This is a genomic window from Actinokineospora iranica, assembly GCF_900101685.1.
GTDB classification, from domain to species: domain Bacteria; phylum Actinomycetota; class Actinomycetes; order Mycobacteriales; family Pseudonocardiaceae; genus Actinokineospora; species Actinokineospora iranica.
On the sequence record NZ_FMZZ01000008.1, the window covers coordinates 226,146 to 282,332 of the forward strand.

Below are 56,187 nucleotides of genomic sequence, written 5' to 3' on the forward strand. Positions count from 1 at the left end.
CGCTACATCGCAGACAGGCACCAAGGCCCCCACTGGGCCCCCGTCCGCGCAGCCGTCAAAGCAGGCCTGGCAATACGCCTCAAACTGCACAACCGCTAACCCGGCAAAACCTGGGCCCAACCCGCCCGCTTGTCAGGTCCCACGCGGGTCAAAGCCGCCACCCCATCGAGCAAACACCCCAAGCGAACTAACGCGAGCCACCATCAAGCCGCTGGGTCAAGCTAGGCCGAGAAGCAGGCGGCTGCTTCTCCGTCGGAACCAGCCCCTCCACCGGCTCGGGCTCAGGCTGGCGAGGCTGCTGCCGAGGAAGCCGCTCAGTAGGCCGCCCAGGAGACGCCAACGACTGCGTGGCAGCCTCCTGCGCGATAGCGGGCAGCTCGTCCTCAGCCCGGCTGGCCGGAAACACCTGAGTCGCGTCAGCGTTGTCGATCGCCGACACCACGGCCCGCGGAATCTGCAGCGTCGCCGCGGCGTCCATCGGCGAGATCGCGCTCTCCGGGGTGACGACGTAAGCGCCGCGGGCGCGGGCTCGGGCCAGGATGGCGTCGGCCCGGTCACGAGGGTCCATGTGGCGGCCTCTCCTGCGTCGCTCCGAGTTCCTTGTCAGAGTATCCCGCTTGCCGCGTGGCGTCAGCAGAGACCGGCAATACACAGGACATTCAGAGGTAATCCAGTTCTCCGCGGTCGCGCAGGATCTCGGTGAGGCGTTTGACGTCCTGGGCGCGGTCGCGTCGGCAGACCAGGACGGCGTCGTCGGTGTCGACCACGATCAGGTCGTGCACGCCCAGGGTGGCGACCAGCCTGCCGCCGGACGGGACGACGACCATGCCTTCGCCGTCGACCACGACGGCCTTGCTGTCCGGGCGGGTGGTGAAGGCCCTGCCGCCGCCGACGTCGGTTCCCAGCAGGTCGACCACGGTCTCGAAGTCGCCGATGTCGCTCCAGCCGAAGTCGCCGGGGACGGTGGCGACCTTGCCGTCTTCGGCTGCCGGTTCCATCACCGCGTACTCGACGGCGACCTTGGGCACCGTCGGCCACAGCTCGGCCAGGACGTCCTGCTGGGTGTCGGTGTCCCAGGCTGTGGCGATCTTGGTGATGGGCTCGGCGACGTCCGGGCGGCGGGCCTGGAGTTCGGCGAGGAACACGTCGGTGCGCCAGACGAACATGCTGGCGTTCCACAGGTAGCTGCCGGAGGCGAGGTAGCGGGTGGCGACCTCGAGCGAGGGCTTCTCCTTGAACTCCAGCACCTTCTGGATGACCGAGCGCTGCGCCGTCTCGCTGCAGCAGAGGTAGCCGTAGCCGGTCTCCGGGCGGGTCGGGGTGATGCCGATGGTCATCAGGTGGCCGTCGCGGGCGCCGTCGACAGCGCGGGCGACGGTGGCGGCGAACTCGTCGGTGTCGGTGATCAGGTGGTCGGCGGCGAAGGAGGCCATCACCGCGCCGGGGCTGCGGCGCTCGATCACCGCGGCGGCCAGGGCGATCGCGGCGCAGGAGTCGCGGGCGAACGGCTCGACGAGGATGTTGCGCTCGGGCAGGTCCGGCAGCTGCCGGGCGACGCCGACCGCGTGCGGGGTGCCGGTCACCACGAGCAGGTTCTCCGGGCGCGACAGCGGCGCCAGCCGGTCGTAGGTGGCCTGCAGCAGCGAGCGGTCGGTGCCGGTGAGCGGGTGCAGGAACTTCGGGTTCGCCGCGCGCGACAACGGCCACAGGCGGGTGCCGCTCCCACCCGCGGGCACGACTACGTGCAGTTCTGTCGACGTCACTGAGGTTCTCGTCCCTGTTCCCGACGCTGTGAGTGGTGGCGCCACTGTAGCCAACCGGCGGGTACGGTCCTCGTGGTGACGTCCATCCCCACCCGCGCGTCGCGGTCCCGGCACTGGGTTCCGGGCTTCGCCCTCGACATCGCGGCCGTCCTGCGCCCGCTGCGCCGCGGCCCGCACGACCCCGCGTTCCGCCAGGACCACCGGGGTCTGTGGCTGGCCGCGAACACCCCGGACGGCCCGGGAACCCTGCTGCTGCGGGCGCACGCGGGCGGGGTCGACGCCACCGCGTGGGGCGCGGCGGACGCGCTGCTCGACGGCGTCCCCGCCCTGCTGGGCGGGCACGACGACGACTCCGGCTTCGAGCCACGGCACCCGCTGATCACCGCCGCCCGCCGCGCCCGGCCGGGCCTGCGCCTGGGCGCGACCGGCCGGGTGTGGGACGTGCTGCTGGCCGCGATCGTGGAGCAGAAGGTCACCGGCGTCGAAGCGCACCGCTCCTGGCGGGAACTCGCCCGCCGCTTCGGCGTCGCCGCCCCCGGCCCGACCCCGCCGGGCATGGCCGTCCCGCCGACCCCGCGCGCGGTGCTCGGCATCCAGGACTGGGAGTGGCACAAGGCGGGGGTCGACAACGCCCGCAGGCGCGCGATCATCGCCGCCGCCCAGGTCGCGACCCGCCTGGAACGCGCGGCCGAGTCCGGCGGCGTCGAGGGCAGGCTGCTGCTGCGCAAGGTCCCCGGCGTCGGCGTCTGGACGGCGGCGGAGGTCGCCCAGCGCGCCTGGGGAGACCCGGACGCGGTCAGCGTCGGCGACTTCCACATCCCGGCCCTGGTCGGCTACGCGTTGACCGGCCGCAAGACCGACGACAACGGGATGCTGGAAATCCTCGCCCCCTACGCCCCGCACCGGCAGCGGGTCGTCCGCTACATCGAGGCCAGCGGCTTCGCCAAGCCCCGCTTCGGCCCCCGGATGACGGTGAAGGACTACCGCGGGATGTGAGGGGGCTCAGGCCCGGTTGTCGGTCAAGCGCTCGTCAAGCGTTTTCACCGCGTTGGAATCACGCCACGGTTCTAGTGCCCGACGGGTGTCGCGCAACCGTTCCCGCAGGCGAACCGAGCGGTTTCGAGTGGTCGCTTCGATCACATCTTCCATAATCAGAACCGCGGCGTCGGGTTCCTGGAGCTGAACGTGCGCTTGGGCCAGATACAGCATGGTGTAGGCGTTGTCCCGCACCAAGGAGCGGTTATGCAGCCTGAGCGCGTTCCGTGCCTGGGAAACCGCCTCGGTCGGCTGCCGCAGATTCAGATGGCAGATGGCCTTCGCGTTGGCGAGAGAGCCGCTGTCATAGAAATACGCCAGCGACGCGTCGCGTTTTCCCGCTTGAGCGAGCCGCGCTTCTGCCTGTTCCAGAGCGGTGAGGCACTCGTCCGATTGTCCGTCCCGCGCGTAGGCGCGGGCCGCCTGGCTGGCCGCGTGGGCGCGCACCAGTGTGTCGTCCGAGCGCTCGGCAGCCCTGCGTGAAGCTTCGGCGTAGTCGATGGCCAAGTGTGCCTTGTCCTGCATCAACGCGGTATGGCTCATGCGCCCCAGGGTGAAACTGCTCATCGTCGAATCGCGCGCCTCGTGCGACAACTCGCGGCCGCGATCGTAAAACTGCCACGCGTTGCCGTAATCCGCCGCCTCGGAGAACAGCCAACCGGCCAATCCCGAGAGGCCGCCGCAGGTGGAAAGCAGCTTGGGGCGAAGCTCGCCGGGGCAGTCGCGAAGCATGCCCTGCGCGGCGGACAGCTGTGCGAGCACAGTGGGGAGCACGGCTTGTGGCCCGAGGGCGTCGTCTTGTCGTCGGCAGGTCCAGTAGATGGTCTCGATGTGCTCAATAACCTGGTTATCGACGCGTTGAGGGGTGGTGATGGCTTTGGCCACGCGTTCTTGTTCGTCGGTGTTCAGGTTGGTGAGCGATGGTGCGCTTGCGGTAGCGGCTGTCCAGCCTAGTAGTTGCAGGAGTTCGCGACGATTCATGGTGTCCACCCAGTGGCGGAACAAGGCCGCCCAGTGCTCGTCGGTGCTGGTGCTTTTCGGCTCCGCTGGGGTCTCGTTCGCCAGTAGGGTTTCGAGTTCGCGGAGGGTGAGGCCGAGTAGGCGGGCCAGTTTTGGCCGCAGGTACGGCAGGGGTTCGTGTTTGCCGGATTCCCAGGTGTGGACGGCGGTGCGGTCGATGTGCAGTTCCTCGGCGAGGCGTTCCTGGGTGTAGCCCGCTGCTTTGCGTGCCCTGGCAAGTCGGTCTCGTCGTGCCGCCATGGCACCCAGTCTCCCACACCTGTCACGTACAGCGTATGACTCGTTACAGCAGGTCAGGCCCGGCAACCCCACATCTCGCCAACGGGAGCCCAACGAGACTCCGGCGGCACGCCCAGCCCGCGGTTGGCCGCCTCGATCTCGCGGGGGCCGCTGATCCGGGTGTTCGGCGAGTTCGGCTTCCGGTTTTCGGGCTGTGCGGGCGCCAGCGGACCTTGTTCTCACCCGCAACCACGTGGCAACCGGGTCAGGTCTTGCGCAGGGCCGCCTGGACGATGTCCAGGGCCATGGCTCGATCAAGGCCGAGGCTGTGCGCGGTGGCCGCGTACTCGTCGGCGGCGGCGCGGGCGCGCTCCAGGGTGCGGTCGCCGCCCGCGCCGACGAACGTGCCCAGGCGGCCCCGGGTCTCGACCAGGCCTGCCTCCTCCAGTTCGCGGTACGCGCGGGCGACGGTGTTGGCAGCCAAGCCGAGGTCGGCGGCCAGCTTGCGGACTGTCGGCAGCTTCTCGCCGACCGCGAGGGAGTGGTCGTTGATCCGCTGCGCCAACCCGCTGCGCACCTGCTCGAACGGCGGCACGGGCGACTCCGGGTCGATGGTGATCACGGTGTCATCCTCCCCCAGGGCGCCGTCGTCACGGCAGGTCCACCGGTGGCGAAACCCCGCCACTTACCGCAGGGCGGCAAGCATGTCCTCGATCCCGCCCACGCCGTCCGGGTCGGGCGGGAGGGCGTCGATCGGCCACCACTGCAGATCCAGCGACTCCGCGCTGCGGACCGGTTCGGCGTTCGCGGGGGCGCGCACGGCGAAGCGGACGTCGAAGTGGCGGGTGGGCAGGCCGAGCGAGCAGGTGATCGGGTGCACGTCCACGTGCAGCGGCACCGGGTCGATGCGCAGGTCGGGGATGCCGGACTCCTCGATCGCCTCCCGCAGCGCCGCGCCAGCGAGGGTGCTGTCGGACGGCTCGCAGTGCCCGCCCAGTTGCAGCCAGCGGCCGACGCGCGGGTGCAGCGTCAGCAGGACTCGGGTGCCGGTGCTGTCGAACACCAGGGCCGACGCGGTGATGTGCCCGGCTTCGCAGGAGCGCAGGCACGCGTCCGGGCGGGCGGACAAGAAGCCCAGGTAAGCCTGTCGCAGCGCCTCTTGCGTGCGGTCGGTGGGGCGCCATGCGGTCATGGTCGCCACCGCGTCCGCGTGGGGACTCACAGTTCCAGCCATCCTTCGTTCGTGCGCGGTTCGCGCGGGACCAGTTCCGCCGCCGGATGCCCGACGGCCACAGCGCCCAGGGGGTCCCACGACGCGGGCAGGTCCAAAACCTCGCGCGCCGCATCCGGGCAGAACATGGTCGAGGACACCCAGCAGGAGGCCAGCCCCTCGGCGGCCAGCGCGACCAGCAGGCCCTGCACGGCGGCGCCGCCCGCGACGGCGAACATCGCCCGCTCGGCGGCGGACCGGCGCTCGTCCGGGTACGCGTGCGCGCCTTCGCGAACCAGGAAGGGCAGCATGATCTCGGGCGCGCGGTGGAGCAGGTCGCCGCGGGCGACGCGGCGCTCTACCTGCTCATCGGAAAGCCCGTCTCCCCGGAGGTCGGCGACCCACGCTTCCCGCATGGCCGTCAGCAGTTCTTTCCGTTTGGCGACAACACGCACAAACCGAACCGGTCTTGTGTGGTGCGGGGCGGGCGCGGTCAACGCTGCCGCGACCGCTCGGCGCAGCGCGCCGGGGTCTACCGGCTCGTCGGTAAACGATCGCGTCGAGCGGCGCAGCAGCACGGCCTCCCGCCGCCCCCGGGTGATCGACTCCCGCGTGCCCAGCCGGAACAGGTCTTCCTCCGGCGGCCGGACCAGGTCGCGCGCGGTGGCGGTCTCGTCGCCGATCTCCAGGCCGCGCACGACGGCCACCGGGACGCCGCCGAGTTTGCCCTTCACCAGGTCCGCGGCGGCGGCGACCTCGTCGGCGACCGCGATCATGGTGACCGCCAGCGTGTTGCCCTGGCTGTCCACCTCGCCCCGGTAGGAGTGCAGCACCTTCAGCCCGGACGCGCCGATCGCGGCGTCGGTCTGGCCGCGCCGCCACGCCCGGCCCATGGTGTCGGTGACGACCACGGCGACCTCGACGCCGAGCCGCTCGCGCAGCCCCCGGCGCAGCGCCAGCGCGGACCCGTCCGGGTCGGCGGGCAGCAGCGCGATCTCGCCGCCTGCCACGTTCGAGGTGTCCACACCGGACGCGGCCTGCACGATGCCCAGCCGCCGGTTGACCGTGATGAGCGTCTGGTCCTTGCGCGCCACCACCTGGTCGGCCTCGTCCAGCACGTGCCGCCGCCGCACCCGCTCGCGTTCATCCGGGTCGTCGGGCACCCGGATCAGCCGTCCCTCTATTTTGGACACGACCTTGCTGGTGACCACCACGATGTCGCCGGAGCGCAGCCAGGGCGCCGCGGCCGCTATCGCGCCGGTCAGGTCGTCGCCGGGCCGGAACTCCGGCAGCCCGCGCACCGGCAGGATCTCCAGCGACGCCCGCGCGGCGTGCTCAGCCAAGGTCGACCCCGCCGAGTTCCATCGCCGCCTTGACCATCGCCGCCGTCGCGTCCACGTCGGACATCAGCAGCGGCACCGCGCGCACGGCGACGCCGGGCACGTCGGCGGTGTCGCCGGTGTGCACCAGCCAGCCGTCCAGGATGCCCTTGTCCGAGCAGGCGCGGGAGCCGTAGTGCCTGCCCACGGCCTCGGCGGAGCTCTTCAGCCCGATCGCGGAGAGGCACGCGTCGGCCATGCCGCGCACCGGCTTGTCGCCGATGATCGGCGAGACGCCCACCACCGGAGCCTCGGTCTCGCGCAACGCCACGCGCATCCCCGGCACGGCCAGCACCGACCCGATGCTCACCACCGGGTTCGACGGGGCCAGCAGCACCACGTCCGCCGCGCTGATGGCCTCCACGACGCCGGGGCCGGGCGTGGCCTCGTCCGCGCCGACCGGCACGATCGACTGCGCGCGCGGCTCGGCGTGGTGGCGCACCCACCACTCCTGGAAATGCACCGCCTTGCGCTCGCCGCTGCCCGGCTCGTCGATGACCACGTGCGTCTCGACGCGGTCGTCGGTCATCGGCAGCAGCCGCACCCCCGGCTTCCAGCGGTCGCACAGCGCTGCCGTGATGTCGGAAAGCTCATAGCCCGCGCGCATCATCCGGGTGCGCACCAGGTGCGTGGCGATGTCCTTGTCGCCGAGCCCGAACCAGTCGGGGTCCGCGCCGTAGGCGGCCAGCTCATCCTTGACCGCCCAGGTCTCGCCCGCGCGGCCCCAGCCGCGGTCGGGGTCGATGCCGCCGCCCAGGGTGTACATGCACGTGTCCAGGTCGGGGCACACCCGCAGGCCGTGCAGCCAGATGTCGTCCGCGGTGTTGACCACGGCGGTGATCTGGTGTGGCGACTCGTCCGGGCCTGGCCCGACCGGGGGAAGCCCGAGGAGTTGCTTGACCCCGAGCAGGAACTTGGCTCCGCCGACTCCGCCGACGACTACGACTACCTTCACGGTCCGCGATCCTCGCACGTCCGGGTGACCCGGGTCGGGTCACCGGTGGGAATGGCCTGCGCGCGCCTGCTCGGCGCGTCAGAAGAGCATCATTGCCAGAAGAAGAACAGCAGTTGGCCGAAGCCCGCGAGCTCGGCCTCGCCGCCAACGCCGCCGTAGAGGGCGACCACGACGTCCCAGAAGACCTCGCTGACTCCGGGGATGCCGATCAGCGCCGCGAACAGGATCAGCGGCGCCCACGGCCGCGCCTTGGCCCCGAAGCTGCGCGCCGGATAGGACAGGTACGGCTCGATGGCTCCCCAGCCGTCCAGGCCCGGCACCGGCAGCATGTTCAGCACGAACGCGGCCAGTTGCAGCAGGGCCAGGAACGACAGGCCTGCCGCGAGGCCGAACGCGGGCTGGAACACCGCGACCGACACCGCGAGCAGGATGCCGAGCACCAGGTTCATGAACGGCCCGGCCAGCGACACGCGTGAGTCCACCGCTCGGGACCGCAGCGCGTTGTGGTTGATCCACACCGCGCCGCCGGGCAGCGGGATGCCGCCGATCGCCAGGAACAGCAGCGGCAGCACCAGGCTCAGCACCGGGTCGGCGTACTTGCGCGGGTCGAGAGTGAGGTAGCCCTTGAAGTAGACCTCGCGGTCGCCGCCGCGGAAGGCGACGATGGCGTGGCCGAACTCGTGCAGGCACAGCGACACCGCCCAACCGCCCAGGACGAGCAGGAAAACCCCGGCCCGCAGGGCTGTCTCACTCTCCAGCAGGGTCATCAGCGCGCCACCCACGGTGAGCGCCAGCAGGGCGAGGAACACGGGCGAGGGACGAACCGATGATCGCTGCACGCCTCCAGTGTGGCAACGTTTGCCGATTGCCCGCTGGCGGGTGGGAGTAACCGCGCTGTTTCTCCTGGTACCCGAACGGGTACCGGCTGCGCATATCGCATCACCCGCCCGGGGGCTGCGCTTGACCCGCCGCCGGGACACGGGTGTAATCACATCGATGTCATTCGCCACGGGGACGGCTGATGGCATTCGCCAGCCGGGGAGTGCGGAAGGCGAGGAGGCGGGCGATATGCAGGGAATCAATGACGGGGGTCGCGTCGTGGAGTGGGGCGAGCGCCCAACCGAGGAGCTGGGAGCTCTGGCCGGATTCTTCGACGAGACCGAGGAACAGGAGTGGCAGGAGCGCGCCCTGTGCGCGCAGACCGACCCGGAGGCGTTTTTCCCGGAGAAGGGCGGTTCGACCCGGGAGGCCAAGCGGATCTGCCTCGGCTGCGAGGTCCGCGCGGAGTGCCTGGAGTACGCCTTGGCGCACGACGAGCGCTTCGGCATCTGGGGCGGCCTGTCCGAACGGGAGCGACGCAAGCTCAAGAAACGCGCCGTCTGACGCCGTGATCACGAGTCCGCGCGCGGGCTCGTGATCACGGCACTCGGTGTGGTGGTGGTCGGTGCATTCCTTACCGGCGCTCGATTGAGTCGGCTCGCAGGGGAGTCCGGGCTCGGCGGAATCGCGGCGCCTCACCGTCGCGGCGCGCCGGTTGTGCGCTGCCCGCCATCGGGCTGTGACGCCGTCGAACGCGCGCGTTACCCATCTCGTGGGAGAGGTCAGGGGCGTCGACCGCCTCGACCGCCCACGTCGTACCGTGTGTGCGCAGTGGCCGGAGGGGTCATGCCCGCATGAGTGCGTTGGGAGGTGCTGGTTCGTGCCTCCTCGGCCGCGCCAGGCGCTGTCTTCTCGCGTCACCGCACCGCTTCTGCGCACCGCGCCGGTGCTGGCCGTCCTGGTGTGCCACGACGGCGCGCAGTGGCTGCGGCTCACGCTGTCCGCGCTGCGCCATTCCGCGCCGAGACCACGGCACATCATCGCCGTCGACACCGGATCGATGGACGACACCCCGGCGCTGCTCGCCGCGGCGTCGACCGGTCCTGACCGCGTCATCGACGGGGTGATCACCCTCAGGCGCGGCGCGGGCTACCCCGACGCGGTGCACGCCGCCGTCGAGCACGCGGTCGAGCGCTGGGGCGACCCCGGCGGCTGGATCTGGCTGCTGCACGACGATTCCGCGCCCGACCCGGACTGCCTGCACACGCTCCTGCTCGCCGCCGAGGTGTCCCCGGCCGCGGGCGTGCTCGGCCCGCTCGCCGTCGACTGGCACGATCCCCGGCTCGTGGTCGAGGCCGGGCTGTCGACCGACGCGTCCGGCCACCGGCAGACCGGCATCGGACCGTCCGAACTGGACTGGGACCGGCTCGGCCGCGCAGACGGAGAGCGGCGGTTCGAGCAGAGCACAGAGGTGCTCGCCGTGCCCTCGGCGGGCATGTTGGCGCGCCGCGACGTGTGGGAGCGGCTCGGCGGTTTCGACCGGTCGATGGCCTTGCTGCGCGAGGACATCGACTTCGGCTGGCGGGTGAACAAGGCGGGCCACGTCGTGCTCTGCGTGCCCGCCGCCCGGATTCGGCACGCGCGCGCGGTCACCGTGGGGCGGCGTGAGATCGACGCCCGCGCCACCGCCATCGGGCCGTCGGCGCGCACGGTCGACCGCGGACACGGGCTGCGCACGTTTTTAGTCAACTGCTCCACATTCTCGTTCGTCATCGGCCTGCCCCGCGTCGCCGTGCTGTGCGTGCTGCGCGCGCTCGGGTTCGCCGTGGTCCGCAGGCTTACCGCGAGCCGGGCAGAGTTAAGCGCGCTCAGTTATCTGCTGAGCGGACGCGCGAACCTGCGCGAGGCACGCGCGACCCGCGCCGCCACCGCCGGACCGGGAAGCGTGCGCGGTCTGTTCACCAGTCGCTTCACCCGGCTGCGCAACGCGGCCCGCGGCGCGGTGTCGGCGATGATCCGCAGGCGGGTGGCCGCGGACGCCGCGCTGGGCAGGCTGCCCAGCGACTACGAGCCAGCCGTCGTCTGGCTCCCGCCGGAGGCAGACCAGCCGCAGCGCAAAGCCCTCGGCCCCGACGCGCTGCCCGCGGGAGCCCTGGTCCGGCCGCGCCGAGGGGGACCGCGTCCTCAGCACAGCGCGGGCCTGCGCCGTCAGAACCGCGCGGGCCTGCGCCGCCCGCACCCCGCGATCGCCGTGCCCATCGAGGCCCCCGAGTCGGCCCCGGCTCCCGCGCCCCGGCCGTCACCGGTCAAACGGGACGGCACCGGCCCCGAACCCGGCCCCGACCTGGTGCTGGTGCGGGTCGACCGGGGCCGGGTGCTGCGCCAGATCCTGCTGTCGCCGCCGCTGCTGCTCCTGCTCGGGCTGGCCGCGCTGGCGCTCGTGGTCAACGGCGGCCGCATCGGCATCGACCTCGCGGGCGGCAGGCTGCTGCCGGTCGGCGGCCTCGGCGCCACCTGGTCGGAGTACGTGAGCACCTGGCACGGCGTCGCGGGCGGCACCGCCGCGCCCGCGCCCGCCGCGCTCGCCGTCCTGGGCGTGCTGGGCGGCGTGCTCGCCCCGTTCGGCGGACCCGCCGCGGTCGTCGCTCTCCTGTTGCTGGCAGACCTGCCGCTGGCCGGTCTCTCGGCCTATCTCGCGACCCGCCGCGCCCCCGTCCGCCGCTGGGTGCGGGCACTGCTGGCGCTGGGCTACGCGCTGCTGCCGCCCGCGAGCGCCGCCGTCGCGCAGGGCAGGCTCGACGTGGTCGTGGTGCACGTGCTGCTGCCGCTGGTCACCGCGGGCGTCACCGCCCTGCTGGCGCGCGGGCGGGAAGGCGACCGGTCGTGGCTGTCCACCGCGGCGGGCACGGCGCTCGGGCTGGCCGTGCTCGGCGCGTTCGCCCCGCTGGTGCACCTGCTGCTCGTGCTGGTCGCGCTGGCCGGGTTCGTGCTCGTCCCGGGCAACGGCGCGCGCCGGGGCGCTGCGCTGTTCCTGCTCGTGCTCATGCCGCTGGCGCTGCTGCTGCCCTGGCCCGCCGTGGTGATCGCGCACCCGGGCGTGGTGCTGCACGGGGTCGGCGCGTGGGTGCGCGAGCAGAGCGGGTCAGCGCTGGACCTGCTCACCCTGCACGCGGGCGGGCCGGGCGCGTGGCCGGTCGTCGGGCTGGCCCTGGTGCTCGCGGTCGCCGCGGGCATGGCCGTGCGCCCGCACCGGGACGCGCTGCCGGGGCTCGGGTTAGCGCTGGTCGGCGTGCTGGCGGTGGTGCTGGTCCAGGTGCTGCCCGCCACCCCGCTCAGCGGCGGCGGCCCGCAGCGGGCCTGGGCCGGGGCGCCGCTGCTGGTGGTCGGCTGGGGACTGGTCTTGGCGCTGGTCGGCCTGTGCCGCACCGGGACCGAGGGGCTGCGGCTCGTCTCGCCGCCGCTGGCCGCGCGGATCGGCGCGGTGACCGGCGTGGCCCTGCTCGGCGCGCTGGCGGTCGGCGTGGTGGTTCCCGGACGTGGTGGACCGCTGGACGACGGCGGGGGCGGGCTGCGCCTGGCGTCGCCGGTGGCAGGAGAACTCGCCGACACCCGGCGCTCGGTGCTCGTGCTGTCCGTCGACGGTCAGCCGGTGCGGCAGGTCGCGGCCAGGTCGCCCCGGTTCGGCGACGACGACCTCGCGCCCGTGCCGTCCGCAACGGCCCGACTCGCCGCCCTCGACCGCGACCTGCGCTCGGACGACGTCGACACGGTGCGCGCGGCGGTGGGCCGCGCGGCCGCGACCGGGGTGCTCTACGTCGTGCTGCCCTCGCCCTCGGCGGGCGAGGTGTTCCGCGACCGCGCCGGGCGGCTGGTGTCCGACGCCGCCACCACCTCGGACGGGCGGCCGGTGTTCCGCGTGCTGGTCCCGTCCGGGTCGGCCTATCTGCTCTCGCCCGAGATGGCGCGGCTGGCGGTGTCCGGCGGCCCCCCGCCCGCCTCCGTGGAGCCGAGCGGGATGGCGCCGGTCGAGGCGTCCCCGCCCGAGGTCGCCGTCCGGGTGTCGGACGGGCCGGAGGGCAGGCTCCTTGTCGTGCCAGCGGAAGAGGAACCCGGCTGGCGCGCCACGATCGACGGCAAACCGGCTGCCGTGGTGCGGGCCTGGGGCTCGTCGGTCGCGGTCGTGGTGCCCACCCGGGCGGCGGAAGTCCGCGTCGAGCAGCCGACCGCCCTGCGCGGCGTCCTGCTGCTGGTGCAGGGAGCCGTGGCCCTCTTCGTCCTCTTGACGTCGATCCCGGGCGCTAAGACTCGCCGTCGATGACTTCGGGGTCCAAGCCGAGGTACGTCGCGACCTGCTCCACCAGCACGTCGTGAACCAGGTCCGCCAGGTCCGCGCTGTCCTTGGCGCGCACTTCAAGAGGCCGCCGGTAAAGCACGATCCGCGCCCGGGTCGGCTGCCCGCGCCGGTCGACGCCCGCCTGGACCAGTCGGGCCAGCGGGACACCGCTGTCGGCCAGGACCCCCTCCTGCGGCGGCCCGCCCGCCGGTGTGACCTCGGGCACGTCGTCGACGGCGACGTCGAGTTTGGTCAACTCGGTGCGCCACCGCGCCTCGATCGGTTCGAGGGCGTCGAGGACCAGCGCGTCGAACTTCTCCGCCCGGGTGCTCGACGCGGGCAGCGTCGAGGGATAGAGCGGGCCGCGCAGGCCGCGGCCGTGCCTGTCGCGGTTGCGTCGTCCGCGCCGCCGGAAACTGCGAGCCGTCACCACCCTGAGCAGGGTACGCGGGTGCGGGGCTGGGCCGGATGGGCGTGCCGCGCCCGCGCCGGGGCGTGTCGCGGGCGCGCTTGCGGTGCGGGACACCGCCGAGGCGCTATGGTCACCGATCGTGCGGAGCGTGAGACGGTGTTCGCGAACCGGGTGCGTCGACCCGGCCGTCGCCACGCTGACCTACGCCTACGCGGACTCGACCGCGGTCGTCGGCCCCCTCGCCACCTACTCCGAACCGCACAGCTACGACCTGTGCGAGGAACACGCCCTGCGGCTCACCGTGCCGCGCGGGTGGGAGGTGGTCCGGCACGACGGCGCGTTCGCCCTGCCGGAACCCTCGGTGGACGACCTGACGGCCCTGGCCGAGGCGGTGCGTGAGGCCGGTCGCGTGGACCGCCCGGTCGAGCAGCCCGACCCGGGCGCGGGCTCGGGCAGGAGGGGCCACCTGCGGGTGCTCCCCGACCCGATCAACGACTGAGCCGCCCGTGCGGTACTGGGCATCGGCGGCAACGGGCCGCCGGTAGGCTGCCGGGCGAGGAATCGCGGGTGGCTTCCGAGGCCGCCGGCCCGACCCCCTGGGAGAACCCCGTGCGCGACCTGTCCGGCGTCTTCAAGGCTTACGACATCCGCGGTGTCGTAGGCGAGCAGATCGATGCCGCCCTCGTCCGCGAGATCGGCGCCGCGTTCGCCCGGCTCGTCGGCGGACCGGCCGTCGTCGTCGGCCACGACATGCGCGACTCGTCGCCGGGCCTGGCCGACGCGTTCGCCGAGGGCGTCAACGCCGAGGGTGTCAACGTCGTCAGCATCGGCCTGGCCAGCACGGACATGCTCTACTACGGCTCCGGCAGCCTCGACCTGCCCGGCGCGATGTTCACCGCGAGCCACAACCCGGCCAAGTACAACGGCATCAAGCTCTGCCGCGCTGGCGCGTCCCCGGTCGGGCAGGACTCCGGGCTCACCGACATGCAGCGCGAGATCGAGCAGGGCGTGCCGGTCGGCGACGCAGCCGAGCCGGGCACCGTGCAGACCCGCGACCTGCTCGACGCCTACGCCGCGCACCTGCGCTCGCTGGTCGACCTGTCCGGCATCCGCCCGCTCAAGATCGTCGTGGACGCGGGCAACGGCATGGGCGGGCACACCGTCCCCAGCGTCTTCGCGGGCCTGCCGCTCGAGGTCGTGCCGATGTACTTCGAGCTCGACGGCAGCTTCCCCAACCACGAGGCCAACCCGCTCGACCCGAAGAACATCGTGGACCTGCAGGCCAAGGTGCGCGAGGTCGGCGCGGACGCGGGCATCGCGTTCGACGGCGACGCCGACCGCTGCTTCATCGTCGACGAGAACGGCGACGCGGTGTCCCCGAGCGCGATCACCGCCCTGGTCGCGGTCCGCGAGCTGGCCAAGGACCCGGGCGGCACGGTCATCCACAACCTGATCACCTCCAAGGCCGTCCCGGAGATCGTCGCCGAGCACGGCGGCAAGCCGGTCCGCACCCGCGTCGGGCATTCGTTCATCAAGCAGGAGATGGCCCGCACCGGCGCGATCTTCGGCGGCGAGCACTCCGCGCACTACTACTTCCGCGACTTCTGGAAGGCCGACACCGGGATGCTGGCCTCCATGCACGTGCTGGCGGCGCTGGGCGAGCAGGACCGCACGCTGTCTGACCTGACCCGCGAGTACAACCGCTACGCCGCCTCCGGCGAGGTCAACTCCACCGTGGACGACCAGGCCGGGCGGCTGGCCGCGATCAAGGCCGCCTACGCCGGGCGCGACGGCGTCGAGATCGACGAGGTCGACGGCCTGACCGTGCGGCTTCCGGACGGCTCGTGGTTCAACCTGCGCCCGTCGAACACCGAGCCGCTGCTGCGGCTCAACGTCGAGGCTGCCGACGACGACGCCGTCGCCGCCCTGCGCGACGAGGTGCTGGCGGTCGTGCGGGCCTGACCGGGAAAAATGCTGATCGAGACCCGAGCGCGGCGCGGCGAGCGCTGGGACACTGGACAACGAGGAGGACCGCCATGGCAGTCGTGTTGGACCCAAAGCTGTTGGACATCCTCGCGTGCCCGTCGGACGACCACGCCCCGCTCAGCGTCGGCACGCCGGACGACCCCGAGGCCGACGCGCTGACCTGCACCGAGTGCGGCAGGCAGTTCCGCGTCGAGGACGGGGTGCCGGTGCTGCTGCTCGACGAGGCCGTCGAACCGGAACGACCGGCCCAGCCGTGACCCCCGTTCCCGACGACACCCTGCTGGACGACGTCGTCCGGCTGGGCGAGGCCGACTCCGAGGGCCTGCTGCGCGCGGCGGCGATGGCGGGCGCGCAGGTCCGGGCCACCACCGAGGCGGCCCAGGAGGCGGGCATCGACCGGCTGGCGGGCACCCGGCCGCGCGCGGTCGTGCTGGTCACCCGGCCCGGGCTCGGCCCGGCCGTGTCCCACCTGCTCGCCGCCCTGCTCTCGCCAGCCTGCCCGGTGCCGCTGGTGGTCACCGACCAGGTGCCCGGCTGGGTGGGGCCGCTCGACGTCGTCATCGCGCACACCGACGACCCCGGCGACGTCGTGCTCGCCGAGACCATCGACCGCGCTGGCCGCTTCGGCGCGGGCATCGTGCTCACCGCCCCCGAGGAAGGCCCGGTCGCCGCCGCCGCCGCGGGCAAGGCAGTGCTGATCGCGCCGCGGATAGCGGTGCGCCCCGGCTTCGGCTTCGCCAAGGCGCTCACCTCCGGCCTGCTCGCCCTGCGCGCCATCGACCTGCTCAAGGTCGACACCGCGAACCTGGCCGACGAGCTTGACCGCGAGGCCGAGCGCAGCCACCCGCAGCACGAGTCGTTCGTCAACCCGGCCAAGACGCTGGCGCTGCGGCTGGCCGAGCACACGCCGCTGCTGTGGGGCCTGGACCACGTCGCCACCGCCGTGGGCAGGCACGCCGCGCAGGTGCTGGCCACGCACACCGGCATCGTGTCCGACGTCGCGGGCTACCCGCAGGCGATGAGCCGCACCGCCCTGCACCGCGCCGCCGTGCGGGCCACATCGGGCCGCGACATCTTCGCCGACCCGGACGACTTCGACGGCGCCGAGTCCGCGCCGCCCCGGGTGCTGCTGCTGGCCGTGCGCTCGCAGCCGGGCGACCCGGCGCGCAGGCTCGCCGCCGAGACGCTGCCGGGGGCCGACGTGCTCGCCCCCGCGGAGGAGATCACCGCGGACGAGCCGACCAACGCCGCCGTGCTCGCGCTGCGCTTCGAACTGGCCGCGCTCTACCTCGGCCTCGCGGCGGGGACGACAGGCGGATCCGGGCGATACGCGCCCGTCACGGCGTAGCGGGTTCGCCCGTCGGGACGTCCGTGTTGGACGAAGGAGTGAGTTGTCAGTGGATCTGCTGCGCAATGCGGTGCGCCCGTATGCCTGGGGGTCGCGCACGACCATTGCCGAGATGCTCGGAAAGCCCGTGCCCGCCCCGCACCCGGAAGCCGAGCTGTGGATGGGCGCGCACCCCGGCGACCCGTCGAAGGTGGTCGACGGCGACGGCGTGGAGCGCTCGCTGCTTGAGCGCATCGAGGCCGACCCGGAAACCGAGCTTGGCGGCGCGGCGGCCGCCCGCTGGGGCAACCGGCTGCCGTTCCTGCTCAAGATCCTCGCCGTCGAGGAGCCGCTGAGTATGCAGGCCCACCCCTCCGCGGCGCAGGCCGCCGAGGGGCACGCGCGGGAGGAAGCGGCGGGCATCGGGCGGGACGCGGCCAACCGCAACTACCCGGACCCGACCGCGAAACCCGAGCTGGTCTGCGCGCTCACCGAGTTCCACGCCCTCGCCGGGTTCCGCGACCCGCTGCGCACCATCGACCTGCTGGAGCGGCTGCGCACCCCCGGGCTGTCCGCGCACATCGACCTGCTGGTGGGCCAGCCCAGCTCCGAGGGGCTGCGCGCGCTGTTCACCACCTGGATCACCCTGCCGCAGGTCGCGCTGGAGCGGCTGATGCCCGACCTGCTCGACGCGTGCGTGCGCCACGTCAAGGAGCACGGCGAGTTCTCCCTGGAGTGCCGCACCGTCCTTGAGCTGGGTGAGCGCTACCCGGGCGACGCGGGCGTGCTGGCCGCGCTGCTGCTCAACCGGCTCGTCCTCGGCCCCGGCGAGGCCATCTACCTGCCCGCGGGCAACCTGCACGCCTACCTCAACGGCACCGCCGTGGAGATCCTGGCCAACTCCGACAACATCCTGCGCGGCGGCCTCACCCCCAAGCACGTCGACGTGCCGGAGCTGCTGCGGGTGCTCGACTTCGGCTGCGGCGACATGCCGGTGTCCACCGGCGAGCAGGTGGGCAGGCTGCGCACCTACCGCACCGACGCCCCGGAGTTCGAGCTGTCCCGCGTCGAGTGGGCGCCGGGCCAGTCCGACACCGTGGCGCTGCCCTCGGCGCGTCCGCAGATCCTGGTGTGCACCGAGGGAGCGGCGACGGTGCGCACGGCGAACAGCGAGGTCCGGCTCGGGCGGGGACACTCCGTGTGGGTGCCCGCGAGCGACCCGGAGCTGACCGCGCGACCGTCCGACAACCGCCCGACCCAGGTGTTCCTGGCAACCGTGGGTGCCGAGTCGGCTGGTCACGACACACTCTAGGCTCCAGCCAGACATACCGGACCGACCAGCAGGGAGCCACTGTGTCCGCAGGGGGTAGCACCAAGGCCATCCTCGCCGCGCTGTTCGCCAACGGCGGCATCGCGGTGGCCAAGTTCGTCGGCTTTCTGGTCACCGGCTCGTCGTCGATGCTGGCCGAGTCCGTCCACTCGGTGGCCGACACGTCCAACCAGGGCCTGCTGCTGCTGGGCCAGAAGACGTCCCAGCGCGCGGCGACCAAGGACCACCCGTTCGGCTTCGGCCGCGACCGGTACTTCTACTCGTTCATCGTCGCGCTGATGCTGTTCACCCTGGGCTCGGCGTTCGCGCTGTACGAGGGCATCCACAAGGTCGGCCACCCTGAGCCGCTGTCTTCCGCGATCGTCGCGGTGATCATCCTGGTCGTCGCCATCGGTTTGGAGACCTACTCCTTCCACACGGCCATCACCGAGTCCAAGAAGATCAAGGGCGACGCGTCCTGGTGGGGCTTCATCCGCCAGTCCCGCACCCCGGAGCTGCCTGTCGTGCTCCTGGAAGACGCGGGCGCCCTCTTCGGCCTGGTCCTGGCCCTCCTGGGCGTCGGCCTCTCCGTCATCACCGGCGACCCGGTCTGGGACGGCGTCGGCACCATCTGCATCGGCGTCCTGCTGGGCGTCATCGCGATCATCCTCATTGTCGAGATGAAGTCGCTGCTGATCGGCGAGGGCGCCACCGCGGCGGAACTGGCCAAGATCGAGGACGAGCTCGCCACCGGCAAGGTCCACCGGATCATCCACATCCGCACCCAGTACATCGGGCCGGACGAGCTGCTGATCGCGGCGAAGATCGCCCTCAAGCCCGGCCTGCCCCTGGAAGAGGTGGCCGAGGCGATCGACGACGCCGAGGCCCGGGTCCGTGCGGCTGTTCCTTCCGCGCGGCTGATCTACCTGGAGCCCGACCTCTACCGCACCAGCGTCGCCACGCCCTGACCTATCCGTCGCACAGGCGGCGGACCAGCCGGTCCGCCGCCGCGTCGTGGCCCGCGCCGCTCAGGAGTCCTGCGGGCGCGAGGACGTAGTCGCGGTCGACCGTGATCCGGGCCGCGCGGAGAACCGGACGCAGGACCGGGTCGGTGCGCAGGGCGTCCTCGACCTCCGCCAGCGCTGACGAGTGCCGGAAGACGCCGCCGGACAGGACTAAGAGGCCCGCCCCGCGTGGCCCCAGGTTGCCGCTTACCAGCCGCAGGTGGCGGCGCACAGCCAAGACGGCGGCCAGTGCGGCCAACCGGGTGTCGATAGCTGCCTCTTCCGCGTTGGCGGGAAGGAACTCGACGTCGGCCGCCCGCTGTTCCGCGGCGGCGAGCAGCGAGTCGTTGCTTACCAGTCGCTCGGCAAGCGCTTCCGCGACGATCCCGGGCGCCGACCACCGCATCCCGATGTCGCCCTCGACCGTGCGCCGGTCGGCGGGCAGCGCCACTGTTGTCTTGCTCTTGGCCGCGGTGGACACGGCCGAGTAGACATCAGTGGTCGCCCCGCCGACGTCCACGACCAGGACAGCGCCCGCGTCCTCGGTGGCCCGCGGGTGCGCCAGCCGGGACACCCCCGTCAGCACCGCGTCCGGGGTCACCGTCCGCACCAGCGACCGGAACCGCGACCCCGCCGACAGCCCCTTGCCCCCGATGACGTGCCGCAGAAACAGGGCGCGGATGGCCGCCCGCGCCGGTTCAGGGTCCAGTTCCCCCACATCGGGCAAGACATTCGCGGTAGGCACAACCGTCTCCCCGGCCAACAACGACAGCGCCTCGTCCCGGCCGTCGACGTTTCCCGCGAGGACAATCGGCACCCCGATGCCCGCCAACGCGCCCGCGTTGCGCAGCAGCGTCCGCTGGTCGCCGCCGTCCGTGCCGCCGACCAGCAGCACCAGGTCCGGGCGAGAGTCACGCAACCGGGTCACGTCCACCGGCCCACCGGACACGTGCACCACCCGCGCCCCCGCCGACAACGCCACCCGGTAGCCCGCCTCGGCGCTGACCAGCCGCTCTTGCCCCACCACCGCCAACCGCAGGCCCCCACCCGCCGAAGAACAGGCCAACACCTCGGCCCCCGCCGCCCCCAACGCCGCGACGACAGCGTCGATCCCGTCCAACACCTCCGGCAGCGTGGTCTTGTGCTGCGCGGTCCCCAGCAGTTCGCCGCCGGGAGACACCAGCGCTCCCTTGGTCCAGGTAGAGCCGACATCCACGCAGAGCAGGGGCATGAGCGGGCATCTTACGCGGCGAACTTCTCGCCCCGCGGAATGACTGATCAGTGAGCGAAACAATCGAGGGACGCTCAATGGTGTGGTTTGGTGTCGGGTCCTGCGCTTGTTCCCTTATAAAGGAGGGGCAAGTTCGGCCAGTGTCGCCGGAATTCCTGTTTCTGTTCAGGAGGAGATATGAGGCGGTTTTGTTGCGGGTTGTTGAGCGCCGTTGCCGCGGGGGCATTGGCGGTATCGGGAGCCTCGGCCGCGCACGCGGATCAGCAACCAAAGCACGTGTACTGCGATGGGACCGCGGAGGTGAACGGGGAAATCCCGCACTACAGCATTGTGGCTGTCGGCTGCGATCACATCGAGTACCGGGGTCCTGCGAAGATCACCACCAGGGACACCGGGATCAACTGGGTTTGCGATGACGCCCGGGTCCATCTGGTTCGCTGGACGAACATCTGGGCCGCCGAAGGATTCGATTGTGTTCCCTTGATGCGCGAAGACTGACAAAGCTGTGCGGCGGTCTGCTTGGAGTCGAAACAGGTCGCGGGCGCCGCCAGGCCGGTCCGGAGCGGGCGTGCGGTGGAGGCCGCGCGCGGCCGAGGTGTGGTCACCTGTCGAATTCGACAATCGAGCGACGCTCAATGGTGTGATTCGCCGCAGGCGGGATGTTGTTCACCTATATCGGATTGCAAGTTCCGTAACCTTTCTTGTCGCTATTCAGGAGGAGAGATGAACCGCTTGCGCTTCGGCGTCGCGGCGGCCCTCGCCGCGGGCGCCGTGCTGGCCTGCGACGCTTCCGCCGCGCGCGCGGACCTGCCCGAGGCAGGCTGCCTCAAGACGATCGGCCAAGAGGGAAACCCGCCCAACGTCGAGGTGGATGCCACCGTCTGCGACGAAATGGACGACTACGAGGGGCCGGGGAGGATCTTCGTGGCGGACAGCGGCATCACCTGGGTCTGTCGGCATGTCGAGTTCAGTCACTTCACCCATGAGGGCACGACCATCTACTACGCGGAGGGGGAAGGTTGTTCCCCCTCGGAAACCGACTAGGGCTTGATCGCTTCCTTGTGTAGCAGTGAGTGGCGCCTGCCGTACGCGAAATAGAGGACGACGCCCAGCGCCATCCACCCGACAAACCGCAGCCAGGTCAGCACTGTCAGGTTCAGCATCAGCCACAGGCAGGCCGCGATCGCCAGCAGCGGGAGCACCGGCATCCACGGCACCCGGAACGCCCGGGGCAGGTCGGGCCGGGTGCGCCGCAGGACGATCACGCCCGCGGACACCAGCACGAACGCGAACAGCGTGCCGACGTTGACCATTTCCTCCAGCTTGTCGGCGTCGAAGAAGGTCGCCGCGACCGCGACGAGCGCGCCAACGGCGATGGTGGCGCGCGCCGGGGTGCCCTTTGCGCTGGTGCGGGAGAGGCCGCGGGGGAACAGGCCGTCGCGGGACATGGCGTACACGACCCGGATCTGGCCGAGCATCAGCACCATCACCACGGTCGTCAGGCCCGCGAGCGCGCCGATGGAGATCACCTGCGCCGCCCAGTCGACGTCGTTGAGCGCGAACGCGGTGGCCAGGGTCTTCTTGTCCTCGCTGCCGTCGGGCTTCGCGGTGGTCGCCAGCTGCTGGTAGGAGACCATGCCCACGAGCACCAGCGACACCGCGACGTAGAGCAGGGTCACGATGGACAGCGACCCGAAGATGCCGCGCGGCACCGACCGCTGCGGGTTCTTGGTCTCTTCCGCGGTGGTGGCGACGATGTCGAAGCCGATGAACGCGAAGAACACCAGCGACGCGCCCGCCAAGAGCCCGAACCCGCCGAAGGTGCTTCCCTCCCCGCCGACAAGGTAAGAGAACAGCGACTGCTCGACGCCGCTTTCCCCGGGCGCGGCCTCTTGGGCGGGCGGGATGAACGGGCTGTAGTTGGCCGCCTTGACGTAGAAGAGGCCGAGCACGATGACGAACAGCACGATGCCGACCTTGATGCCGGTGATCACCATGCTCACCCGCGACGACAGCTTCGTGCCGATCGCCAGCAGTGTCGCGAGCACGACCACCAGCAGCAGCGCGCCCCAGTCCACGTGCAGGCCGCCGACCGTGACCACGGTCGCCGTCGTCACCGCCGGGTCGAAGCCGAACACGTAGCCCATAACCGTGTTCAGGTAGACCGACCAGCCCTTGGACACCGCCGCGGACCCGACCGCGAGTTCGAGGACGAGGTCCCAGCCGATGATCCACGCGACGAACTCGCCGAAGGTCGCGTAAGAGAACGTGTACGCGCTACCCGCGACCGGCACAGTGGAGGCGAACTCGGCGTAGCAGAGCGCGGCCAGCGCGCAGGCGATAGCGGCGATCACGAACGCCAGCGAGACCGACGGTCCCGCGAAGTCGCCTGCCGTGCGCGCGGTAAGGGTGAAGATGCCCGCGCCGATCACCACCGCGACTCCGAAGACGACCAGGTCCCAGGTCGAGAGGTCGCGGCGGAGCCTGGTGTCCGGGTCGTCGGTGTCCGCGATCGACTGCTCCACCGACTTCGTCCGCCACAGACCGTTGCCAGGCACCGGCAAGCTCCCTCTACTTGTGGGTGAATAGGCCACGCGAGGTTATCCCCGTTGGAAGGTCCCTGCCCACCACGGGCAGTGGTTGTGATCGCGCGAGCCGGACCGCTACGGAACCGAGCGCCAGGAGGTCGACGTGGGGTCCGCCGGGTCCAGGCCCGCGGCGAGCGCGACCGCGCGGTCCCACTCCGGGTCGACCATGTAGTTCCCGTGTCCCAGGATTCCGGCGGCCCACCGCCGTCCGGGGAACGGGCCGCGCATCGGGTCCGGCAGCCAGTGGTCGCCGCCCAGCACGAGCGCCCCGGTGGGGCTTACCTTGGCCGCGGGTAGCGGGCCGACGGTGCCGTCTGCCCGGAATCCGGTTCCCAGCAGCCGCCCGTCGCACACCTGCCTGCCCCAGGTGGTCACCGCGCCGCCCAGCGGGTCCGTGCCGCGGCACAGCGACCGCCACCGGATTCCCAGTTGCCCGGCCAGTTGCGCCAGCGACTCGTGCGGCACCGCGCCGGGAAACGCGCGCGGGTACGCCCACTGAAGCTGCGACCCGACCGTCACCAGGCCGAGCCGCTGCCGCTCCGGCTCGTTCATCGACTCCAGCAGCCGCGCCGCGGTGACCGCGACAAGCAGGCTTCCCTGACTGTGCCCGGTCAGCACGACACGGGTGGACGGATCGCGGAGATGCTCGACCACCCGCGCGGCCAACTCGGGCGCGACCTTCAGCGCGTAGCACGGCGGCACGGTCGGGTGCGCCTCGCGCGGCCAGAACGAGGCGAGGTCGGCCAGCACGCCCAGCCGCCTGCCCGCTTCCGGTTTCTTGGCGGCGGTGTAGACCGCCCGCAGGAGAGACGCGGCGAGCAGGCCCAGCGTCACGATGCCCAGTCCGGACAGCGGGCTCATCCACTCCGGTGTCCGGATTCCGGCGACCCGCATCGTCACCGAGATCCCCGCCCCCGCGGCCAGCACCCCCGCCGTGGCCAGCAGCATCCGGTGCATGTTGCGGCGCTGCCAGCCCGCCAGCCGCCACGCGCGCAGCGCCCTGGCCGCGTCGCGCGGCTTCCCCTGGTGCAGCAGATCGATCTCCCGGTAGCCCTCCGGGACTACCAGCAGCCGGATAGCCGCCACCGCCAGGCTGGGGACCGCCACCGCCGCGCCGATCACCGCTGCCGCGCCCCACAGCAGGGTGACCTGCTCGTATCCCTGCGGCAGCATGATGTCGCCGTCGCCGACCAGCTCCCGCAGCGTGATCGACAGGCCCGCGCCGAGCCCGCCGCCGAGCAGCCCGGCGAACGCCAGCACCGGCGCGGCCATCCAGCCCCCCGCCCACGGCCGCAGGTCGCCGGGCAGGCCGGACCAGGTGCGCCGGGCGAGCAGCGCGGCGGGCACGAGCAGCAGGCCGAGCAGCACCACGGCCCCGATCAGCCCGCCCGCGATCGCCTCCACCGTCGAGCCGGTGCCCGGGAGCCCGCCGGGAACCGGCCGCATGACCGCGGCCGCCGCGACGGCCAGGCCGGTGGCCGCGCTCAGCAGCACTGTCCGGGAACCGCGGCCGAGCGCGACCCGCAGCCACCGCCCGCCCCGCCTCGGCTCCGCGCCCCTCGGGTCGTCGAGCAGCAGGGCGCCCAGCGCCATCGCCGCGATCACCACCAGCGCGCCGACCCACAGCCCGCGCGCCAGACCGCCCGAGGGCGGGTGGAACGGTCCGCCGAGCGGGATCAGCGCCACCGTGGCCAGCGCCGTGACCACGTGCAGCGTGCGCAAGGCCGGGGTGTCGGGGTCGGCGACCAGATTGCGGCCGGGCAGCTGGACCCGGGTGTTCGGCGGCGCGGCGGGCGGATTCGGCGCCGCCGGGGTCTCCCACGCGACCGACGAGATCCGGTGCAGCACGAAGATCGCCAGCAGCGCGGGCAGCACCCCCACGGCCTGCCGGAAGGGATAGGCCGCGCGCAGGTCTTCCGGCACCCAGGCCAGGCAGCCGGTGCCGGGCGCCAGGCATTGCGCGGCCAGCAAATCAAGGCTCACCACCGCCGTTTGCGCTACCAGCAGCGCGGTAAGCAGCAGGGCGGCCAAACGTAAGAGTGATCGGTTAAGTAGACCGAGCAGGCGGGCAGCGCGGTGACCGCTGGGGATGGGCGGGAGCATCCAATGCGCCATGTTGGCCAACGAAAACGGAAACAGCAGCGCCCACGTGGCCTTCGCCCACCCGCCGGAGGTCATCGCGCCCCAGACATACCCCTCGACCACGCGGGGCACCGACCTGCCCTCGGCCCGCAGCACCGGGCCCGGCGCCGGGCGTCGCAGCCGGTCAGCGGGCCGGACGACCCGCCCGACCCCGTCCCCCGCGACGTCGACCGCCGCCACCGCGGACACCAGCGATTCCGCGCTGGTCCCCATGATCCCGTGCACGCGCAGTTCCACCACACGGGTTTCCGAGCCACTCAGCAGCACGATTTCTCCCCCGGTCGCACCCCCCGGCGCGGATCACCCCTCGAGCCGCTCCACGCCTCCTACCACAACGGTAGTCTTCCGCTGGAACCCGAAGTCTGGAGGATTTACCCGATGACCGCAGAAGACACGCGGACCACGACCGGGGCTAGCTATGCGCAGACGCGCAACGGCATTGATTTCGCCGTGGCCGATCTCTCCCTGGCCGAGTTCGGCCGCAAGGAGATCCGGCTGGCCGAGCACGAGATGCCGGGCCTGATGGCCCTGCGCCGCGAGTACGCGGAGGTGTACCCGCTGCGGGGCGCCCGCGTCTCCGGGTCGCTGCACATGACCGTCCAGACCGCGGTGTTGATCGAGACACTGGTCGCCCTCGGCGCCGAGGTCCGCTGGTGCTCGTGCAACATCTTCTCCACCCAGGACCACGCGGCCGCCGCCGTCGTGGTCGGCCCGCACGGCACGCCGGAGGAGCCCAAGGGCGTCCCGGTCTACGCCTGGAAGGGCGAGACCCTGCCGGAGTACTGGTGGGCGACCGAGAAGATGATGACCTGGCCGGACGGCGGCGGCCCGAACATGATCCTCGACGACGGCGGCGACGCGACGCTGCTGGTCCACAAGGGCGTGCAGTACGAGAAGGCGGGCGTGGTGCCCGCGTTCTCCGACGATGACCCGGAGGAATGGGGCATCATCCTGGAGACGCTGCGCGACTCGCTGGCGGCCGACTCGGGCAAGTGGACCAGGATCGCCGCCGACATCCGCGGCGTCACCGAGGAGACCACCACCGGCGTGCTCCGCCTCTACCAGCTGGCCGCCGCGGGCGAGCTGCTGTTCCCGGCGATCAACGTCAACGACTCGGTGACCAAGAGCAAGTTCGACAACCGCTACGGCATCCGCCACTCGCTGGTCGACGGCATCAACCGCGGCACCGACGTCCTCATCGGCGGAAAGCTCGCCGTGGTCTGCGGCTACGGCGACGTCGGCAAGGGCTCGGCCGAGAGCCTGCGCGCGCAGGGCGGCCGGGTGGTCGTCACCGAGATCGACCCGATCTGCGCCCTGCAGGCAGCGATGGACGGCTACGAGGTCCGCTCGCTCGACGAGGTCATCGAGAAGGCCGACATCGTGATCACCACGACCGGCAACAAGGACGTGGTGACCGCGGCGCACATGTCGCGGATGAAGCACCAGGCGATCCTGGGCAACGTCGGCCACTTCGACAACGAGCTCGACATGGCGGGCCTGGCCCGCTGGCCCGGGGTGCGGCGGATCAACATCAAGCCGCAGGTGGACGAGTGGGTGTTCCCCGACGGGCACTCGATCATCGTGCTGTCCGAGGGCCGCCTGATGAACCTGGGCAACGCCACCGGCCACCCCAGCTTCGTCATGTCGAACAGCTTCTCCAACCAGGTGATCGCCCAGGTCGAGCTGTTCACCAAGCACGAGGAGTACGACAAGGAGGTCTACCGCCTCCCCAAGAAGCTGGACGAGAAGGTCGCCCGCATCCACCTCGAAGCGCTCGGCGGCACTCTCACCAAGCTGACCAAGGAGCAGGCCGAGTACATCGACGTCGACGTCGACGGCCCGTTCAAGTCGGAGCACTACCGCTACTGATTTTCCCGGTTCACCGCTTTTCCCTGCCCCGCCGCGCAACCCGCGCGGCGGGGCAGGCGTCTTTCCAGCGGGGGACAGAAGATGTAACGGGTCACCCGGTTCGGACGATCTTGTGTAGTTCCGGCGCGCGCAGGGGGCGCGCCTGCGTCGGCGAACCACCCCCGGCGGGGGTGAGTGGGTGGCGCGCTCCTTCGGGGGAGGGGGAGCGCGCCACCCACGGCTTTCCGTGGCCCACCCCCGCGTAGGGTCTTCCGGGTGGGACGACTGATCGTGATCGAGGGCTTGGACGGCGCCGGTAAGCGCACCCTGGCAGGCAAACTGACCGCCGCTCTCGCCGAACACGGCGCCACGGTAGGCGCGCGTGCCTTCCCGCGCTACGGACAGTCGGTTACCGCCGACCTGGTTCACGACGGTCTGCACGGAAGGCTCGGCGGTCTGAGCCAGTCCGTCTACGGCATGGGCATCCTCTATGCGCTGGACCGTCAGGGAGCGCTGACCGACCTGCGTTCGGACCTCGCCACCCACGACGTCCTCCTGCTCGACCGCTACGTCGCCTCCAACGCCGCCTACGGCGCGGCCCGCCTGCGCCAGGACGCGTCGGGCGAGTTCGTGGACTGGGTGCGCGCCATCGAGATCGAGCGGTTCGGCCTCCCGGCGCCGCACGCCCAGCTCCTCTTGCGCGTCTCGGCGACCTTGGCCGCCGAGCGGGCCGCCCACCGCGAGCACACCGACGCCCGAGCCCGCGACAAGTGGGAATCCGACACGGCTCTCCAGGTCAGGGTCGGCGCCGTCTACGACGGGTTGGCCGCCGCGTCCTGGCTGTCTCCCTGGCACGTGCTCGACGGCGCCGCCACGCCTGACCTGTCGGCGTTGGCGGCGACCCTGCTCGGGTAAGAGACCTAGAGAGCGCCCACCACGTCGGTGCCCCAGCGCGCGATCTCGGCGTCGAGGTCCAGCGGCCGGGGGCCGACGGGCGCCTCCATCTCCGGGGTCACCCGGTCGCGCGGCACGAACCAGGACACCTCGAACTCGATGCCGTCGGGGTCCTTGGCGTAGAGCGACTTGGACACCCCGTGGTCGGACATGCCGACCAGCGCGCCCACCTCGGCCAGGGCGCGCGCGAAGGCGGCCAGCTCGGTCAGCGTGCGCACCGACCAGGCCAGGTGGTAGAGCCCGACCGTGCCCTGGGTCGGGCCCTCGGCGTCCGGGCCCACCTGGAACAGGCCCAGGTCGTGGTCGTTGTCGGAGTCCGCCGCGCGCAGGAACACCGCTCCCGGGAAGGCCCCGACCGTGTGGAAGCCGAGGACGTCCTGGTAGAAGGCCACGCTGCGCGGGAGGTGCCGGACGTAGAGCACGGCGTGGTTGAGCCTGCGGATGCCCATGGGAGCTCCTGTCACGTGTTTGTTCAAGCTTCAACCATACTCGCCGGGCGCGTTGCGCGGGCGGTGGACGAACGCGGTGTGAACAGTGCGACGATGTGCCCATGAAGGCACGTGTGCTGGTAGTGGACGACGACCCGGCTCTCGCCGAGATGCTCACGATCGTGCTGCGCGGCGAGGGGTTCGACACCGCCGTGGTGGCCGACGGCTCGCGGGCGCTGCCCGCCCTGCGCGAGCTGAAACCCGATCTTGTGCTGCTCGACCTGATGTTGCCCGGGATGAACGGGATCGACGTCTGCAAGGCCATCCGCGGCGAGTCCGGGGTGCCGATCGTGATGCTCACCGCCAAGAGCGACACCGTGGACATCGTGCTCGGCCTGGAATCCGGCGCCGACGACTACGTGGTCAAGCCGTTCAAGCCCAAGGAGCTGGTCGCCCGCGTGCGCGCCCGGCTGCGCCGCACCGAGTCCGAGCCAGCCGAGACCCTGGGCATCGGCGACCTCACCATCGACGTGCCCGGCCACGAGGTCACCCGCGACGGCAGGGCCATCCAGCTCACCCCGCTGGAGTTCGACCTGCTCGTCGCCCTGGCCCGCAAGCCGCGCCAGGTGTTCACCCGCGAGGTCCTGCTCGAACAGGTTTGGGGCTACCGGCACGCCGCGGACACCCGCCTGGTCAACGTGCACGTGCAGCGGCTGCGCTCCAAGGTCGAGCGCGACCCGGAGCACCCCGAGGTCGTGCTGACGGTGCGCGGCGTGGGGTACAAGGCAGGCCCGCCGTGACCGAGGGGGTTCCGTGAAGGCGTTCCTCACCCGGCACCTGCGCAGCCTGGCCGCGGCGGTGGGCGGGCTCGTCGCGACCGGCCGCCGCCACTCCGCCGCCTTCGGCGACCTGTGGCGGCGGTCCCTGCAACTGCGGGTCGTGGTCAGCACGCTCGCGCTCGGTTCCGCGGTGGTGTTCGTCCTCGGCATGGTCTTGCAGAACCAGATCACCGAGCGCCTCCTGGGCACCAAGGAGGCGGCGGCGGTGGCCCAGACGCGCGCCGCCGTGCAGATCGCCGAACTGGAACTGGTCGGCATCAGCCGCGACTCCGACGCGATCCGCGACCGGCTCACCAGCGCGCTCAACAAGCTGACCAGCTCGTCGCCGGACCAGTCCGGCGCGGGCGCGGCAGGCGCGTTCGAGCCGGTGCTGGTCAACGACGCGCCGGACATGGCCCGGGAGGACGTCAGCGCGGCGGGCGACTACAACAGCGTTCCGAAGTCCCTGCGGGATTTCGTGCTGAGCACGCCCAACCGCACGGTTTCCCAGATCTACACCGTCGACCGCGAGGGCGAGCGGCTCACCTTCCTCATGGTCGGCGCCCCGGTCACCACCACGAACCCGGCGCTGCAGCTCTACATGCTCTATCCGCTGGCCGCTGAGCAGCGCACGATCAGCGTCGTGCAGAGCACGCTGCTCGTCGGCGGCGTCGTGCTGCTGCTGCTCTTGGCCGGAATCACCAACCTGGTAACCCGTCAGGTAGTGCTACCGGTGCGCCGAGCCGCCCGCGCCGCCGAACGGTTCGCCGACGGCGAGCTGGACGAGCGGATGGTCGTCGCGGGCGAGGACGACGTGGCCCGGCTCGCCCAGTCGTACAACGAGATGGCCGAGAGCATCGAACGGCAGATCCGGCAGCTTGAGGAGTTCGGCCAGCTCCAGCGCCGCTTCACCTCAGACGTCTCGCACGAGCTGCGGACCCCGCTCACCACGGTCCGCATGGCCGCCGACGTCTTGCACGCCTCCCGCGCGCAGTTCCCCTCGGGTCTTGCCCGGTCTACCGAGCTGCTGGTAGACGAACTCGACCGGTTCGAGACGCTCCTGGCCGACCTGCTGGAGATCTCCCGACTCGACGCGGGCGTCGAGGAACTGGTCACCGAGTACGCGGACCTGCGGGCGATCGCCCGGCGCGCGGTCGAGTCGGTGCGGGTCATCGCGCGCAACGCGGGCTCGGAGATCGTGCTCGACCTGCCCGAGGAGGAGTCGACCGCGGAGGTCGAGTCGCGGCGCGTCGAGCGGATCCTGCGCAACCTGCTCGCCAACGCCATCGACCACGGCGAGGGCAGGCCGGTCGAGCTGCGGATGGCCATGAACGCCGACGCCATCGCCATCACCGTCCGGGACCACGGCGTCGGCCTGCGCCCCGGCGAGGCCGAGCTCGTGTTCAACCGGTTCTGGCGCGCCGACCCGTCGCGCAACCGGCACACCGGCGGCACCGGCCTCGGTCTGGCCATCAGCCTGGAGGACGCCCGCCTGCACGGCGGCGGCCTCGACGCCTGGGGCGAGCTGGGCGCTGGCGCGTGCTTCCGGCTCACCCTGCCCCGGCTCCAGGACGTGGCCTACGTGCAGAGCCCGCTGCCGCTGACGCCCGAGGACGCCCGTCCGGCCACCCAGCCCGCGCCACAGCCGCTGTCGGTACCCGAGGAGGCGTACCCGTGACCCGCTTGCTCATCGCCCTGGTGTGCGCGGCCTTCCTCGCGGGCTGCGCGAACATCCCCGATCGCACCCTGCCCAAGGTCGTCGTGGACGCCACCGCCGACGAGCCCCGCCCGATCGGCAAGCCCGCGCCCGGCCTCGACCCGTTCACCCTCGTCCAGCAGTTCGTCTACAACGCGGGCAACCCCGACGCGGCCCGCACCTACCTGACCGACGAGGCCCGGCCCAACTGGAAGGGCTCCGACGAGCCGACCATCGTCGAGGACGAGTTCAAGACCGTTCCGCAGTCAGTGCAAGAGGGCAGGGACACCGCCAACGAGCAGGTAGTCGTGCTTACCGCCAACGCGGTAGGCAGGCTCAAGGCGGACAACTCCTTCGTCCCGAGCGTGCAGTCGGTGGAGTACCGGGTCATCGTCAAACGCCAAGACGGCCAGTGGCGCATCTCGGTGCCGCCGAGCGCGGTGCTCATCGCCGAGTCGGACTTCGACGCCAGCTACCGCCGGGTCAACCTGGAGTTCTTCGACCCGGAGCAGCGCGTCATGGTCCCCGACCCCCGCTACGTGGCGATCGAACCGCGCGAAGGGCTCTACGGCAGGGTTGTCGGACTGCTGCTCGGCGGGCCGTCCGAGGCCATCCAGGGCGCGGTGCGCAGCCAACTGGAAGGCCTGGGCCTGAGCACCAACGTGGTGCAAGAGCCGGACGGCGCGATCCTGGTCAACCTCACCCGCGTCGACAAGTCCAACGAGGACAGAGAGCGCATGGCCGCCCAGATCGTCCTGTCCCTGAAAACGGTCACGACCAGCGTCGTCCGGCTGCGCAGCGAGGGCAGCCCGCTGGTCCCGACCAAGGAGGACTGGCGGCCCAGCGACGTCGGCTCGTACGACGCCCTCACCAGGCTCAAACCGGACCTTCTCGGCCTGATGGTGTCCGGCGGAAAGCTGCTCTCCCTGCGCGACGGAAAGCCGGTCGACGGCCCCAGCGGCTCCGGCGCCTACGACATCCTCAGCGCCGCCCAGTCCCTCGACGGCAGCCACCTCGCGGTCGTCCAGCGCAGCGAGACCGGCGCCCGCCTGCGCGTCGGCCGCACCAACGCCGACCTGCCCGAGGTCAGCCTGTCCCCGACCGCCACCCTGACCCGCCCCACCTGGCTGTTCGGCGGCACCGACAACGGCGGCCCCAACGAGGTCTGGACAGTCCAGGACGGCGCCTTCGTGGTCCGCGTCGTCCGCACCGCCAGCGGCACCTGGGAGGACTTCCCGGTCGACGCCTCCGAACTCACCCGCAACGGCGGCACCATCACCCAACTGCGCCTCTCCCGCGACGGCGCCCGCGTCGCGGCCGTGGTGAACGGAGAGGTCAAGGTGGCCGCGGTGGTCAGAAAGAACGACGCGGTGGCGATCAGCGCCGCCCGCACGCTGCAAGGCGGTGTCGTCAAGAACGTCATCGGCCTGGACTGGCTCGACCGCCTCACGGTCATCGCCGCGACCGAGCAGCCCGCCATGCCGGTCGCCAGCCTCCCCATCGACGGCCTGACCTACACCCAGTACAACAAGACCAACCTGACCCCGCCGATCACCGCCATCACCGCGGCCCCCAGCCGCTCGGTCATCGTCACCGACGGCTCCGGCATGTGGTCGACCCAGGAGGCGGGCAAGGTCTGGCAGGCCCAACAACCCGGCCAAGGGCGCGGCGCGGTCCCCTTCTACCCCGGCTGACCAGCCTTCGCCAGGGTCCAGGCCACCCTGTGGACAACTTCGGGGGTTGTGGACAACTCCCGCCGCCTGTCGCTCCACTCGGTCCACGCTGGCCCCATGAACCTCACTCCCGTGTTCGACCTGCTCCTGCCCCGCCACTGCGCGGGCTGCGACACCCCCGGCACCCACTGGTGCGCCCCCTGCGCCCAAACCCTGACCGGCCTACTCCAGGTCGACCGGACCGCCACCGCGAAGTCACCCCCCGTCCTCGCCCTCACCCTCTACCGCGGCCCCGCCCGCCGAGCCGTGCTCGCCTACAAGGAAGGCGGACGGCGTGCCCTCGCGGCCGTCCTCGGCCAGGCCCTGGCCGCCGCCCTCCCCAAAGCCGCCGACCGGCTCCCCGCCCTGGCCGCCGCCGTCCCCGCCCTCCTGGCCAACGCCACCCGCCTCACCTTCGGCACCGCACCCCGCCCCGCCGCCCCGCCGCCCCAGACCTGCCTTCCCCACGATCCGGCAGCGGTCCAGCCGCCGCCCCCGCAACCGAACGAACCACCTTCCGCCCGGTCACTCCACTTGCTCGAAGGCTGGTCTTCGCCCAGAACTCCGTCGTTCGACAAGGACAGTGGGCCATCCGCCAATCACCCCTCGTCCAGCGAGTCAGGTGGACCGTCGTCTGTTCGGCATGTCCTCACTGATGCGGTCGGAGTTTCCGCCGACACCGCGATCACACCGACTTCGCCCAGCTCCGCTGCCCCATCGGGCAACCCAGCCTGTTCGCCGCCCCCTCTGGCTTTCGGACCTGTCTCGACCTCGGGGCGGAGTGCGGCCCATCTGCTTTCCCTGTCTCCGCCGACGTCCATCTCGACCCCGCCGCGAGCCTCGGCCCACCACACGGTCCCTCTGCCTTCCCCGACCTCAGCCGTGCCGCATCCCCATTCGTCTTCTTCCCCGTCGCGCCCGACCCGAACCACCTCCCCACCGCCCGCGCCCCTCAAGCCGCCCTTCCCCAAGTCGCCCTGCCACGCGGTGCCCCCTGTCTCGCCGTCGGCTGCCGAAGCCACTCTCTGGCTGGTGCCCGCCCCGTCCCGCACCGCCGCTTCCCGCAGGCGCGGCGCCCACCACATGGCCCGGGTCGCCGTCCACGCCGCCCGCCACCTGGCGGCCAACGGCGTCCCGGCGGCTGTGGCGCCCGCGCTCAGGCTCACCCGGGGCGCGCGGGACTCCGTCGGCCTGAGTCCGGCGGGGCGGGCAGCCAACCTCGCCCGTCACCTCGCCGTCGACCCGGCGGGTGTTCCGCCGCCGGGCACGCCCGTGCTCGTCCTGGACGACGTGGTGACCACCGGGGCCACGGCCGCGGCCTGCGCCCGCGCGCTGGCGGCGGCGGGTCATCCGGTCCTCGCGGTCCTCGCGTGCACGGCGGCGGCATGATCAGGTCCACATGCCGGACACCTGGACGCCCCCAATCGGGTGAGCCGGATCGGGAACCCCGCGTCTGCCCGCCCCGTTGGCTAGGTATGCGGCTCGGTGTGGCGGCGGCGAAAGCGCCCTTGGCGGTGACGGTGACTCCGACTGCCCTAGTCCGCTACACCACTGCTCGGTGGGGCGCCATGCGCTGTCCAGGTGAAACGGCTCGCGCCCGAATGGCCGAGTCGGCTGGCGTGTGCTCCCTTGCGCCGGTTCAGCCGTCGCGGCGAGTAATTCTTCGACGCGGACGAAGGTCCCCCGCCTCGGGGGCTGTTGCTGGGCCCAATCCCGGGCTAACGTGCTGCGCTATCACCGTTCCCGGTCAGCGGGGAGGAGGCGAGGAGCCCATGACCCTGGCGCCGGCGGAGCGCTGATCCGCGGGATTGTTCCCGCAGGTCAGGCCCTGTTCTGGGCTTGGAATCCAGACGAGTCCGGCGCCGCCAGTATCGGCGAAGAACCAGTACTCGCAAACGGCGAGGGAGGTCGTGTATGGACATCGTGGTTAAGGGCCGTAACGTCGAGGTGCCGGAGCACTACCGGACGCACGTCGAGGACAAGCTGACCCGTTTGGAGCGCTATGACCGCAAGGTCATCCGCTTCGACGTGGAGCTGTTCCATGAGCCCAACCGCAGGCAGGCGAAGAACTGCCAGCGGGTCGAGATCACCGGAAAGGGCAGGGGCCCGGCCGTTCGCGCCGAGGCGTGCGCGGGCGACTTCTACGGCGCACTGGATCTGGCGGTGACCAAACTCGAGAATCGGCTGCGCCGCTTGCATGACCGCAGGCGCGTTCACCACGGGCGCCGAAGCCCTGCCTCCGTCGCGGAGGCCACATCCGCCGCCGTCGCCGCTCCCACGAAGAGCGAGACCAACGGCAGGCGCGCCGCGCAGACCGCGGTGCTCGAAGCGCCGGAGTACGGGGTCGCCGATGTCCCCGAGCAGCGGTGGGAGGATGTCGCCGAGAACCTTCCCGGACGCATCGTCCGCGAGAAGGAGCACCCGGCCAAACCCATGACCGTCGACCAGGCTCTCTATGAGATGGAGCTGGTCGGACACGACTTCTACCTGTTCGCCGACGCGGACTCCGGTGTCCCCAGCGTGGTCTACCGCCGCAAGGCCTTCGACTACGGCGTGATCAAGCTGGTCTGACCGGTCGCCGTCACCCATTCGGTGCCCCGGGAGCCGCTTCGGCCCCGGGGCGCCGGTGTGTCCGGAACCCGGCGGGCGGTTGATCCGTTGGTGCTGAGGTGGAGGTCACCCGAGTACCCTGCGCGGCGTTGCTGACGAGTGTCGGTGCGCGCCCAACGGCGGGTTGCCTACGATGACGTACAGGAGCGTCCGTAGCGGGCGCACGACTATCAGCTAGCGAGGTCGACCGGATGGTGCTGTCCCGAATTCTGCGCGCGGGCGAGGGCAAGATGCTCAAGCGACTGCGCAACATCGCAGCGCACATCAACTCGCTGGAGGATGACTTTCTCGACCTGACCGACGATGAGCTGCGCGGCAAGACCGCCGAGTTCAAACAGCGCTACGAGGCGGGCGAGTCGCTTGACGAGCTGCTGCCCGAGGCGTTCTCGGTCGCCCGGGAAGGCGCCAAGCGCGTGCTGGGCCAGCGGCACTTCGACGTCCAGCTGATGGGCGGCGCCGCGCTGCACCTCGGCCAGGTCGCCGAGATGCGCACCGGTGAGGGCAAGACCCTGACCGGCGTGCTCGCCGCGTACCTGAACGCGCTTTCCGGCGGCGGCGTGCACGTCATCACCACCAACGACTACCTCGCCAAGCGCGACGCGGAGTGGATGGGGCGGGTGCACCGCTTCCTCGGGCTCAAGGTGGGCGCGATCCTGTCCGAGATGAACCCCGCCCAGCGGCGCGAGGCGTACCACTGCGACATCACCTACGGCACCAACAACGAGTTCGGCTTCGACTACCTGCGCGACAACATGGCGTGGAGCCTCGACGACATGGTCCAGCGCGGCCACAACTTCGCCATCGTCGACGAGGTCGACTCGATCCTCATCGACGAGGCGCGCACGCCGCTGATCATCTCCGGGCCCGCCGACCAGTCCTCGCGCTGGTACCAGGAGTTCGCCCGGCTTTCGCCGATGCTGCGCAAGGACGTCCACTACGAGGTCGACGAGCGCAAGCGCACGGTCGGCGTCACCGAGAAGGGCGTCGCGCTGGTCGAGGACCAGTTGGGCATCGACAACCTCTACGAGGCCGCGAACACGCCGCTGGTCGGCTATCTGAACAACGCGCTCAAGGCCAAGGAGCTGTACAAGAAGGACAAGGACTACATCGTCCGCAACGGCGAGGTCCTGATCGTCGACGAGTTCACCGGGCGCGTGCTGTCGGGTCGCCGCTACAACGAGGGTATGCACCAGGCCATCGAGGCCAAGGAGAACGTGGAGATCAAGGCCGAGAACCAGACGCTGGCCACGATCACCCTGCAGAACTACTTCCGGCTCTACGACAAGCTTTCCGGCATGACCGGCACCGCCGAGACCGAGGCGGCGGAGTTCCACACCACCTACAAGCTCGGCGTGGTGCCGATCCCGACCAACCGCGAGATGATCCGCAAGGACCAGCCGGACCTCATCTACAAGACCGAGGAGGCGAAGTTCCTCGCCGTCGCCGAGGACATCGCCGAGCGGCACGAGAAGGGCCAGCCGGTGCTGGTCGGCACCACCAGCGTCGAGCGGTCGGAGTACCTGTCGAAGCTGCTGGTGAAGATGGGCGTGCCGCACAACGTCCTCAACGCCAAGCACCACGAGAAGGAAGCCGCGATCATCGCCCAGGCCGGGCACAAGGGCGCGGTCACCGTGGCGACCAACATGGCCGGTCGAGGCACCGACATCGTGCTCGGCGGCAACCCGGAGCACATCGCGGAGGAGGCGCTGCGCGCCCGCGGCCTCGACCCGCTCGAGACGCCGGACGAGTGGCGCGCGGCCCTGCCGGGCGCGCTGGAGAAGGCCGAGGAAGAGGTCAAGGCCGAGAAGATCGAGGTGCGGGCGGCGGGCGGCCTCTACGTCCTGGGCACCGAGCGGCACGAGTCGCGCCGCATCGACAACCAGCTCCGCGGCCGCGCGGGCCGCCAGGGCGACCCTGGCGAGTCCCGGTTCTACCTGTCGCTGGGCGACGAGCTGATGCGCCGGTTCAACGCGGGCATGGTCGAGCGGGTCATGACGGTGATGAACGTCCCCGAGGACCAGCCGATCGAGGCGAAGATGGTCACCCGGGCGATCAAGAGCGCGCAGACCCAGGTCGAGCAGCAGAACTTCGAGATCCGCAAGAACGTCCTCAAGTACGACGAGGTCATGAACAAGCAGCGCAAGGTGATCTACGCCGAGCGCCTGCGCGTGCTCAAGGGCGAAGACCTCAGCGAGCAGATCGAGCACATGATCACCGACGTGGTCACCGCCTACGTCAACGGCGCGACCGCGGAGGGCTACGCCGAGGACTGGGACCACCAGAAGCTGTGGACCGCGCTCAAGACGCTGTACCCGGTGTCGGTCAAGTGGGAGCAGCTGGTCGACCGCGCCGAGGCCGAGGGCTACGACATGGACCACGAGTTCCTGTTGAACGCCATCGTCGAGGACGCCCTGGCCGCGTACAAGATCCGCGAGGCGGAGATCGACTCCCGGGTCGGCAAGGGCGCGATGCGGGAGCTGGAGCGGCGCGTCATGCTCTCGGTTCTCGACCGCAAGTGGCGCGAGCACCTCTACGAGATGGACTATCTCAAGGAGGGCATCGGCCTGCGGGCGATGGCCCAGCGCGACCCGCTGATCGAGTACCAGCGCGAGGGCTTCGAGATGTTCCACGTCATGCTGGACGCGTTGAAGGAGGAGTCGGTCGGCTTCATCTTCAACCTCCAGGTGGAACAGGCCGAGCCGCAGCCCGCGACCGTCCAGCTGGCCGCCACCCCCGCCGCGGTGCCCACGGTCGCCGACCCCGAGGCCGCCGCCCGCCAGGCCGAGCTGCGCGAACGCCAGGCCAGGGCGCTGGCCGCCCAGCAGAAGGCCCAGGCCGAGCAGGCCGCCGCGGCCACCGCCACCGAGAAGCTGCCCCCCGCCCTGCGCGGCAAGGGCTTGGACGGCCCCGCCCCGCAGCGCCTGAACTACAGCGGCCCCGCCGAATCCGGCGGCGTCGAATCCCACAGCGACACCCCCGACGCCGACCCCGCCGCGGCGGGCGCCAGTCGCCGCGAACGCAGGCAGCAGGCCCGCGAACAGGCGAAGAAGGGCCGCAAGGGCCCCCGCCGCTAACCCACCCTTCCGACCAGGAAAGACACCCCGCTCCACCACTGTGGCGCGTGCGGCCTCCCGCCTCACGCGCCACGGTCTTTTCCGACAGCAGGGGTGGTGTGAAGAAAGCCAGGACAACTGGCGGTAGGAACCTTGACGCGCCCGGCCGCCCGACAGCCAGCAGCCAGGGGTCAAGGGCTCATGGTCGGCGACCCGTGATCCGCTGCCAGCGGCGGGCAGCCTGCGACCGGCGGCGCGAGCGGTCGGCCGGTACCTGCGGGTCGCCACCGGCGGCGAGCAGTCGGCCGCCGCCCACAGGCAGCAGGCGGCCCGGCAGTCCGGCAAGCCGAGCCACCAACCCCCGTTTTGCCGGGACGCAGTCTGCCCAAAGCCGGATCACCGGCCCACGGGGCGCAGGAAGGTGCACAGCCAGGTGTCGTTCCGCAACTCCATCCGGCCTGCGAGGGCTCGGCCGCGCCAGGATTGCGGACGTCCGGTCGGCCATTCGCGGATGGAGGCGGCGAGTTCCAGGGTCTCGGGGCTTGTTCGGCAGGTGTGCAGGGAGATCAGGCGGTGGTTTCGGCCGGTGGTGACTCGGGCTCTGGTGGCCATCGCCTCGTAGACGCCGGTGGCGAGGGCGGTGCGGAGTTGGGGGAGGGGTCGGCGGCCGTCCAGGGATTCCAGGAGCAGGGTGAGCAGCCGCCAGACGGTGTCGCGGGTGGGGCCGGGTTCGTCCCAGACGGGGGCCGGGTGGGGTAGGAGTGGCTTGCGGGGCGGTGGCCACGGCGTCACCGCGGGCTCGTAGTCGGGCAGGGCGCTTAGCAGCACCATAGGGGTCCTCCACTCTTCTGCGGTCTCGCCATACAGAGCGGGGTGCCTGCCGCGTCGGGGACGAGGGTCACCTCATGTGGGGAAAACGCCGGAATGTGGGGCAGGATCAGTGCCTGTGCGGTACGAGGCGTTGGTTGTGGACTATGCGGGTGTGTTCACCGAGCCGGTGATCCGGCATGTGGTGGCCCTGGTGCGGGGGCAGGGGTTCCGGACCGCCCTGCTGTCCAATGCGGACACTGTGCCCGGCGGGCTGCCCGACGTCTTCGACGCGGTGGTGGTGTCGGGGGAAGTGGGGATCGCGAAACCGGCGGCCGGGGTGTTCACGCTTACCGCCGAACGGTTGGGCACGACTACCGACAAGTGCGTCTTTGTCGATGACGTCGCCGCTTATGTGCGCGGCGCCGCCGCGGCGGGGATGACCGGGGTGCACCACCGCGCCGTCGAGACCACTGTGGACGAGCTGGAGATCCTGCTCGGCGTCTCCCTACGCTGAGCGGCGGCGCACCAGCTCGAAGCACAGGACGGCTGCGGCGCTGGCCACGTTCAGCGACTCGACGCCGCCGCTCATCGGGATGGAGATCCAGCGGTTGACGTGCGGGCGGACCGCCTCGCTGACGCCCGCGGTCTCGCTGCCCAGGACGAACGCGGCGCGGTCTGGCAGGTCGGCGTCGAAGACCGAGCGGCGGGCGCCCGCGTCCATCGCGTACAGCGGGTAACCGGCGGCGCGCAGGTCGGCGGCGGCCTCCTCGGCCGTCGCGCAGCGCAGGACGGGTGCGGTGAACGCCACACCGGCCGACGCCTTGACCACCAGGGGGTCGATGGTGGCCACGCCGCGGCGGGGGACGACGATGCCGCCGACGCCCGCCGCGGTGGCGGTGCGCAGGATCATGCCCACGTTGGCGGGGGTGGTGATCCCGTCGAGCAGCAGCACGGCCCGGGGCGCGGACTTGCCCGCGAGCGCGTCGGCGAGCCTGCGCATCCGCGGGGCGACGACGTCGGCGAGGACGCCTTGGTCCTGCTTTCCGTTGCCCGCCAACACCTTCACCCGGTGCGGGGTGGCCCGCTGCACCGGCACGCCGCGGGCGCGGGCTGCGTCGAGGATCTCGCGGGCCGCGGGGCCGTGGGCGTTGTCGGCGAGCACCACCTTGTCGACCGACAGGCGGTTGTCGGCCAGCGCCTCCAGCACGGGCTTGCGCCCGTACACGGTGACGAACCGGTCTTTGGGAGACGCTCCCGCGCCAGGGTCGTGCGACACAGCACGCAGCATCGCATGTCACCTGGGCAACACTGCGATGTGTCAGGATCGGGCCATGCCCGACCGCCTGTCCGCCCTCGACGCCTCCTTCCTCTACCTGGAGGATCCGGCCACGCCGATGCACGTGGGCGGGGTCGCGGTGTTCCGCAGGCCCCGGTCGGGCTTCGCCTACGAGCAGCTTGTCGCGCTGATCGAGCAGCGGCTGCCGCTGGTGCCGCGGTACCGGCAGAAGGTGGTCGGCGTGCCCGGCCACCTCGCCCGGCCGGTGTGGGTGGACGACCCGGACTTCGACGTCCACTACCACGTGCGCCGCTCCGCGCTGCCCCGGCCGGGGACCGACGCCCAGCTGTTCGACCTGGTCGGACGCCTGATGGCGCGCCCGCTCGACCAGACCCGGCCGCTGTGGGAGGCGTATCTGGTCGAGGGGCTGGCCCGCGGGCATGTCGCGCTGGTGACCAAGACCCACCAGGCGCTGGTCGACGGCATCCGCACGATCGACTTCGGCCAGGTCATCCTGGACGCCGCGCCGCAGCCGCCCGAGCCTGCGCCCGACGACGAGATCTGGGTGGCGCGCAGGCTGCCGGGGCCGACCCGGCTGGTGCTCGACGCGGTCGCCGAGACGGTGCGGCGGCCCAGGGAGATCGTGGAGAACGCCCGCTCGGCGGCCACCGACGCGCTCGCCACCACCCAGAAGGTCGCGGGCGTGCTCAACGCCGTGGTCTCCGCGATCGGTCTCGCCGCCCGGCCCGCGCAGGCGGGGCCGCTCAACGCCCCGGTCGGCCGGGCGCGGCTGTTCGCCGTGTCCCGCGCCCGGCTGGACGATCTGCGCGGCGTCCGGGCGAAGCACGGGGGCACGGTCAACGACGTGGTGCTCACCGTCATCGCGGGCGGGCTGCGGTCGTGGCTGCTGATGCGCGGCGAGCAGATCACGTCCTCGACCAAGGTCCGCGCGCTGGTGCCGCTGGCCGTGCGGGACGAAGAGGCCGACGGCACGGTGCCGGGGATGCTCGGCAACAAGGTCACCGCGCACCTGGTCGACCTGCCGGTGGGGGAGTCGAACCCGTTCGTGCGGCTGCACCACGTCAGCCACGCCATGCGCCCGCACAACGACTCGGTGCGCTCGGTCGCGGCGTCGGCGCTGCTGCGGGTCGGCGGGTTCGCCCCGCCCACGCTGCACTCGCTGGGCGCGCGGGCCGCCGCGTCGTTCTCCCAGCGCATCTTCAACGTGGTGGTCACCAACGTGCCCGGTCCGCAGATCCCGCTCTACGCGGGGACCGCGCGGATGACCGAGATGTTCCCGGTGATGCCGCTGGGCAAGAACCAGGCGTTGGCCATTGGCGTGACCTCTTATGACGGTGGGGTGTATTTCGGTTTGACGGGCGACCGCACCGCCATGTCCGACGTGGACGTGTTGGCGAGAATGCTGGAAGAGTCAGTCGAGGAACTGTTGACAGCGGTAAGAGCATGACGACAGCAAGAGCGTGAGGAACTGAGAGCGTGATGTCTTGAGGGTGTACGTACCGGCGACGGTGGCCATGCTGCGGGCGCTGAACTCCGACGGGGAGCTGGCCGCGGTCGGCAACACCGCGTTCGCGCTGACCCCGGCGCTGCGGGAGTCCTACGCGACCGGCGGCGACGAGGAGTTGGAGTACGCGGCGATGCTCGACGCGGCCAGGGCGTCGCTGCGGCTGCTCAACGCCGAGTCGGCGGACGAGTTGGCGGCGTTCGCGCGCCGCGCGGTGGTCTCCGCCGACGTCGACGGCGCGGTCCTGCGCCCTGACCTGGACTATTCGGTGGTGAAGCTGGCTGGCCCGATCCCGCTCAAGGTCATCGCCGCGATCCACCTCGACACCGAGGACGCCGAGGCCGCGGTCCGCGCGGCCGCGGCCGTCGTCGACGCCGCCGACCTGGGCGACCCGGACGCGGAGTTCGTCCTCGGCGACGCCGAAGACCACGAGCTGGCCTGGTACGCCCCACAGGAGCTGCCGTTCCTGCTGGAGCTGCTTTAGCCGGCTCATCCCATGACAGGATGGCGGTGCGGCCACAAGCCGCGCCGCCGTCGAGACTCCAGTCACAGGGAGGCGAGCCACACGATGGACGCCGTTTCGTCCGTACCCGTCCCGGCCAACGAGCCGATCAAGCCCTACGCCCCCGGCTCGCCCGAGCGCGCCTCGCTCCAGCGGCGGATCGCCGACCTGGAGGGCGAGCGGGCCGAGCTGACCATGACCATCGGCGGTGCGCGGCGCATGGCGGGCGGCGACCGCGTGGACGTGGTCCAGCCGCACGACCACCGGCACGTCCTCGGCGTCACCGCGCAGGCCACCGCGCAGGACGTCGCCGACGCCGTCGCCGCGGCGAAGCAGGCCGCCCCCGCCTGGCGCGAACTGCCGTTCGACGAGCGCGCGGCCGTGCTGCTGCGCGCCGCCGACCTGCTGGCGGGCCCCTGGCGGGACACGCTCAACGCGGCCACGATCCTGGGCCAGTCGAAGTCGCCGCAGCAGGCCGAGATCGACAGCGCCTGCGAGCTGATCGACTTCTGGCGCCACAACGTGTCCTTCGCCCGGCGGCTGATCGAGGAGCAGCCCGCGTCGTCGCCGGGCATGTGGAACCGGTTCGACCACCGCCCGCTCGACGGGTTCGTCACCGCGATCACGCCGTTCAACTTCACCGCGATCGCGGGCAACCTGCCGACCGCGCCCGCGCTGATGGGCAACACGGTCGTCTGGAAGCCGTCGCCGACCCAGCAGCTGGCCGCGCACCACACCATGCGGCTGCTGGAGGCAGCTGGCCTGCCCGCCGGGGTGATCAACATGGTCACCGGGGACGGGGCGGCGCTGTCCGAGGTCGCGTTGGCCGACCCGGAGTTCGCGGGCCTGCACTTCACCGGGTCGACCAAGACGTTCAAGCACCTCTGGCGGCTCATCGGCGACCACCTCGACACCTACCGCTCTTACCCGCGCATAGTCGGAGAGACCGGCGGCAAGGACTTCGTCGTCGCCCACCCGTCGGCCGACCCGGCCGCCGTGGTGACCGGCCTGGTCCGGGGCGCGTTCGAGTACCAGGGGCAGAAGTGCTCGGCGGCATCGCGCGCCTACATCGCCCGGTCCCTCTGGGACGGCGGGCTGCGCGAGCGGCTGGCGGACGTCACCAAGACCATCTCCTACGGCGACGTCACCGACTTCGCGCACTTCGGCGGGGCGGTCATCGACGCGCGCGCGTTCACCAAGCACAGGGCGGCGCTGGAGGCGGCGGCGGCGAACTCCTCGATCGAGGTGCTTACCGGCGGCACGGCAGACGACTCGGTGGGCTACTTCGTCCAGCCGACCGTCCTGGTCGGCAGCGACCCGCTGCAGGACGTGTTCACCACCGAGTACTTCGGCCCGATCTTGGCCGTGCACGTCTATGAGGACGCCGAGTACGCCAAGGTGCTGGAACTGGTGGACACCTCTTCGCCGTACGCGCTTACCGGCGCGGTGTTCGCCACTGACCGCGCGGCCGTCGAGCAGGCGCACCAGGCGCTGCGCTTCGCGGCGGGCAACTTCTACGTCAACGACAAGCCCACCGGCGCGGTCGTCGGCCAGCAGCCCTTCGGCGGCAGCCGCGCGTCCGGCACCAACGACAAGGCCGGGTCGATCTACAACCTCCAGCGCTGGGTCAGCCCGCGGTCGGTCAAGGAGACCTTCGTGCCGCCGACCGACCACACTTACCCGCACATGGGTTAAAGCACAGAAGAGCGCCCCGCAGAGTCCTCCTGCGGGGCGCTCTTCTTATGCGTTCTTATGCGCTAAGAGTCAGCTACCGGGAAGCTCGGCGACCTGGGAGGCGGGCGGCGCCGTGATGTCCACGGTCTTGCCCCAGTCGCTGTAGTCGGCCTGGATCTTCACCTTCTGGCCCGCGGCCGGGACCTCGGTGACGAAGCGGACCGGCAGGTCGTCGCCGTCGACCCACGCCTCGACCGGCAGCGTCTTCACACCGGACTTCTCCAGCTCGGCGATAGCCGCCTTGTCCATGCCCAGGCCCTGGTTCCCGAGCTTGGCCACGTCGACGGTGATCGAGTAGTGCGTGGTCTCCTTGCCGTCGATGGTCTCCTCCTTGGTGGAGGTGATCTCACCGGCGTCGGCGAGCTGCTCCAGCATCTTGCTCGGGTCGACCTGCTTGATCGAGTCCAGCGAGCCCCCCACCGTCTTGGCCATCGGGTTGTCGCCGTTCAGATCCATCTTCACCCACGGCTTGCCGGGCTCGAGTTCCCTCGGGCTCTTGAAGTAGATCACGTTGTCGACGAACAGCATGGTCATCTCGCCGCCCGGCATGGTCATCGTCATCTGCATGGCCGTCTCGGCGCCGAAGCTGAAGTCGCCCTCACCCGTGAGCGACTGCCCGCCCATGTCGCCGGTGAACTTCATGTGCGCGCTCTTGGCGCTCTCGCTCTTCTTGCCCACGGCGTCGCTGAGCATCTTGAGGCTCTCGAACCCGGTCTTGGCCGCGGCGGAGGCCTCGGTCGACTTGCCGCCGGTGGACGAGGGCGTGCTCGCCGGGTCGCCTGAGCACGCGCTCAGGGTGAGAGCGGCCGCGGCCACCCCGACCAGCAGCTTCGTCTTGCCTGTGAACCGCATGAACAATCCCCTCAGTACGAGTCATGTGTCTGTTCCCCAGGACGTCTCACCCGTCCGAGGGTTCCCCGACCCTGGTCGAGTGGACGAAGGATACGTCGCGGCCACTCGCCGCCGACGCGTGACAGGGCACGGCGGTCACTATCGGGCGCGCTGCCACCCGGCGGATGACGATTTCGGGCAGGGCGCGGCCTAGCCGAGCGGTCGCAGAATGCGGTCCAGCCACTCCTCGACGGTGCGGGAGATCGCGGGCAGCTCCCGCTTGAGGGAGTGGTCGCCGGGGAGGGTGACGATCTCCCGCAGGTGTCCGCCCGCGGGCCTGCCGAACGGGTCGCTCTCGCCCTGGAGCACCAGGGTCGGCACGGCCACGGCGTCCAGTTCCGGCTGCCGGGTCTTCTCCGGCTTGCCCGGTGGGTGCACCGGGAACGCCAGGCAGAGCACGCCGACGGCCTCGCCCTGGTCGGCGGTGCGGCACGCGACCCGGGCGCCGGAGGACCGGCCGCCGAAGACCAGGGGCAGGTCGTCGAACCAGAGGGCGGACAGGTGCTCGGCCACGGTCAGCCACGCCGTGTCGAGCTGGCGCGCGGGGGCAGGCGCGCGCCTACCGGCCACCCGGTAGGGCTGCTCGACCAGGGCGACGTGCACCCCGGCCGCCGTGGCCCCCCGCACGGCGGCCACCAGGTCGGGCGCGTCGATGCCGCCGCCCGCGCCGTGGCCCAGGAGCAGTCCCGCCCGGCCCTCTGGGGCGCAGTGCAGTTCGGCCCTGGCCAGGCCGTGCGGGGTGTCGATGCGCGCCTTGGTCACCGGCGGGCCTCGGCGCCGAAGAGGTCCGGCGCGTCCAGTTCCTGGGCGGGCTCGTCGCGGTCGAGCAGGTGCGGGCCGTTGTTGCGGACACTGTTGACGGCCGTGGACACCGGCCTTATCTCCAGGGCGTCCACCAGGTCCCACGGCGGCGGCGCGAGCAGCGCGGACACGTCGGTCGAGTCCGGGTCGAGCCAGGCGGACCAGCTGTCCCGGCCGAGGATCAGCGGCATCCGGTCGTGGATGTCGGCCAGCGGGCCGACCGCGTCGGTGGTCAGGACCGCGCAGGTGATCAGTAGTGGCGCGGCCGGGTCGGCCTGGTCGCGCCAGGTCGTCCACAGGCCTGCCATCGCGAGGCTGCCGCCGTCCTGGGGGGTCGTGTAGAACGGCTGCTTCGAGGTCTTGTCGCGGCGCCACTCGTACCAGCCGTCGGCCGGGATGATGCAGCGGCGCTCGGCCAGCGACTTCTTGAACGCGGGCTTCTCCGCCGCGCTCTCGGACCGGGCGTTGATCATCCGCGCGGCCCCGGAGGCGTCCTTGGCCCAGTTCGGGACGAGGCCCCACTTCATCACCCGCAGCGTGCGCTCCGTGGTGCTCTTGTCGACCGTGCCGTCGGCCGCGCGCGGGTGCCGCTGCACCACCGTCACCACGTTCTTCGTCGGCGCCACGTTGTAGTCGGGCTCGGGCGCCTGCTCACCTGTGGCGTCGAGCGCGTCGAACTCCGCCGCCAGCGCCGCGGGGTCCTTCGCTGCCGCGTACCTGCCGCACAAAGCCATCCACCTCCATCGGTGTGTCGAATCGTGACATGTCGGACCGACAGGGGCGAGCCGGTAAACCGCCGGACCAGCGAATGCGGGAGGATTGGCCCATGCCGCAGCCCTGGTCAGCCCCGGTCGCCTCGGCCCCGGTGCACGCCACCGTGACCATCCCCGGATCCAAGTCCATCACCAACCGCGCCCTGATCTTGGCCGCTCTCAGCGGCAGGCCGAGCACGCTAACCGGCGCGCTGGAAGGCCGCGACGCCGATCTTATGATCGCGGCTCTACGCGCTCTCGGCGTCCCGGTAGAGGTGGACGGCACCACGGTCCGGGTCGGCGCGCATGACGGCTTCGGCGGCGTTCGAGGCACGGCCGAGGTCGACTGCGGGCTCGCGGGCACGGTCATGCGGTTCGTCCCGCCGCTCGCGGCGCTCGCCGACGGCGCGGTCCGCTTCGACGGCGACCCGCGCGCCCGGGAGCGGCCGATGGGCACGGTGCTCGACGCGCTGCGCGGGCTCGGCGCGGTCGTCGATGGCGACGCGCTGCCGTTCACCCTGGTCGGCGCGGGCGGCATCGCGGGCGGCACGGTGACCATCGACGCCTCCGCATCCTCGCAGTTCGTCTCCGGACTGCTGCTGTCCGGCGCGCGGTACGACAAGGGGTTGACCATCCACCACGCCGGGAAACCCGTTCCCTCTATGCCGCACATCGACATGACCGTCGAGATGCTGCGTGCTGCCGGTGTCGTGGTGGACGACACCGAGCAGAACACCTGGCAGGTCGAGCCGGGGCCGGTCGCGGCCCGCGACTGGGCCATCGAGCCCGACCTGTCCAACGCGACGCCGTTCCTGGCAGCGGCCGCGGTCACCGGCGGCGAGGTGACGGTCACCGGCTGGCCGTCAGCGACGACGCAGCCCGGCGACGCCATCCGCGGAATCCTGGCGCGGATGGGGGCGGAGGTGACCCTGTCCGCGGACGGCGCGCTCACCGTGCGCGGCCCGGCCACGCTGTCCGGTGTGGACATAGACCTGCGCGACGTCGGGGAGCTGACCCCCACGGTCGCCGCCCTGGCCGCGCTCGCCGACAGCCCGTCGCGCCTGCGCGGCATCGCCCACCTGCGCGGCCACGAGACCGACCGGCTCGCCGCCCTCGCCGCCGAGATCACCACGCTGGGCGGTGACGCCACCGAGACCGACGACGGTCTGGAGATCCGCCCGGCCACCCTGCGCGGCGGCCCGTGGCGGGCCTACGCCGACCACCGGATGGCGACCGCGGGCGCCATCATCGGCCTGGTCGTCGAGGGGGTCGCGGTGGACGACATCGCCACCACGGCCAAGACCATGCCCGATTTCCCGGCGATGTGGTCCCGGATGCTGACCGGGGCCCGCTGACGTGGCGTCCCGGCGCGGCGACTGGAGCAGGCTGGACGAGACCGACGTCCGGGTGCGCCCCGGCAAGGGCACCCGCCCGCGCAGCAAGCGCCGCCCGGAACACGCCGACGCCGTGACCGCCATGGTCGTCGGCAAGGACCGCGGCCGCTGGACCTGCGCCGTCGACCGCGACCCCACCCACCTGGTCGTGGCGATGCGCGCCCGGGAGCTGGGCCGCACCCCCGTCGTCATCGGCGACCAGGTCGACATCGTCGGCGACACCTCCGGCGACGCCGACACCCTCGCCCGCATCGTCCGCGTGGCCGACCGCACCAGCGTCCTGCGCCGCACCGCCGACGACACGGACGCCTTCGAACGGGTCGTCGTGGCCAACGCCGAGCAGCTGCTGATCGTCTGCGCCCTGGCCGACCCCCCACCCCGCACCGGCTTCATCGACCGCTGCCTGGTCGCGGCGTTCGCGGGCGGCCTGACCCCCATCCTCTGCCTGACCAAGGCAGACCTGGCCGACCCGGCAGACCTCCTGGCCGCCTACGCGGAACTGGACCTCCCAGTAGTGGTCAACCGCCACGATGCAGAACCACAAGAACTCCGAGAACGCCTCACAGACCGAGTTTCAGCCCTGGTGGGCCACTCCGGCGTAGGCAAGTCCACTTTGGTCAACCGCCTGGTCCCCGACGCCTACCGCGCGATCGGCGCGGTAAGCGGCGTCGGCAAGGGCAGACACACCTCCACCTCAGCGGTGGCACTCCCCCTGCCAGCGGGCGGCTGGGTGGTCGACACCCCCGGCATCCGCTCCTTCGGCTTGGCCCACATCAAACCCAACGACATCGTGGCCGCCTTCGAGGAATTCGTCGCCCCAGCGGAGGAATGCCCCTCCGGCTGCGGCCACCTGGGCGCCCCAGAAGACCCGGGCTGCTACCTGGACTCGGTAGTGCAAGAGGGCCAAGCCACCCCCGGCAGACTGGCGTCCCTACGCAGACTCTTGTCCTCCAAAGCAGGCGTAGACGACCACACCGACCGAGAACAGTCCGGCTAAGACAGTGCTGTCTGGCGCTGTTCAGCGAGGTGGGAAAAACCTGGGGCCGGTCCACTTGGCCAAGCGGGCGGCGGCTTCGACGTAGTCGATCGCCCCCGTCGCCACTTCGATCACCAGGTAGTACGCCGGGTCGTCCGGCGCATCGAGATCGTGTCCGTTGAGACCGTAGAAGACCAGCATCGCCATCCATCCCAGTCTCTTGTTGCCGTCCACAAGAGGGTGATTGCGAACGACCGATTCGAGCAACACCGCTGCTTTCTCGTGCAGGGTCGGATAGGCGTCTTGCCCCATCAGCGAGGTCTGCGGGCGGTGAGCTGCCGAGTCGAGCAGGCCCAAGTCTCGGATTTTGGGCACGCCGAGGTCCTCGGCTAGTGCCAGCAGGTCTTCCAGCGTGAGGTACTCGACGTTCACTGAGCCAGGCGATCGAGCAAGGCGGCGTAGCGTTCGCGTCCTTCGCGTGAGAGCTCCCGCACCCGGCCCTCGCGCACACGCCGCGCGGCGGTGGCGGTGATAGCGCGAACTGCTGCTTCGTGCTTGCTTATCCCGTCGGACTCGGCGAGCAGGGCCAGAGCGCGCTCTTGCTCCTCGGTCAGTCGCAACGTCATCGCCATGTCAACGATGCTACCATTTTGGTAGCACCCACTGTCGATCGAATCTGGTGTCAGCGAGCCGCGATATCGGCGACCACGCCGTCGACCAGCGCCACCAGATCGGCCGCCGCGATCTCGATCTCCAGCCCCCGCCTGCCACCGGAGCAGAACATCGTCGGAAACCCGGCGGAAGACGAGTCCACCACCGTCCGCAAGCGCTTGCGCTGTCCCAGTGGAGAGATGCCGCCCGCCACATACCCGGTGGTCCGCTCGGCCACCGCCACCTCAGCCATCCGAGCGCGCTTTCCGCCGACAGCCGCCGCCAGCGCCTTGAGATCCAGCTGCGCGTCAACCGGCACAACGCCCACCGTCAGCACCCCGTCGACCTCAGCCAGCAGCGTCTTGAACACCCGATCAGGCGAAACTCCCAACGCGGACGCGGCTTCCAGCCCATAGGACTCACGGGGATCGTGCTCATAAGAGTGCAGCGTGTGCGTGATCTTCCGCTTCGCCAACAACGCTGTCGCGGGGGTTCCTCGTCCGGCCACCGCGCCAGGGTAGAGGGGGAATGCGGAGCCCGTCGCGGGTGTTGTCGCTGGCGTGGTCACCGAGCAGATTCTCGAGGTAAAGCGCCCCAGCTCACGTCTGCCGCGTGCGCGGGCTCACAGCCGTGCGGACGAGGTCCGCGTAAGCTCGGGGAAGCAGTATGCGCACCTGAAGATGGGTGTGCGAGCACCCGAAGGGAGCCCGGTGCCCCGCACCGAAGCCCAGCCACACAGTGAGGCCACCGAGACCACCGAGACCACGGCCGAGCGCGCGGAGCGGTTCGAGCGCGACGCGATGCCGTTGCTCGACCAGCTCTACTCCGCCGCGCTGCGCATGACGCGCAACCCGGCCGACGCGGAGGACTTGGTCCAGGAGACCTACTTGAAGGCGTACGCCGCCTTCGAGTCCTTCTCGGCGGGCACGAACATCAAGGCGTGGCTGTACCGCATCCTGACCAACACCTACATCAACGGTTACCGCAAGCGTCAGCGGCAGCCGTTGCAGTCGCCGACCGACGAGATCACCGACTGGCAGCTCGCGAAGGCCGAGAGCCACACCTCCAGCGGGCTGCGCTCCGCCGAGGTGGAGGCGATGGACCTGCTGCCGGACGACGACGTCAAGAACGCGCTGCAGCAGCTTCCCGAGGAGTTCCGTCTCGCGGTGTATCTGGCCGATGTCGAGGGATTCGCGTACAAGGAGATCGCCGAGATCATGGCCACGCCGATCGGCACCGTGATGTCCCGTCTGCACCGCGGCAGGCGGCAGTTGCGCGACCTTCTGACGGGCGTGGCCCGTGAGCGGGGGTTCGTGCGCTCGGGCGCGCAGGAGGTGGCGGGGTCATGAGTTGCGGACGCCACCACGAGACCGACTGCTCCGAGGTGCTGGGCGAGCTGTGGCTCTTCCTCGACCGCGAGTGCGACGTGCAGCGCCGCGACCTGCTGCAGAAGCACCTTGAGGAGTGCCGCCCCTGCCTGGAGCGCTACGGCATCGAGGAGCACCTCAAGATCCTGCTCGCCCGCAAGTGCGGCGGCGACCAGGCACCGGACGAGTTCAAGGAGCGGCTGCGGGCATCGATCCGGCAGACCGTGCTCGACGCGGGCCTGCCCGCGGGCGCGGTCGAGGTCACCCGGACCAGCCAGGTCACCGTGCAGACCACCCAAACCACCCAGACGACCCAGTCGACGGCTGAGCCGCGCGAAGACTGAGCCGTGCGAGCGGACGACAGAGGCCCCGGCGCGCCTGCGTGCCGGGGCCTCTGCCGTGCTGAGAGCGTCTGCTCAGGCGTTGGGGCGCTTACCGTGGTTGGCGCCACCCTTCTTGCGGTCACGACGCTTGCGGGCGCGCTTCGACATCGGTGTCTCCTCTGGCGTTGGTCGGGGCGTGCGAGCCTCGCGGACACACCGGCCGCACGCCTTCGGGCACGATTTTGCCATGCCGGGCTTCAGTGACTCTCCAGGGCTGGGGCGCATGGTTGGATTGGCGCGAGCAGAACTCGTTCGAGGAGGACCGGTCGATGGCCCACGAGATCCACGCCGAAATGGTCGCCAACGTGCTGAACGTCGTGGCGCAAGAGGGACAGACCCTGGCCGAGGGCGACACCGTGGTGATCCTGGAGTCCATGAAGATGGAGATCCCAGTGCTGACCGAGGAGAACGGCACGCTCACCAAGCTCGCCGTCAAGGAGGGCGACGTCGTGCAGGAGCACGATCTGATCGCCGTCGTGGAGTGACCAACCCCGTGGAGCCCTGTGTCGACGCTCTCTGACCTGCTCGCCGAACACACCGGGCTTCCCGGTGGCGCGGTAGACCACCTGCAGACCGTGGTCGCCGAGTGGCAGCTGCTGTCCGACCTGTCCTTCGCCGATTTCCTGCTCTGGGTCCCGGTGACCGAGGGCCAGGACGGCTCCCTGCCGCCGGACGCCGACGAGCGCTACATCTGCGTCGCGCAGGCCCGGCCGACGACAGCGCCGACGGCGCACCCCGAGGACGTCGTCGCCAGCCACACCGACGCCGACGAGCACCCGCAGCTGCGGCGCGCGATGCTCGACCGGCGGATCTGCCGCGAGGAGGACCCGCGCTGGTATCTCGGCGTGCCGGTCCGCCGCGAGGTGATCCCGGTGACCTACCGGGGCGAGGTCATCGCGATGCTGTCGCGGGAGACGAACCTGGCGGTGCCCCGGGTGCCGAGCGCCCTGGAGATCGCGTACCTGGGCATCGCGGGCGACCTGTGCCAGATGGTCGCCGACGGCACCTTCCCCACCGCGGAGCCCTCCCCGGACGTGCACACCAGCCCCCGGGTGGGCGACGGCCTGATCCGGCTAGACCCGGCGGGCGCGGTCGTGTTCGCCAGTCCCAACGCGCTGTCGGCGTATCACCGGATGGGGCACGCGGCCGATCTCGTCGGCGTGCGGCTGGCCCCGCTGACCCGCACCCTCATCGGCGACCCGTTCGACGCGACGGAGATCGCGCAGCGCATCCTGCTCGCCCTCGACGGGCAGCCGAGTATGCGCGCGGAGGCCGAGTCGCGCCGGGGCGCCGCGGTGCTGTTCCGGGCGCTGCCGCTGCGGCCGGGCGGCAAGGCTGCGGGCGCGCTGGTGCTCTGCCGCGACGTCACCGAGGTCCGGCGGCGCGACCGGGCGTTGCTGTCCAAGGACGCCACGATCCGCGAGATCCACCACCGGGTGAAGAACAACCTGCAGACCGTGGCCGCGTTGCTGCGCTTGCAGTCGCGGCGGACCAGCAGCCCGGAGGCCAAGGAGGCGCTGGCCGAGTCGGTGCGCCGGGTCGCGGCGATCGCCATGGTCCACGAGACGCTGTCGACGTCGGTGGACGAGCGGGTCGACCTGGATGCGTTGGTGGACAAGGTGATTCCGGTCGTCGGCGATGTCGCGGTCGCCGAGAGCCACGTCAAGGTCCGCAAGAGCGGCCAGTTCGGGGTGGTGGCGGCCGAGACGGCGACGCCGCTGGTGATGGTCCTGACCGAGCTGATCCAGAACGCCGTCGAGCACGCCTATCCGCCCGGTCACTCGGGCGAGGTCGTGGTCACCGCCGCGCGCTCCGCCCGCTGGCTCGATGTGATCGTCGCCGACGACGGCCGAGGGCTGCCGCGCGGATTTTCACTCGAAAGAGCGAATGGATTGGGACTGCAGATCGTCCGGACTCTCGTGGAGTCGGAGTTGCGCGGCTCGCTGTCGCTGCACCGGCGGGAACGCGCGGGAACCGAGGCGGTTCTTCGCGTGCCGCTCTCGCATCGCCGTTGACCACATCGCCGTTGACCACATCGCCGCTGACCACATCGCCGTTGATCACATCGCCGCTGACGCCTTTCACTAAGCGCAAACGAGCGGAAGTCCGGCACCGGGAATCGGTGCCGGACTTCCGCTCGTCTTGTTACTGCGGAAAGCTCAGGCGTTGCTGCGTGCCCTGGTCCGAGCGTTGCGCCGCTTCAATGCGCGACGCTCGTCCTCGCTCATACCGCCCCAAACGCCAGCGTCCTGGCCGCTCTCGAGCGCCCATGACAGGCAGTTGGAAGCGACGGGGCAGCGGTGGCAAACGGCCTTCGCCTCGGCGGCCTGCGAGATCGCAGGACCGCTGGTTCCCACCGGGAAGAACAGCTCGGGGTCCTCGTCACGGCAGGCCGCGCGGTGGCGCCAGTCCATTTCTACTTGCTCCTCGCTCGGGCGCGTTAGGACGCGCCTCTAGTCGTCATCCGGTCGTCGGGGTGCTTGTGAATGCTTTCACGAACCGGCTGGATGTCAAGGGGTGTTCTGGGCCCGGTGAGTGAACTCACCCGAAAGATCGACGTCAGAGCCCTGCCGACGCGGAGAGCAACGATTTGATCACGACGACCGCTGGTCTGGACCGGACCGCCGCACTCCGCATCCGGGAAGGGGTGCCCGGTCGCGTCCCGCCCAAACCGGGAAGGGTGGCGCTTACCGAGCGGAGATCATTTTAGGCGGCGCCACACGCCCTGCTTCACCACGGGCCGTGCGTCGGACCGCTGTGCTTCACACGGCTGTGCTTCACACGGCGACGACCAGCGCGTTCGGGACCGAGGTGAACTCGACCCGGGTGCGCTCGCCGATCAGGTCGCCGTCGCACTGCAACCGCACCGGCTCCGGCGCGCTGACCGTGATCCGGGCGACGTCGTCGCGGCGCACCAGGTGCTTGCCGCGCTGCCTGCCCGTGGCGCTCATCGCCTGGCGGAAGTGCCGCAGCACGGTCTGCGGGCGCAGGGTGCGCAGCGCGAACAGGCCCAGGCCCGACTCGAACGCGCAGCCCGGGTTGAGGTGGATCGGGCGGGCGCCCAGGTAGGTCCACGGGTCGGTGTTCGACACGAACGCCAGCCGCAGTCCCTCGATCGGCTCTTCGCCGTCGACGTGGACGGTCAGGTCCGGGCGGCGGTGCCTGGGCCGCGCGTACCGGGCGACGGCCACCCTGGCGTAGAGCGCCGGGCTGGTCCGCTTGCCGCGCTTGCGGTCCACATCGGCCACGACGTCGGCGTCCCAGCCCATGCCCGCGTTGAAGGTGAACCAGCGGTGCCCGCCGTCGGAGTCGACCCGGCCGAGCCCGACACGCCTGGTGCGGCCCTCTTCCAGCGCGCGCAGCAGGACGTGGGTCGCCTCGACCGGATGCCGTGGCAGGCCGAGCGCGCGGGCGAAGACGTTCGCCGATCCGCCGGGCACCACGCCGAGCATGGGCGTCGCGGCGGACGGGCCGGCGGTCAGCAGGCCGTTGACGACCTCGTTGACCGTGCCGTCGCCGCCGTGGGCGACCACCAGGTCGGCGCCGTCGAGCGCGGCCTGTGCCGCGGCGGCGAGGGCGTGGCCCCGGTAGTCGGTCTCGACGACCTCCAGCTTCACCTGGCTGGCCAGCGCGTGCGCGAGCACGTCCCGGCCTGCCGGTGTGGTGGCGGTCGCCTGCGGGTTCACCACGAGGACAGCGCGCATTACCGCAGAGTAAGGCAGCGTGCGCGCCCACCCCGCCGTCGCCTCCCCTTTCGGGGGATCTCCCGCGCTCACTCGTTCGGACCAGTCGTGATCGAGATGCGGCTCCTTCCGGCAGCGCGTCCCCTCGATGACGACGAGTGCACCCAGACGACCGTCTGTCTCATCGATCCGCGAGGAACTGACACCACTGATCTTCCCCTGCCCGGTCGCCGCAGACGACCGTCCGTCCGGGTGGCATACGATCGGCGGTGTGCACGCACGGTCATCGTGCGTTAGCCGCCATCCATCCGAACACCGTGAGGAAAGCCGCCGTGCGCTTCTCGTCATCCGCCCCGCGAACGGTCGTCGCCGCGGGCGCACTGGTCGCGTTGCAGGGCCTGGTTGGGCTCGGGTTCGCGGTGTTGCTGCTGATCAGGGGGCTGAGCGGCGACTCGGAGCTAGGCGGGAACGTCTTCGGCGAGGCTGCCTACTTCGCCGTGCTCGCCGCGGGCGTGCTCGCCTGCGGGGGCGGCCTGGTCCTGGGGAAGCACTGGGGCCGCAGCCCGGCGATAGTGCTGCAACTGCTCTTGCTCGGCATCGCCTGGTACGCCATCGGCCCCTCGGACAGGCCCGAGATCGGCGTCCCGGTTGCCCTCGTCTGCGTGGTCGTGCTCGTCCTGCTGTCGCGCTCCACGACGACCCAGTGGGCCCAGGGCGACCAGGACGAGCCCCGCTCCTGACGGAAATCAGCCCTGACGGAAGGTAATGCCGTCACTCAAAAGGGTGGTCTCCGGGATTAGCCCGGTCGGCCTAGCGCGGCCAGTGCTTCGTCGGTCAGGCGGTACACGGTCCACTCGTCCATGGGAACCGCGCCGATGGACTTGTAGAAGCCGATGGCCGGTGCGTTCCAGTCCAGGACCCACCACTCCAGCCGCTGGTAGCCGCGGGCGGCGCATTCCTCGGCGAGCGCGGTCAGCAGCGCCTTGCCCAGCCCCGATCCCCGGACCGACGGCCGCACATACAGGTCCTCAAGGTAGATCCCGTGCGTCCCGCGCCAGGTCGAGAAGTTGAGGAACCACAGCGCGCAGCCGACGACCTCGCCGTCGACCTGCGCCACGTGCCCGAACAACGCGGGCGCCGGGCCGAACAGGGCAACGCGCAGTTGCTCGGCGGTCAGGTGGCACTCGTGCGGCGCGCGCTCGTACTCGGCCAGTTCGTGAACCAGCGCCACCACGGAGTCCACATCGGACGGCGCGACGCGGCGAACCCGCTGATCGGGCACGGTTTCCTCCAGGTCAGTGTGAAAGGTTGAGTCGGACTACCTGCGGCACGCCGCGCTCGTCGCCGAGCACGCTCACCCCGGCCGCGCCCAGTCCGAAGTGGACGCCGAAGGCGGCGGGCTGCCCGATCCAGGCCGCCACGAGCACCCGGCTGAAATGCCCGTGCCCGACCAGCACCACGTCGGTGTCCGCCGCCCGCACCCGGTCCACGACCTTCGCCGCGCGCCCGCCCACCTGCCCGGCGGTCTCGCCGTTGGGGCACGGGTGCGTCCACACGGTCCACCCCGGCACGGTCTCGCGGATCTGCGGGG

General features: G+C 71.2%; 57 protein-coding genes and 1 pseudogene (2 of these 58 running past the window's edge). 31 read left to right on the forward strand and 27 right to left on the reverse strand.

The genetic code is table 11. The features are described from left to right. Positions 1–99, forward strand: partial view of a glycosyltransferase family 2 protein gene (locus tag BLS56_RS18150; RefSeq protein ID WP_091452175.1) — the 3' end only. Its footprint begins 765 nt before the window's first position; the window shows 99 of its 864 coding nt (coding positions 766–864); its start codon lies beyond the left edge, outside the window; it ends in the stop codon at positions 97–99. 88 nt (positions 100–187) lie between these two features. Here the strand turns inward: BLS56_RS18150 and BLS56_RS18155 are convergent, their stop codons facing one another. Together BLS56_RS18155 and BLS56_RS18160 are read right to left on the reverse strand one after the other, a co-directional pair. Continuing rightward, positions 188–568 (reverse strand): hypothetical protein, encoded by a 381-nt coding sequence (locus BLS56_RS18155; RefSeq protein ID WP_091452178.1) that lies wholly within the window; start codon positions 566–568, stop codon positions 188–190. 91 nt (positions 569–659) lie between these two features. Continuing rightward, a complete protein-coding gene (locus tag BLS56_RS18160) occupies positions 660–1,763 on the reverse strand; it encodes a mannose-1-phosphate guanylyltransferase (RefSeq protein ID WP_091452181.1) in 1,104 nt (367 codons plus the stop codon). A gap of 75 nt (positions 1,764–1,838) precedes the next feature. Between BLS56_RS18160 and BLS56_RS18165 the strand changes: the two genes are divergently transcribed. Then, complete coding sequence (locus tag BLS56_RS18165) at positions 1,839–2,759, forward strand: DNA-3-methyladenine glycosylase family protein (RefSeq protein ID WP_407640531.1); 921 nt, start codon at positions 1,839–1,841, stop codon at positions 2,757–2,759. 6 nt (positions 2,760–2,765) lie between these two features. On the opposite strand, the gene BLS56_RS18170 is transcribed toward BLS56_RS18165, so the two are convergent. The 6 genes from BLS56_RS18170 to BLS56_RS18195 form a co-directional block, all read right to left on the reverse strand. Beyond that, complete coding sequence (locus BLS56_RS18170) at positions 2,766–4,058, reverse strand: helix-turn-helix transcriptional regulator (protein WP_091452186.1); 1,293 nt, start codon at positions 4,056–4,058, stop codon at positions 2,766–2,768. Positions 4,059–4,302: 244 nt separating this feature from the next. Further along, a complete protein-coding gene (locus tag BLS56_RS18175; protein ID WP_091452477.1) occupies positions 4,303–4,659 on the reverse strand; it encodes a GntR family transcriptional regulator in 357 nt (118 codons plus the stop codon). Positions 4,660–4,722: 63 nt separating this feature from the next. Then, entirely contained in the window at positions 4,723–5,259 is a 537-nt protein-coding gene (locus BLS56_RS18180) for an NUDIX hydrolase (RefSeq protein ID WP_091452188.1), read from the reverse strand. Further along, entirely contained in the window at positions 5,256–6,590 is a 1,335-nt protein-coding gene (locus BLS56_RS18185) for a coenzyme F420-0:L-glutamate ligase (RefSeq protein ID WP_091452191.1), read from the reverse strand. The genes BLS56_RS18180 and BLS56_RS18185 overlap by 4 nt, the downstream gene beginning before the upstream one ends. Then, positions 6,583–7,581 carry a 2-phospho-L-lactate transferase gene (cofD, locus tag BLS56_RS18190; protein WP_091452194.1) on the reverse strand — a complete coding sequence of 333 codons (999 nt, stop codon included), beginning with the start codon at positions 7,579–7,581 and terminating at the stop codon, positions 6,583–6,585. The genes BLS56_RS18185 and cofD overlap by 8 nt, the downstream gene beginning before the upstream one ends. A gap of 89 nt (positions 7,582–7,670) precedes the next feature. Next, on the reverse strand, positions 7,671–8,420 hold the full coding sequence (locus BLS56_RS18195) for a site-2 protease family protein (RefSeq protein ID WP_091452197.1): 750 nt from the start codon (positions 8,418–8,420) through the stop codon (positions 7,671–7,673). 229 nt (positions 8,421–8,649) lie between these two features. Between BLS56_RS18195 and BLS56_RS18200 the strand changes: the two genes are divergently transcribed. Beyond that, positions 8,650–8,964: a WhiB family transcriptional regulator gene (locus tag BLS56_RS18200; RefSeq protein WP_091452200.1), complete on the forward strand. Its 315-nt coding sequence runs from the start codon at positions 8,650–8,652 to the stop codon at positions 8,962–8,964. Between the two features lie 316 nt (positions 8,965–9,280). Then, on the forward strand, positions 9,281–12,718 hold the full coding sequence (locus BLS56_RS18205) for a glycosyltransferase family 2 protein (protein ID WP_228771735.1): 3,438 nt from the start codon (positions 9,281–9,283) through the stop codon (positions 12,716–12,718). Here BLS56_RS18205 and BLS56_RS18210 read toward each other — a convergent pair. Next, the gene (locus tag BLS56_RS18210; protein ID WP_091452203.1) at positions 12,699–13,166 is read right to left on the reverse strand and encodes a metallopeptidase family protein; all 468 of its coding nucleotides are present in this window, start codon (positions 13,164–13,166) and stop codon (positions 12,699–12,701) included. The two genes, BLS56_RS18205 and BLS56_RS18210, sit on opposite strands and share 20 nt — an antisense overlap. 118 nt (positions 13,167–13,284) lie before the next feature. Here BLS56_RS18210 and BLS56_RS18215 point away from each other — a divergent pair, with 118 nt between their 5' ends. The 6 genes from BLS56_RS18215 to BLS56_RS18240 all read left to right on the forward strand — a co-directional run bounded on the left by BLS56_RS18215 (position 13,285) and on the right by BLS56_RS18240 (position 18,735). Beyond that, positions 13,285–13,644, forward strand: coding sequence for a DUF3499 domain-containing protein (locus BLS56_RS18215; protein ID WP_194957328.1), 360 nt, complete (start codon positions 13,285–13,287; stop codon positions 13,642–13,644). Between the two features lie 110 nt (positions 13,645–13,754). Beyond that, complete coding sequence (locus tag BLS56_RS18220) at positions 13,755–15,107, forward strand: phosphomannomutase/phosphoglucomutase (RefSeq protein WP_091452482.1); 1,353 nt, start codon at positions 13,755–13,757, stop codon at positions 15,105–15,107. Positions 15,108–15,181: 74 nt separating this feature from the next. Beyond that, positions 15,182–15,388: a Trm112 family protein gene (locus BLS56_RS18225; protein ID WP_091452208.1), complete on the forward strand. Its 207-nt coding sequence runs from the start codon at positions 15,182–15,184 to the stop codon at positions 15,386–15,388. After that, positions 15,385–16,479, forward strand: a complete 1,095-nt coding sequence (locus BLS56_RS18230) for an SIS domain-containing protein (protein WP_091452210.1) — start codon at positions 15,385–15,387, stop codon at positions 16,477–16,479. Before BLS56_RS18225 ends, BLS56_RS18230 begins: the two co-directional genes overlap by 4 nt. A 49-nt stretch (positions 16,480–16,528) precedes the next feature. After that, entirely contained in the window at positions 16,529–17,770 is a 1,242-nt protein-coding gene (gene manA / locus BLS56_RS18235; protein WP_091452216.1) for a mannose-6-phosphate isomerase, class I, read from the forward strand. Between the two features lie 41 nt (positions 17,771–17,811). Next, a complete protein-coding gene (locus BLS56_RS18240) occupies positions 17,812–18,735 on the forward strand; it encodes a cation diffusion facilitator family transporter (protein WP_091452218.1) in 924 nt (307 codons plus the stop codon). 1 nt (position 18,736) lies between these two features. Here BLS56_RS18240 and BLS56_RS18245 read toward each other — a convergent pair whose 3' ends face one another. Continuing rightward, complete coding sequence (locus BLS56_RS18245) at positions 18,737–20,002, reverse strand: glutamate mutase L (RefSeq protein WP_091452221.1); 1,266 nt, start codon at positions 20,000–20,002, stop codon at positions 18,737–18,739. Between the two features lie 300 nt (positions 20,003–20,302). On the opposite strand from BLS56_RS18245, the gene BLS56_RS18250 reads away from it, so the two are divergent. Both BLS56_RS18250 and BLS56_RS18255 read left to right on the forward strand, forming a co-directional pair. Next, positions 20,303–20,500 (forward strand): hypothetical protein, encoded by a 198-nt coding sequence (locus tag BLS56_RS18250; protein ID WP_139190797.1) that lies wholly within the window; start codon positions 20,303–20,305, stop codon positions 20,498–20,500. A gap of 225 nt (positions 20,501–20,725) precedes the next feature. Next, the gene (locus BLS56_RS18255) at positions 20,726–21,046 is read left to right on the forward strand and encodes a hypothetical protein (RefSeq protein WP_091452226.1); all 321 of its coding nucleotides are present in this window, start codon (positions 20,726–20,728) and stop codon (positions 21,044–21,046) included. Here the strand turns inward: BLS56_RS18255 and BLS56_RS18260 are convergent. Both BLS56_RS18260 and BLS56_RS18265 read right to left on the reverse strand, forming a co-directional pair. Continuing rightward, complete coding sequence (locus BLS56_RS18260) at positions 21,043–22,560, reverse strand: APC family permease (RefSeq protein WP_091452229.1); 1,518 nt, start codon at positions 22,558–22,560, stop codon at positions 21,043–21,045. The genes BLS56_RS18255 and BLS56_RS18260 overlap by 4 nt on opposite strands. Positions 22,561–22,665: 105 nt before the next feature. Further along, complete coding sequence (locus BLS56_RS18265) at positions 22,666–24,999, reverse strand: alpha/beta hydrolase family protein (RefSeq protein ID WP_091452231.1); 2,334 nt, start codon at positions 24,997–24,999, stop codon at positions 22,666–22,668. A 111-nt stretch (positions 25,000–25,110) separates the two neighbouring features. Here BLS56_RS18265 and ahcY point away from each other — a divergent pair, with 111 nt between their 5' ends. Beyond that, positions 25,111–26,601, forward strand: a complete 1,491-nt coding sequence (gene ahcY / locus BLS56_RS18270; RefSeq protein WP_091452233.1) for an adenosylhomocysteinase — start codon at positions 25,111–25,113, stop codon at positions 26,599–26,601. 255 nt (positions 26,602–26,856) lie between these two features. Continuing rightward, positions 26,857–27,495, forward strand: a complete 639-nt coding sequence (locus BLS56_RS18275) for a dTMP kinase (RefSeq protein WP_091452235.1) — start codon at positions 26,857–26,859, stop codon at positions 27,493–27,495. A 5-nt stretch (positions 27,496–27,500) separates the two neighbouring features. On the opposite strand, the gene BLS56_RS18280 is transcribed toward BLS56_RS18275, so the two are convergent. After that, on the reverse strand, positions 27,501–27,983 hold the full coding sequence (locus BLS56_RS18280) for a VOC family protein (RefSeq protein WP_091452238.1): 483 nt from the start codon (positions 27,981–27,983) through the stop codon (positions 27,501–27,503). Positions 27,984–28,084: 101 nt separating this feature from the next. On the opposite strand from BLS56_RS18280, the gene mtrA reads away from it, so the two are divergent. From mtrA to BLS56_RS18295, 3 genes are read left to right on the forward strand one after another with little or no spacing between them, the layout of a single operon-like run. Beyond that, positions 28,085–28,762: an MtrAB system response regulator MtrA gene (gene mtrA, locus BLS56_RS18285; RefSeq protein WP_091452241.1), complete on the forward strand. Its 678-nt coding sequence runs from the start codon at positions 28,085–28,087 to the stop codon at positions 28,760–28,762. A 13-nt stretch (positions 28,763–28,775) separates the two neighbouring features. Then, entirely contained in the window at positions 28,776–30,458 is a 1,683-nt protein-coding gene (gene mtrB, locus BLS56_RS18290) for an MtrAB system histidine kinase MtrB (RefSeq protein WP_175482906.1), read from the forward strand. Next, on the forward strand, positions 30,455–32,170 hold the full coding sequence (locus tag BLS56_RS18295) for an LpqB family beta-propeller domain-containing protein (protein ID WP_091452242.1): 1,716 nt from the start codon (positions 30,455–30,457) through the stop codon (positions 32,168–32,170). The genes mtrB and BLS56_RS18295 overlap by 4 nt, the downstream gene beginning before the upstream one ends. 234 nt (positions 32,171–32,404) lie before the next feature. Here BLS56_RS18295 and BLS56_RS32805 read toward each other — a convergent pair whose 3' ends face one another. Then, positions 32,405–32,689, reverse strand: coding sequence for a hypothetical protein (locus BLS56_RS32805; RefSeq protein ID WP_175482907.1), 285 nt, complete (start codon positions 32,687–32,689; stop codon positions 32,405–32,407). 531 nt (positions 32,690–33,220) lie between these two features. Here BLS56_RS32805 and BLS56_RS31555 point away from each other — a divergent pair. From BLS56_RS31555 to secA, 3 genes and pseudogenes are all read left to right on the forward strand, one after another. Next, positions 33,221–33,577: a ComF family protein gene (locus BLS56_RS31555; RefSeq protein ID WP_175482908.1), complete on the forward strand. Its 357-nt coding sequence runs from the start codon at positions 33,221–33,223 to the stop codon at positions 33,575–33,577. Between the two features lie 525 nt (positions 33,578–34,102). Beyond that, positions 34,103–34,759, forward strand: a complete 657-nt coding sequence (hpf, locus tag BLS56_RS18305) for a ribosome hibernation-promoting factor, HPF/YfiA family (protein WP_091452245.1) — start codon at positions 34,103–34,105, stop codon at positions 34,757–34,759. A 230-nt stretch (positions 34,760–34,989) separates the two neighbouring features. Further along, a pseudogene (gene secA / locus BLS56_RS18310) lies at positions 34,990–37,582 on the forward strand (preprotein translocase subunit SecA); the annotation flags it as partial. Positions 37,583–38,247: 665 nt separating this feature from the next. On the opposite strand, the gene BLS56_RS18315 reads toward secA, so the two are convergent. Further along, on the reverse strand, positions 38,248–38,682 hold the full coding sequence (locus BLS56_RS18315; protein WP_091452250.1) for an Rv3235 family protein: 435 nt from the start codon (positions 38,680–38,682) through the stop codon (positions 38,248–38,250). Between the two features lie 115 nt (positions 38,683–38,797). Here BLS56_RS18315 and BLS56_RS18320 point away from each other — a divergent pair, with 115 nt between their 5' ends. Then, on the forward strand, positions 38,798–39,175 hold the full coding sequence (locus BLS56_RS18320) for an HAD family hydrolase (RefSeq protein ID WP_091452253.1): 378 nt from the start codon (positions 38,798–38,800) through the stop codon (positions 39,173–39,175). Here BLS56_RS18320 and BLS56_RS18325 read toward each other — a convergent pair. Beyond that, on the reverse strand, positions 39,167–39,949 hold the full coding sequence (locus tag BLS56_RS18325) for a TrmH family RNA methyltransferase (protein WP_091452255.1): 783 nt from the start codon (positions 39,947–39,949) through the stop codon (positions 39,167–39,169). The two genes, BLS56_RS18320 and BLS56_RS18325, sit on opposite strands and share 9 nt — an antisense overlap. A gap of 43 nt (positions 39,950–39,992) precedes the next feature. Here BLS56_RS18325 and BLS56_RS18330 point away from each other — a divergent pair, with 43 nt between their 5' ends. The 3 genes from BLS56_RS18330 to pruA all read left to right on the forward strand — a co-directional run bounded on the left by BLS56_RS18330 (position 39,993) and on the right by pruA (position 43,659). After that, positions 39,993–41,405 carry a WS/DGAT/MGAT family O-acyltransferase gene (locus BLS56_RS18330; RefSeq protein ID WP_091452258.1) on the forward strand — a complete coding sequence of 471 codons (1,413 nt, stop codon included), beginning with the start codon at positions 39,993–39,995 and terminating at the stop codon, positions 41,403–41,405. Between the two features lie 37 nt (positions 41,406–41,442). Then, positions 41,443–41,946 carry a DUF6912 family protein gene (locus tag BLS56_RS18335; protein ID WP_091452261.1) on the forward strand — a complete coding sequence of 168 codons (504 nt, stop codon included), beginning with the start codon at positions 41,443–41,445 and terminating at the stop codon, positions 41,944–41,946. A gap of 84 nt (positions 41,947–42,030) precedes the next feature. Next, positions 42,031–43,659, forward strand: a complete 1,629-nt coding sequence (gene pruA / locus BLS56_RS18340) for an L-glutamate gamma-semialdehyde dehydrogenase (RefSeq protein WP_091452263.1) — start codon at positions 42,031–42,033, stop codon at positions 43,657–43,659. A gap of 69 nt (positions 43,660–43,728) precedes the next feature. On the opposite strand, the gene BLS56_RS18345 is transcribed toward pruA, so the two are convergent. From BLS56_RS18345 to BLS56_RS18355, 3 genes are all read right to left on the reverse strand, one after another. Then, positions 43,729–44,550 carry a LolA-like protein gene (locus BLS56_RS18345; RefSeq protein ID WP_091452266.1) on the reverse strand — a complete coding sequence of 274 codons (822 nt, stop codon included), beginning with the start codon at positions 44,548–44,550 and terminating at the stop codon, positions 43,729–43,731. Positions 44,551–44,739: 189 nt separating this feature from the next. Then, positions 44,740–45,351 carry an alpha/beta hydrolase family protein gene (locus tag BLS56_RS18350; protein ID WP_091452268.1) on the reverse strand — a complete coding sequence of 204 codons (612 nt, stop codon included), beginning with the start codon at positions 45,349–45,351 and terminating at the stop codon, positions 44,740–44,742. Then, a complete protein-coding gene (locus tag BLS56_RS18355; protein ID WP_091452488.1) occupies positions 45,348–46,118 on the reverse strand; it encodes an SOS response-associated peptidase in 771 nt (256 codons plus the stop codon). The genes BLS56_RS18350 and BLS56_RS18355 overlap by 4 nt, the downstream gene beginning before the upstream one ends. 98 nt (positions 46,119–46,216) lie before the next feature. On the opposite strand from BLS56_RS18355, the gene aroA reads away from it, so the two are divergent. Then, positions 46,217–47,497, forward strand: coding sequence for a 3-phosphoshikimate 1-carboxyvinyltransferase (aroA, locus tag BLS56_RS18360; protein ID WP_091452271.1), 1,281 nt, complete (start codon positions 46,217–46,219; stop codon positions 47,495–47,497). Position 47,498: 1 nt separating this feature from the next. Beyond that, on the forward strand, positions 47,499–48,533 hold the full coding sequence (gene rsgA / locus BLS56_RS18365) for a ribosome small subunit-dependent GTPase A (protein ID WP_091452273.1): 1,035 nt from the start codon (positions 47,499–47,501) through the stop codon (positions 48,531–48,533). 21 nt (positions 48,534–48,554) lie between these two features. Here rsgA and BLS56_RS18370 read toward each other — a convergent pair whose 3' ends face one another. Genes BLS56_RS18370 through ybaK form a run of 3 tightly spaced genes read right to left on the reverse strand, consistent with a single transcriptional unit; the run spans position 48,555 to position 49,671 of the window. Continuing rightward, on the reverse strand, positions 48,555–48,944 hold the full coding sequence (locus BLS56_RS18370; RefSeq protein WP_091452275.1) for a type II toxin-antitoxin system death-on-curing family toxin: 390 nt from the start codon (positions 48,942–48,944) through the stop codon (positions 48,555–48,557). Continuing rightward, positions 48,941–49,144 (reverse strand): CopG family transcriptional regulator, encoded by a 204-nt coding sequence (locus tag BLS56_RS18375; RefSeq protein WP_091452277.1) that lies wholly within the window; start codon positions 49,142–49,144, stop codon positions 48,941–48,943. The genes BLS56_RS18370 and BLS56_RS18375 overlap by 4 nt, the downstream gene beginning before the upstream one ends. Before the next feature lie 50 nt (positions 49,145–49,194). After that, complete coding sequence (gene ybaK / locus BLS56_RS18380; protein ID WP_091452280.1) at positions 49,195–49,671, reverse strand: Cys-tRNA(Pro) deacylase; 477 nt, start codon at positions 49,669–49,671, stop codon at positions 49,195–49,197. 202 nt (positions 49,672–49,873) lie between these two features. Here ybaK and BLS56_RS18385 point away from each other — a divergent pair, with 202 nt between their 5' ends. Both BLS56_RS18385 and rsrA read left to right on the forward strand, forming a co-directional pair. After that, positions 49,874–50,512, forward strand: coding sequence for a sigma-70 family RNA polymerase sigma factor (locus BLS56_RS18385; RefSeq protein ID WP_407640532.1), 639 nt, complete (start codon positions 49,874–49,876; stop codon positions 50,510–50,512). Further along, on the forward strand, positions 50,509–50,874 hold the full coding sequence (rsrA, locus tag BLS56_RS18390) for a mycothiol system anti-sigma-R factor (protein WP_091452286.1): 366 nt from the start codon (positions 50,509–50,511) through the stop codon (positions 50,872–50,874). The genes BLS56_RS18385 and rsrA overlap by 4 nt, the downstream gene beginning before the upstream one ends. A 72-nt stretch (positions 50,875–50,946) precedes the next feature. On the opposite strand, the gene BLS56_RS33045 is transcribed toward rsrA, so the two are convergent. Further along, positions 50,947–51,021: a 50S ribosomal protein bL37 gene (locus tag BLS56_RS33045; protein WP_096498094.1), complete on the reverse strand. Its 75-nt coding sequence runs from the start codon at positions 51,019–51,021 to the stop codon at positions 50,947–50,949. Between the two features lie 161 nt (positions 51,022–51,182). Between BLS56_RS33045 and BLS56_RS18395 the strand changes: the two genes are divergently transcribed. Further along, on the forward strand, positions 51,183–51,398 hold the full coding sequence (locus BLS56_RS18395; RefSeq protein ID WP_091452491.1) for a biotin/lipoyl-binding carrier protein: 216 nt from the start codon (positions 51,183–51,185) through the stop codon (positions 51,396–51,398). 18 nt (positions 51,399–51,416) lie between these two features. Further along, positions 51,417–52,928 carry a sensor histidine kinase gene (locus BLS56_RS18400; protein ID WP_091452289.1) on the forward strand — a complete coding sequence of 504 codons (1,512 nt, stop codon included), beginning with the start codon at positions 51,417–51,419 and terminating at the stop codon, positions 52,926–52,928. A gap of 144 nt (positions 52,929–53,072) precedes the next feature. Here the strand turns inward: BLS56_RS18400 and BLS56_RS18405 are convergent, their stop codons facing one another. Beyond that, positions 53,073–53,327 (reverse strand): WhiB family transcriptional regulator, encoded by a 255-nt coding sequence (locus BLS56_RS18405; RefSeq protein ID WP_091452291.1) that lies wholly within the window; start codon positions 53,325–53,327, stop codon positions 53,073–53,075. Positions 53,328–53,690: 363 nt separating this feature from the next. After that, positions 53,691–54,617, reverse strand: coding sequence for a diacylglycerol/lipid kinase family protein (locus BLS56_RS18410; RefSeq protein ID WP_091452293.1), 927 nt, complete (start codon positions 54,615–54,617; stop codon positions 53,691–53,693). Between the two features lie 311 nt (positions 54,618–54,928). On the opposite strand from BLS56_RS18410, the gene BLS56_RS18415 reads away from it, so the two are divergent. Continuing rightward, positions 54,929–55,336: a hypothetical protein gene (locus BLS56_RS18415; protein ID WP_091452296.1), complete on the forward strand. Its 408-nt coding sequence runs from the start codon at positions 54,929–54,931 to the stop codon at positions 55,334–55,336. Between the two features lie 56 nt (positions 55,337–55,392). Here BLS56_RS18415 and BLS56_RS18420 read toward each other — a convergent pair whose 3' ends face one another. Further along, positions 55,393–55,878 (reverse strand): GNAT family N-acetyltransferase, encoded by a 486-nt coding sequence (locus BLS56_RS18420; protein ID WP_091452299.1) that lies wholly within the window; start codon positions 55,876–55,878, stop codon positions 55,393–55,395. Between the two features lie 13 nt (positions 55,879–55,891). After that, positions 55,892–56,187 carry the 3' portion of an acid phosphatase gene (locus BLS56_RS18425; RefSeq protein ID WP_091452302.1) on the reverse strand. The gene runs 274 nt beyond the window's last position, so the window shows 296 of its 570 coding nt (coding positions 275–570); the start codon falls outside the window, past its right edge — the gene reads right to left on this strand; its stop codon occupies positions 55,892–55,894.

What these genes read in the sequence shown, in the direction of transcription:
- BLS56_RS18405 (WP_091452291.1), bottom strand. Translation starts at nt 53,327, where the DNA reads ATGGACTGGCGCCACCGCGCGGCCTGCCGTGACGAGGACCCCGAGCTG.
- BLS56_RS18395 (WP_091452491.1), top strand. Translation starts at nt 51,183, where the DNA reads ATGGCCCACGAGATCCACGCCGAAATGGTCGCCAACGTGCTGAACGTC.
- BLS56_RS18245 (WP_091452221.1), bottom strand. Translation starts at nt 20,002, where the DNA reads ATGCCCCTGCTCTGCGTGGATGTCGGCTCTACCTGGACCAAGGGAGCG.
- BLS56_RS18375 (WP_091452277.1), bottom strand. Translation starts at nt 49,144, where the DNA reads ATGGCGATGACGTTGCGACTGACCGAGGAGCAAGAGCGCGCTCTGGCC.
- BLS56_RS18255 (WP_091452226.1), top strand. Translation starts at nt 20,726, where the DNA reads ATGAACCGCTTGCGCTTCGGCGTCGCGGCGGCCCTCGCCGCGGGCGCC.
- BLS56_RS18325 (WP_091452255.1), bottom strand. Translation starts at nt 39,949, where the DNA reads ATGCTGCGTGCTGTGTCGCACGACCCTGGCGCGGGAGCGTCTCCCAAA.
- BLS56_RS18330 (WP_091452258.1), top strand. Translation starts at nt 39,993, where the DNA reads ATGCCCGACCGCCTGTCCGCCCTCGACGCCTCCTTCCTCTACCTGGAG.
- BLS56_RS18345 (WP_091452266.1), bottom strand. Translation starts at nt 44,550, where the DNA reads ATGCGGTTCACAGGCAAGACGAAGCTGCTGGTCGGGGTGGCCGCGGCC.
- BLS56_RS18315 (WP_091452250.1), bottom strand. Translation starts at nt 38,682, where the DNA reads ATGGTGCTGCTAAGCGCCCTGCCCGACTACGAGCCCGCGGTGACGCCG.
- BLS56_RS18225 (WP_091452208.1), top strand. Translation starts at nt 15,182, where the DNA reads ATGGCAGTCGTGTTGGACCCAAAGCTGTTGGACATCCTCGCGTGCCCG.
- BLS56_RS18155 (WP_091452178.1), bottom strand. Translation starts at nt 568, where the DNA reads ATGGACCCTCGTGACCGGGCCGACGCCATCCTGGCCCGAGCCCGCGCC.
- pruA (WP_091452263.1), top strand. Translation starts at nt 42,031, where the DNA reads ATGGACGCCGTTTCGTCCGTACCCGTCCCGGCCAACGAGCCGATCAAG.
- BLS56_RS18410 (WP_091452293.1), bottom strand. Translation starts at nt 54,617, where the DNA reads ATGCGCGCTGTCCTCGTGGTGAACCCGCAGGCGACCGCCACCACACCG.
- hpf (WP_091452245.1), top strand. Translation starts at nt 34,103, where the DNA reads ATGGACATCGTGGTTAAGGGCCGTAACGTCGAGGTGCCGGAGCACTAC.
- mtrA (WP_091452241.1), top strand. Translation starts at nt 28,085, where the DNA reads ATGAAGGCACGTGTGCTGGTAGTGGACGACGACCCGGCTCTCGCCGAG.
- BLS56_RS18280 (WP_091452238.1), bottom strand. Translation starts at nt 27,983, where the DNA reads ATGGGCATCCGCAGGCTCAACCACGCCGTGCTCTACGTCCGGCACCTC.
- rsrA (WP_091452286.1), top strand. Translation starts at nt 50,509, where the DNA reads ATGAGTTGCGGACGCCACCACGAGACCGACTGCTCCGAGGTGCTGGGC.
- ahcY (WP_091452233.1), top strand. Translation starts at nt 25,111, where the DNA reads ATGACCGCAGAAGACACGCGGACCACGACCGGGGCTAGCTATGCGCAG.
- aroA (WP_091452271.1), top strand. Translation starts at nt 46,217, where the DNA reads ATGCCGCAGCCCTGGTCAGCCCCGGTCGCCTCGGCCCCGGTGCACGCC.
- BLS56_RS18200 (WP_091452200.1), top strand. Translation starts at nt 8,650, where the DNA reads ATGCAGGGAATCAATGACGGGGGTCGCGTCGTGGAGTGGGGCGAGCGC.
- BLS56_RS18170 (WP_091452186.1), bottom strand. Translation starts at nt 4,058, where the DNA reads ATGGCGGCACGACGAGACCGACTTGCCAGGGCACGCAAAGCAGCGGGC.